Origin of the sequence: Streptomyces sp. R302, assembly GCF_012927245.1 — a bacterium.
GTDB lineage: Bacteria > Actinomycetota > Actinomycetes > Streptomycetales > Streptomycetaceae > Streptomyces.
In genome coordinates this window covers 754,053-808,698 of the sequence record NZ_JABBGE010000001.1, presented here as the reverse complement: position 1 = coordinate 808,698, position 54,646 = coordinate 754,053, and the positions used below count along the sequence as shown (strand labels likewise).

At 74.0% G+C, this 54,646-nt stretch carries 52 protein-coding genes, 1 other RNA gene and 3 pseudogenes (2 of these 56 only partly in view); 26 read left to right on the top strand and 30 right to left on the bottom strand.

Features of this window, described 5'->3' with window-relative positions; translation table 11 throughout:
• Positions 1-1,152, top strand: the 3' portion of a protein-coding gene (locus tag HHL19_RS03755) for an NAD+ synthase (protein WP_169085442.1). 624 nt of this gene lie to the left of the window's left edge; 1,152 of the gene's 1,776 nt are visible here — the last part of the coding sequence; its start codon lies beyond the left edge, outside the window; it ends in the stop codon at positions 1,150-1,152.
• On the opposite strand, the gene HHL19_RS03750 is transcribed toward HHL19_RS03755, so the two are convergent.
• From HHL19_RS03750 to HHL19_RS03735, 4 genes are all read right to left on the bottom strand, one after another.
• Positions 1,118-2,371: an MFS transporter gene (locus HHL19_RS03750; protein ID WP_169085440.1), complete on the bottom strand. Its 1,254-nt coding sequence runs from the start codon at positions 2,369-2,371 to the stop codon at positions 1,118-1,120. The two genes, HHL19_RS03755 and HHL19_RS03750, sit on opposite strands and share 35 nt — an antisense overlap.
• A 97-nt stretch (positions 2,372-2,468) precedes the next feature.
• Positions 2,469-3,497 (bottom strand): endonuclease/exonuclease/phosphatase family protein, encoded by a 1,029-nt coding sequence (locus HHL19_RS03745; protein WP_169085438.1) that lies wholly within the window; start codon positions 3,495-3,497, stop codon positions 2,469-2,471.
• 213 nt (positions 3,498-3,710) lie between these two features.
• Positions 3,711-4,394 (bottom strand): TetR/AcrR family transcriptional regulator C-terminal ligand-binding domain-containing protein, encoded by a 684-nt coding sequence (locus HHL19_RS37020; RefSeq protein ID WP_240981438.1) that lies wholly within the window; start codon positions 4,392-4,394, stop codon positions 3,711-3,713.
• Positions 4,395-5,422: 1,028 nt separating this feature from the next.
• Positions 5,423-7,030, bottom strand: a complete 1,608-nt coding sequence (locus HHL19_RS03735) for an MFS transporter (RefSeq protein WP_169085434.1) — start codon at positions 7,028-7,030, stop codon at positions 5,423-5,425.
• A 182-nt stretch (positions 7,031-7,212) separates the two neighbouring features.
• Here HHL19_RS03735 and panB point away from each other — a divergent pair, with 182 nt between their 5' ends.
• The 3 genes from panB to HHL19_RS03720 all read left to right on the top strand — a co-directional run bounded on the left by panB (position 7,213) and on the right by HHL19_RS03720 (position 10,089).
• Positions 7,213-8,076, top strand: coding sequence for a 3-methyl-2-oxobutanoate hydroxymethyltransferase (panB, locus tag HHL19_RS03730; protein ID WP_169085432.1), 864 nt, complete (start codon positions 7,213-7,215; stop codon positions 8,074-8,076).
• A gap of 166 nt (positions 8,077-8,242) precedes the next feature.
• Positions 8,243-9,235, top strand: coding sequence for an ATP-binding cassette domain-containing protein (locus HHL19_RS03725; protein ID WP_169085430.1), 993 nt, complete (start codon positions 8,243-8,245; stop codon positions 9,233-9,235).
• The gene (locus HHL19_RS03720; RefSeq protein ID WP_169085428.1) at positions 9,232-10,089 is read left to right on the top strand and encodes an ABC transporter permease; all 858 of its coding nucleotides are present in this window, start codon (positions 9,232-9,234) and stop codon (positions 10,087-10,089) included. Before HHL19_RS03725 ends, HHL19_RS03720 begins: the two co-directional genes overlap by 4 nt.
• Before the next feature lie 24 nt (positions 10,090-10,113).
• On the opposite strand, the gene HHL19_RS03715 is transcribed toward HHL19_RS03720, so the two are convergent.
• Entirely contained in the window at positions 10,114-13,449 is a 3,336-nt protein-coding gene (locus HHL19_RS03715; RefSeq protein ID WP_169085426.1) for a BTAD domain-containing putative transcriptional regulator, read from the bottom strand.
• A gap of 122 nt (positions 13,450-13,571) precedes the next feature.
• Between HHL19_RS03715 and HHL19_RS03710 the strand changes: the two genes are divergently transcribed.
• Positions 13,572-14,366: a site-2 protease family protein gene (locus tag HHL19_RS03710; RefSeq protein WP_169086283.1), complete on the top strand. Its 795-nt coding sequence runs from the start codon at positions 13,572-13,574 to the stop codon at positions 14,364-14,366.
• 18 nt (positions 14,367-14,384) lie between these two features.
• Here the strand turns inward: HHL19_RS03710 and HHL19_RS03705 are convergent, their stop codons facing one another.
• Positions 14,385-14,591, bottom strand: coding sequence for a hypothetical protein (locus HHL19_RS03705; RefSeq protein WP_169085424.1), 207 nt, complete (start codon positions 14,589-14,591; stop codon positions 14,385-14,387).
• A gap of 101 nt (positions 14,592-14,692) precedes the next feature.
• A complete protein-coding gene (gene npdG / locus HHL19_RS03700; protein ID WP_169085422.1) occupies positions 14,693-15,400 on the bottom strand; it encodes an NADPH-dependent F420 reductase in 708 nt (235 codons plus the stop codon).
• 92 nt (positions 15,401-15,492) lie between these two features.
• Between npdG and HHL19_RS03695 the strand changes: the two genes are divergently transcribed.
• On the top strand, positions 15,493-16,092 hold the full coding sequence (locus HHL19_RS03695; RefSeq protein ID WP_169085420.1) for a hypothetical protein: 600 nt from the start codon (positions 15,493-15,495) through the stop codon (positions 16,090-16,092).
• A gap of 338 nt (positions 16,093-16,430) precedes the next feature.
• Here HHL19_RS03695 and HHL19_RS03690 read toward each other — a convergent pair.
• The 3 genes and pseudogenes from HHL19_RS03690 to HHL19_RS03680 form a co-directional block, all read right to left on the bottom strand.
• Positions 16,431-17,404: pseudogene (locus tag HHL19_RS03690) on the bottom strand (IS5 family transposase).
• 73 nt (positions 17,405-17,477) lie between these two features.
• Entirely contained in the window at positions 17,478-17,903 is a 426-nt protein-coding gene (locus HHL19_RS03685) for a DUF4267 domain-containing protein (protein ID WP_169085416.1), read from the bottom strand.
• Positions 17,904-17,929: 26 nt separating this feature from the next.
• Positions 17,930-18,376, bottom strand: coding sequence for a DUF1772 domain-containing protein (locus HHL19_RS03680; protein WP_169085414.1), 447 nt, complete (start codon positions 18,374-18,376; stop codon positions 17,930-17,932).
• Positions 18,377-18,466: 90 nt separating this feature from the next.
• Between HHL19_RS03680 and HHL19_RS03675 the strand changes: the two genes are divergently transcribed.
• Positions 18,467-19,045, top strand: coding sequence for a TetR/AcrR family transcriptional regulator (locus tag HHL19_RS03675; protein WP_169085412.1), 579 nt, complete (start codon positions 18,467-18,469; stop codon positions 19,043-19,045).
• A 444-nt stretch (positions 19,046-19,489) separates the two neighbouring features.
• Positions 19,490-20,773 (top strand): MFS transporter, encoded by a 1,284-nt coding sequence (locus tag HHL19_RS03670; protein ID WP_169085410.1) that lies wholly within the window; start codon positions 19,490-19,492, stop codon positions 20,771-20,773.
• A gap of 43 nt (positions 20,774-20,816) precedes the next feature.
• On the opposite strand, the gene HHL19_RS03665 is transcribed toward HHL19_RS03670, so the two are convergent.
• Positions 20,817-21,047: a hypothetical protein gene (locus HHL19_RS03665; RefSeq protein ID WP_169085408.1), complete on the bottom strand. Its 231-nt coding sequence runs from the start codon at positions 21,045-21,047 to the stop codon at positions 20,817-20,819.
• A gap of 61 nt (positions 21,048-21,108) precedes the next feature.
• Between HHL19_RS03665 and map the strand changes: the two genes are divergently transcribed.
• The gene (map, locus tag HHL19_RS03660; protein WP_169085406.1) at positions 21,109-21,966 is read left to right on the top strand and encodes a type I methionyl aminopeptidase; all 858 of its coding nucleotides are present in this window, start codon (positions 21,109-21,111) and stop codon (positions 21,964-21,966) included.
• Between the two features lie 119 nt (positions 21,967-22,085).
• Positions 22,086-22,736 carry a biliverdin-producing heme oxygenase gene (locus HHL19_RS03655; RefSeq protein ID WP_169085404.1) on the top strand — a complete coding sequence of 217 codons (651 nt, stop codon included), beginning with the start codon at positions 22,086-22,088 and terminating at the stop codon, positions 22,734-22,736.
• Between the two features lie 6 nt (positions 22,737-22,742).
• Here the strand turns inward: HHL19_RS03655 and HHL19_RS03650 are convergent, their stop codons facing one another.
• Positions 22,743-23,426, bottom strand: a complete 684-nt coding sequence (locus HHL19_RS03650; protein WP_169085402.1) for a PhzF family phenazine biosynthesis protein — start codon at positions 23,424-23,426, stop codon at positions 22,743-22,745.
• Positions 23,427-23,572: 146 nt separating this feature from the next.
• Positions 23,573-23,797 carry a hypothetical protein gene (locus HHL19_RS03645; protein WP_169085400.1) on the bottom strand — a complete coding sequence of 75 codons (225 nt, stop codon included), beginning with the start codon at positions 23,795-23,797 and terminating at the stop codon, positions 23,573-23,575.
• A 59-nt stretch (positions 23,798-23,856) separates the two neighbouring features.
• On the opposite strand from HHL19_RS03645, the pseudogene HHL19_RS03640 reads away from it, so the two are divergent.
• The 5 genes and pseudogenes from HHL19_RS03640 to HHL19_RS03620 form a co-directional block, all read left to right on the top strand.
• Positions 23,857-24,399 (top strand): annotated as a pseudogene (locus HHL19_RS03640) (ATP-binding cassette domain-containing protein); the annotation flags it as partial.
• 206 nt (positions 24,400-24,605) lie between these two features.
• Positions 24,606-25,763 carry an iron uptake system protein EfeO gene (efeO, locus tag HHL19_RS03635; RefSeq protein ID WP_169085398.1) on the top strand — a complete coding sequence of 386 codons (1,158 nt, stop codon included), beginning with the start codon at positions 24,606-24,608 and terminating at the stop codon, positions 25,761-25,763.
• Positions 25,760-27,016: an iron uptake transporter deferrochelatase/peroxidase subunit gene (gene efeB / locus HHL19_RS03630; RefSeq protein ID WP_169085396.1), complete on the top strand. Its 1,257-nt coding sequence runs from the start codon at positions 25,760-25,762 to the stop codon at positions 27,014-27,016. The genes efeO and efeB overlap by 4 nt, the downstream gene beginning before the upstream one ends.
• An 18-nt stretch (positions 27,017-27,034) precedes the next feature.
• Positions 27,035-27,913: an iron uptake transporter permease EfeU gene (gene efeU / locus HHL19_RS03625; protein ID WP_169085394.1), complete on the top strand. Its 879-nt coding sequence runs from the start codon at positions 27,035-27,037 to the stop codon at positions 27,911-27,913.
• A 40-nt stretch (positions 27,914-27,953) separates the two neighbouring features.
• Positions 27,954-28,931 carry a hypothetical protein gene (locus tag HHL19_RS03620; protein ID WP_169086281.1) on the top strand — a complete coding sequence of 326 codons (978 nt, stop codon included), beginning with the start codon at positions 27,954-27,956 and terminating at the stop codon, positions 28,929-28,931.
• 109 nt (positions 28,932-29,040) lie between these two features.
• Here the strand turns inward: HHL19_RS03620 and HHL19_RS03615 are convergent, their stop codons facing one another.
• Together HHL19_RS03615 and HHL19_RS03610 are read right to left on the bottom strand one after the other, a co-directional pair.
• The gene (locus HHL19_RS03615; RefSeq protein ID WP_169085392.1) at positions 29,041-29,817 is read right to left on the bottom strand and encodes a bifunctional DNA primase/polymerase; all 777 of its coding nucleotides are present in this window, start codon (positions 29,815-29,817) and stop codon (positions 29,041-29,043) included.
• A 114-nt stretch (positions 29,818-29,931) separates the two neighbouring features.
• Positions 29,932-30,555 carry a TetR/AcrR family transcriptional regulator gene (locus HHL19_RS03610; protein WP_169085390.1) on the bottom strand — a complete coding sequence of 208 codons (624 nt, stop codon included), beginning with the start codon at positions 30,553-30,555 and terminating at the stop codon, positions 29,932-29,934.
• Between the two features lie 911 nt (positions 30,556-31,466).
• Between HHL19_RS03610 and ddaH the strand changes: the two genes are divergently transcribed.
• Complete coding sequence (gene ddaH / locus HHL19_RS03605) at positions 31,467-32,300, top strand: dimethylargininase (RefSeq protein WP_346768243.1); 834 nt, start codon at positions 31,467-31,469, stop codon at positions 32,298-32,300.
• Here ddaH and HHL19_RS03600 read toward each other — a convergent pair.
• Together HHL19_RS03600 and HHL19_RS03595 are read right to left on the bottom strand one after the other, a co-directional pair.
• On the bottom strand, positions 32,297-33,283 hold the full coding sequence (locus tag HHL19_RS03600) for a small ribosomal subunit Rsm22 family protein (RefSeq protein ID WP_169085389.1): 987 nt from the start codon (positions 33,281-33,283) through the stop codon (positions 32,297-32,299). The two genes, ddaH and HHL19_RS03600, sit on opposite strands and share 4 nt — an antisense overlap.
• A gap of 836 nt (positions 33,284-34,119) precedes the next feature.
• A complete protein-coding gene (locus HHL19_RS03595) occupies positions 34,120-35,418 on the bottom strand; it encodes a Bcr/CflA family multidrug efflux MFS transporter (RefSeq protein WP_169085387.1) in 1,299 nt (432 codons plus the stop codon).
• An 87-nt stretch (positions 35,419-35,505) separates the two neighbouring features.
• Here HHL19_RS03595 and HHL19_RS03590 point away from each other — a divergent pair, with 87 nt between their 5' ends.
• A complete protein-coding gene (locus HHL19_RS03590; RefSeq protein ID WP_169086277.1) occupies positions 35,506-36,513 on the top strand; it encodes a Gfo/Idh/MocA family oxidoreductase in 1,008 nt (335 codons plus the stop codon).
• Here the strand turns inward: HHL19_RS03590 and HHL19_RS38025 are convergent.
• On the bottom strand, positions 36,500-36,631 hold the full coding sequence (locus tag HHL19_RS38025) for a hypothetical protein (RefSeq protein WP_277349146.1): 132 nt from the start codon (positions 36,629-36,631) through the stop codon (positions 36,500-36,502). The two genes, HHL19_RS03590 and HHL19_RS38025, sit on opposite strands and share 14 nt — an antisense overlap.
• A gap of 10 nt (positions 36,632-36,641) precedes the next feature.
• Positions 36,642-36,924, bottom strand: a pseudogene (locus tag HHL19_RS38020) (alkaline phosphatase D family protein); the annotation flags it as partial.
• A 180-nt stretch (positions 36,925-37,104) separates the two neighbouring features.
• Here HHL19_RS38020 and HHL19_RS03580 point away from each other — a divergent pair.
• Positions 37,105-37,848 carry an SDR family oxidoreductase gene (locus tag HHL19_RS03580; protein ID WP_169085385.1) on the top strand — a complete coding sequence of 248 codons (744 nt, stop codon included), beginning with the start codon at positions 37,105-37,107 and terminating at the stop codon, positions 37,846-37,848.
• Positions 37,849-37,879: 31 nt separating this feature from the next.
• On the opposite strand, the gene HHL19_RS03575 is transcribed toward HHL19_RS03580, so the two are convergent.
• Positions 37,880-38,212, bottom strand: coding sequence for a nuclear transport factor 2 family protein (locus tag HHL19_RS03575; protein ID WP_169085383.1), 333 nt, complete (start codon positions 38,210-38,212; stop codon positions 37,880-37,882).
• Between the two features lie 163 nt (positions 38,213-38,375).
• On the opposite strand from HHL19_RS03575, the gene HHL19_RS03570 reads away from it, so the two are divergent.
• Positions 38,376-38,810: a hypothetical protein gene (locus HHL19_RS03570; RefSeq protein ID WP_169085381.1), complete on the top strand. Its 435-nt coding sequence runs from the start codon at positions 38,376-38,378 to the stop codon at positions 38,808-38,810.
• Between the two features lie 53 nt (positions 38,811-38,863).
• On the opposite strand, the gene rnpB is transcribed toward HHL19_RS03570, so the two are convergent.
• Positions 38,864-39,262: RNase P RNA component class A (gene rnpB, locus HHL19_RS03565), an RNA gene on the bottom strand.
• Positions 39,263-39,340: 78 nt separating this feature from the next.
• On the opposite strand from rnpB, the gene HHL19_RS03560 reads away from it, so the two are divergent.
• Positions 39,341-40,144 (top strand): MerR family transcriptional regulator, encoded by an 804-nt coding sequence (locus tag HHL19_RS03560; protein WP_169085379.1) that lies wholly within the window; start codon positions 39,341-39,343, stop codon positions 40,142-40,144.
• Complete coding sequence (locus HHL19_RS03555) at positions 40,128-40,994, top strand: hypothetical protein (protein WP_169085377.1); 867 nt, start codon at positions 40,128-40,130, stop codon at positions 40,992-40,994. Before HHL19_RS03560 ends, HHL19_RS03555 begins: the two co-directional genes overlap by 17 nt.
• Here the strand turns inward: HHL19_RS03555 and HHL19_RS03550 are convergent.
• On the bottom strand, positions 40,939-42,387 hold the full coding sequence (locus tag HHL19_RS03550; RefSeq protein WP_169085375.1) for an RNB domain-containing ribonuclease: 1,449 nt from the start codon (positions 42,385-42,387) through the stop codon (positions 40,939-40,941). The genes HHL19_RS03555 and HHL19_RS03550 overlap by 56 nt on opposite strands.
• A gap of 97 nt (positions 42,388-42,484) precedes the next feature.
• Here HHL19_RS03550 and yaaA point away from each other — a divergent pair, with 97 nt between their 5' ends.
• Both yaaA and eda read left to right on the top strand, forming a co-directional pair.
• Positions 42,485-43,252, top strand: a complete 768-nt coding sequence (yaaA, locus tag HHL19_RS03545; protein WP_169085373.1) for a peroxide stress protein YaaA — start codon at positions 42,485-42,487, stop codon at positions 43,250-43,252.
• Positions 43,253-43,313: 61 nt separating this feature from the next.
• The gene (eda, locus tag HHL19_RS03540; protein ID WP_169085371.1) at positions 43,314-43,949 is read left to right on the top strand and encodes a bifunctional 4-hydroxy-2-oxoglutarate aldolase/2-dehydro-3-deoxy-phosphogluconate aldolase; all 636 of its coding nucleotides are present in this window, start codon (positions 43,314-43,316) and stop codon (positions 43,947-43,949) included.
• Here eda and HHL19_RS03535 read toward each other — a convergent pair.
• The 5 genes from HHL19_RS03535 to HHL19_RS03515 all read right to left on the bottom strand — a co-directional run bounded on the left by HHL19_RS03535 (position 43,946) and on the right by HHL19_RS03515 (position 48,927).
• The gene (locus tag HHL19_RS03535; RefSeq protein WP_169085369.1) at positions 43,946-44,749 is read right to left on the bottom strand and encodes a GNAT family N-acetyltransferase; all 804 of its coding nucleotides are present in this window, start codon (positions 44,747-44,749) and stop codon (positions 43,946-43,948) included. The two genes, eda and HHL19_RS03535, sit on opposite strands and share 4 nt — an antisense overlap.
• A gap of 118 nt (positions 44,750-44,867) precedes the next feature.
• Entirely contained in the window at positions 44,868-46,247 is a 1,380-nt protein-coding gene (locus HHL19_RS03530) for a bifunctional RNase H/acid phosphatase (protein ID WP_169085367.1), read from the bottom strand.
• The gene (locus tag HHL19_RS03525) at positions 46,247-46,990 is read right to left on the bottom strand and encodes a C4-type zinc ribbon domain-containing protein (protein WP_206324634.1); all 744 of its coding nucleotides are present in this window, start codon (positions 46,988-46,990) and stop codon (positions 46,247-46,249) included. The genes HHL19_RS03530 and HHL19_RS03525 overlap by 1 nt, the downstream gene beginning before the upstream one ends.
• Entirely contained in the window at positions 46,987-47,817 is an 831-nt protein-coding gene (locus tag HHL19_RS03520) for a Nif3-like dinuclear metal center hexameric protein (protein ID WP_169085365.1), read from the bottom strand. Before HHL19_RS03520 ends, HHL19_RS03525 begins: the two co-directional genes overlap by 4 nt.
• 75 nt (positions 47,818-47,892) lie before the next feature.
• Positions 47,893-48,927, bottom strand: coding sequence for an iron-siderophore ABC transporter substrate-binding protein (locus tag HHL19_RS03515; RefSeq protein WP_169085363.1), 1,035 nt, complete (start codon positions 48,925-48,927; stop codon positions 47,893-47,895).
• Between the two features lie 264 nt (positions 48,928-49,191).
• On the opposite strand from HHL19_RS03515, the gene HHL19_RS03510 reads away from it, so the two are divergent.
• Complete coding sequence (locus HHL19_RS03510; RefSeq protein WP_169085362.1) at positions 49,192-50,379, top strand: hypothetical protein; 1,188 nt, start codon at positions 49,192-49,194, stop codon at positions 50,377-50,379.
• A 52-nt stretch (positions 50,380-50,431) separates the two neighbouring features.
• Positions 50,432-50,572 (top strand): hypothetical protein, encoded by a 141-nt coding sequence (locus HHL19_RS03505; protein ID WP_169085360.1) that lies wholly within the window; start codon positions 50,432-50,434, stop codon positions 50,570-50,572.
• An 88-nt stretch (positions 50,573-50,660) separates the two neighbouring features.
• Here HHL19_RS03505 and HHL19_RS03500 read toward each other — a convergent pair whose 3' ends face one another.
• Genes HHL19_RS03500 through HHL19_RS03490 form a run of 3 tightly spaced genes read right to left on the bottom strand, consistent with a single transcriptional unit; the run spans position 50,661 to position 53,578 of the window.
• Positions 50,661-51,605 (bottom strand): 3-oxoacyl-ACP reductase, encoded by a 945-nt coding sequence (locus tag HHL19_RS03500; RefSeq protein WP_169085358.1) that lies wholly within the window; start codon positions 51,603-51,605, stop codon positions 50,661-50,663.
• A 15-nt stretch (positions 51,606-51,620) separates the two neighbouring features.
• Positions 51,621-52,697 (bottom strand): Zn-dependent alcohol dehydrogenase, encoded by a 1,077-nt coding sequence (locus HHL19_RS03495; protein ID WP_169085356.1) that lies wholly within the window; start codon positions 52,695-52,697, stop codon positions 51,621-51,623.
• Between the two features lie 26 nt (positions 52,698-52,723).
• Positions 52,724-53,578, bottom strand: a complete 855-nt coding sequence (locus HHL19_RS03490) for a MaoC/PaaZ C-terminal domain-containing protein (RefSeq protein WP_169085354.1) — start codon at positions 53,576-53,578, stop codon at positions 52,724-52,726.
• A 296-nt stretch (positions 53,579-53,874) separates the two neighbouring features.
• Between HHL19_RS03490 and HHL19_RS03485 the strand changes: the two genes are divergently transcribed.
• A protein-coding gene (locus HHL19_RS03485) for an ABC transporter ATP-binding protein (RefSeq protein WP_169085352.1) crosses the window boundary here: on the top strand, positions 53,875-54,646 show its 5' portion. The gene runs 158 nt beyond the window's last position; only the first 772 of its 930 coding nucleotides appear in the window; its start codon is at positions 53,875-53,877; its stop codon lies beyond the right edge, outside the window.

Sequence of the window (54,646 nt, the reverse complement as noted above, 5' to 3'; positions counted from 1 at the left end):
GAGGCCGGCTGCACCACCGCCTACCTGGCCTCGACCGGCGGGCAGGACGAGCTCGTCTTCGACGGGGACTCGATCGTGGTGGACGCGGCGGGCGAGGTCATCGCGCGGGCCCCGCAGTTCACCGAGGGCAGCGTGATCCTCGACCTGGACCTGCCGGCCGCCGACCCGGACGCCCCGGTGCCGGGGACGGTGGTGGACGACGGGCTGCGGATCGACCGGGCGGTCCTGGAGGGCCCGGCCGGCGAGCCGCTCCCGCTGACCGGGGCGGAGCTGACGGGCGGTTACGCGCAGCGGCTCGACGACGACGAGGAGGTCTACTCGGCGCTCGTCATCGGACTGCGCGCGTACGTCGCGAAGAACGGTTTCGGCTCGGTGGTGATCGGCCTGTCCGGCGGCATCGACTCGGCCCTGGTCGCCGCGATCGCCTGCGACGCGCTCGGCGCCGACCGGGTGCACGGGGTGTCGATGCCGTCGAAGTACTCCTCCGAGCACTCCAAGGGCGACGCGGCCGAACTCGCCCGCCGCACCGGGCTGCACTTCCGCACGGTGCCGATCGGGCCGATGTTCGACGCGTACATGGCCGCGCTCGAACTCACCGGGCTCGCGGAGGAGAACCTCCAGTCCCGGCTGCGCGGCACGACCCTGATGGCGATCTCCAACCAGGAGGGCCACCTCGTCCTCGCCCCGGGCAACAAGTCCGAGCTGGCGGTGGGCTACTCGACCCTCTACGGCGACTCCGTCGGCGCCTACGGGCCCATCAAGGACGTCTACAAGTCGGACGTCTTCCGGCTGGCCCGCTGGCGCAACCGCGCCGCCGAGGAGCGCGGCCAGACCCCGCCGATCCCGGAGAACTCCATCGTGAAGCCGCCCAGCGCCGAACTGCGCCCGGGCCAGGTGGACACCGACTCGCTGCCGGACTACGAGGTGCTCGACCGGATCCTCGCCCTGTACGTGGACGGGGACGAGGGCAGGGAGGCGATCGTGGCGGCCGGCTTCGACGCGGAGCTGGTGGCGAGGACGCTGCGGATGGTGGACGCGGCGGAGTACAAGCGGCGCCAGTACCCGCCGGGCACCAAGATCTCGGCGAAGGGCTTCGGCAAGGACCGGCGGCTGCCGATCACGAACCGCTGGCGGGAGACACCGGCGTCCTGACCGGTCCTCGGGCGGTCGGCTCTCCGGCGGCGAGGGGGCTTCGCGCGACGACGTGCGAGGCCCCCTCCGCCGTCCTCCCCGTACGGTCGAGGAGGCCGGCGAGCACGGCGACGGCGAGGCCGACGGCGGCGAGGGCCGCGCCGACCAGGGCCGGGGAGGTCCAGCCCCAGCCCGCGGCGACGGCGGCGCCGCCCGCCCAGGCGCCGCCCGCGTTGGCGAGGTTGAAGGCGGAGTGGTTGGAGGCGGAGGCCAGGGTCGGGGCGTCCTTCGCCTTCTCCATGACCAGCATCTGGAGCGGGGTGGTGGTCATGAAGCCGACGGCGCCGAGCACCACCACGGTGACCAGGGCGAGCCAGGGCACGTGGACGGTGAAGCGGAAGGCGACCAGGGTCACGGCGAGGGCGGCCAGGGAACCGTACAGAGTGGGGCGCGGGGCGCGGTCGGTGAGCGGTCCGGCGGCGAGCGCGCCGGCCGTCATGCCGATCCCGAAGAGGGCGAGGACGATCGTGACGGTGGACTCGCCGAAGCCCATCACCTCCGTGGTCATGGAGGCCAGGTAGGAGTAGACGGCGAAGACGCCGGCGAAGCCGAGGACGGCGGTCAGCAGGCCGAGCAGCACCTGCGGGCGGCCGAGGGCGCGCAGCTCGCGGCCGAGGCCCTGGCGGTCGTCGACGGGGAGGTCGGGAACCAGCCGGGCGAGGGCGGCGAGCGCGGCCAGGCCGATGGCGGTGACGACGACGAAGGTGGCGCGCCAGCCGAGGTGCTGGCCGAGCAGGGTGGCGGCGGGGACGCCGAGGATGTTGGCGACGGTGAGGCCGAGGAACATGGTGGCGACCGCGCGGGCCTGCCGGTCGGGGCGGACGAGCCGGGCGGCGACGACGGCGCCGACGCCGAAGAAGGCGCCGTGCGGGAGGCCGGCGAGGACCCGGCCCGCGAGCAGCCAGCCGTAGCCGGGGGCGAGGGCGGAGGCGAGGTTGCCGACGGTGAAGAGGGCCATCAGCAGGAGCAGCATCCGCTTGCGCGGGAGGCGGGAGCCGAGGGCGGTGAGCAGCGGGGCGCCGACGACGACGCCGAGGGCGTAGGCGGAGACGAGGTGGCCCGCGGTGGGGACGGTGGTGCCGAGGTCGCCGGCGACGTTGGGCAGCAGGCCCATCATCACGAACTCGGTGGTGCCGATGCCGAAAGCGGAGATGGCCAGGGCTATCAGGGCCACGGGCATGGGTGGGAGACCCTTTCCGGATCCAGGGGTTTGTTTTCTAACGAAACAAATTGTCGCAGATCCCGGAGGGGTCCCCGTACACCCGGATTCCGGCGGCTCAGAACGCGATGCGGGCCGCGAGGGGGAGGTGGTCGCTGTCGGTCTGCGGCAGGGCCCAGGAGGAGACCGGCTCGACGCCCCGGACCAGGATCTGGTCGATGCGGGCCATCGGGAAGGAGGCCGGCCAGGAGAAGCCGAAGCCGTCGCCGGCCGCGCCCTGGGTGGAGCGCAGCTGGGAGGTGACGGCGTTGAGGGCGCGGTCGTTCATGGTGCCGTTGAGGTCGCCGAGGAGGACGATGCGCTGGGCGCGGTCGTTGGCGATGGCCTCGCCGAGGGCGTTGGCGCTGGAGTCGCGCTGGTTGGCGGTGAAGCCGGCGTTCAGCTTGACCCGCACGGACGGCAGGTGGGCGACGTACACCCGCAGCTCGCCCTGGGGGGCGACGACGGTGGCCTGCATGGCGCGGGTCCAGCCCATGTGGATGTCGACCGGGCGGGGGTCGCGCAGCGGCAGCCGGCTCCACAGACCGACGGTGCCCTGGACGGAGTGGTACGGGTACTTCTCCGCCAACTCCCGCTCGTAGACCGGCACCGCGTCGGCCTTCAGCTCCTCCAGGGCCAGCACGTCGGCGTCGGAGCCGGCGAGCAGGCGGGCGGTGCCGGCGGGGTCGGGGTTGTCGGCGTTGACGTTGTGGGTGGCGACGGTGAGGTCGCCGCCGGAGGTCGACTTGTCGGCGACGAGGCCGCCGAAGAGGTTGAGCCAGACGACCGCGGGGAGCAGCAGCGCGAGGAGCGCGGTGGCGGAGCGGCGGAGCAGGGCGAGGAGGAGCAGGACCGGCACGAAGAGGCCGAGCCAGGGCAGGAAGGTCTCGGTGAGGCTGCCGAGGTTGCCGACGCGGTTGGGGATCTGGGCGTGGAAGGCCATCAGGAGCGTGAGGACGAGGGCGCAGAGCGCCAGCACGATGCCTCGGCGCCAGATGCCCGGGTCGCGGCGGAGACGGCCGAGGGCGGAGCGGAACCGGTCGCGGGACCCGGAAGGGGTACCTCCCGTTCCGCCGTGCTCCGTCCCCGTCGTGTCCACCCGCGCCATCGCTGCCCTCGCTCGTCTTGCCGTGCCGTGCCGTGTCGTACCGTCGTGCGTCGTGCCGTCCGTGCTGCGGGACCCGGGCTCGACCCTAGGCGATACGGGGTCCCGCGCACTCCCCCAAGGACGGCCGCGGCGCGTACCGGGGTTCCGGCCGGAGGCCGGTTCGGGCGGGCTGTGACAGAACGCGCACATTCGTACGAGTCGGAGTGGTGGTGCCTACTCCTTCGGCCGGACCCCGTCGAGGATGGCGTCCGCGACGCGCGCGGGGAAGTCGGGCGAGAGGTCGGCGTCCGGCTGGAGGACGGTACGGAGCAGGAGCGGCCCGATGAACAGGTCGTTGACCAGGTCCAGGTCGAGGTCGGCCCGCACCTCGCCGGTGGCGACGCCGCGTTCGAGCACCTCGATGCCGCGGCGGCGGCGAGGCTCGATCGCGGTGCGGTGGTACTGGTCCCAGAGCCGCGGATACGCCTGCATCTGCGTGAACATGTTCCGCAGCAGCGCGGAGCTCCGCTTGGCGAGCCCGCGCCGCCGCATGAACTCCAGCATCATCACGAGGTCGTCCCGCACCGAGACGCCCGGGAGCTCGGGGTCGGGCGGCTCGACGGACCGGATCAGCTCGACCAGCAGGTCCTCCTTGCCGGCCCAGCGGCGGTAGATCGTCGCCTTCCCGACCCCCGCGGTCCGCGCGATCCGCTCGATGGAGATGTCCCCCAGCGGCACCCCGCCCTCCAGCAGAGCGATGACCGCATCGAAGATCGCCCGCTCCGCCGCCTCACTACGGGGCCGCCCCCGCCTGGGGCCACCCTCGACGCACGGCTCGGGGTCCGGGTCAGGATGCGGGGCTGGGGCTGGGTGCGGGTGCGGGTCCGGGCGCGGGTCCGGGTGCGGGTGCGGGTCCAGGGCCGGGCCCGGGTGCGGGGCCGGGAGCGGGTCCGGGCGCGGGTCCAGGGCCGGGCCCGGGGCCTCACCCGAGTCCGGGGCCTCACCCGAGTCCGGGGCCTCACCCGAGTCCGGGCCCTCACCCGAGTCCGGGCCCTCACCTGAGTCCGGGGCCTCACCCAGGTCCAGGGCCTCACCCGGGTCCGGGGCCTCACCCGGGTCCAGGGCCGCACCCGGGTCCGGGGCCTCGCTCAAGCGCGGCTCGCGCTCCGGCGCGTCGGCGTCCGCGCGGGGCTCGGACGCCGGGGCGCCGTACGGCCCGGGGGCGCCGGTCCCGTCCGCCGCCGGGCGCCGCCGCCCGGGGGCCGGGCCGGGCTCGCGGCCCGGAGCTCCGGGGTTCTCGCCGTCCGCCAGGGACACGCGCACCGCCTCTCGTCGTCGTGGGCAACCTGCCACCCCCATTCTCGCCCGGCAGGACGAGGGCCCCGCCCCGAGGAGCGACCCCGGCGCCCCGGCGGGGTGGAGGCCGGCCAGAACCGGAACCCGGAACCGAAGGCCCGGACAGGCCGGGACCGGAGGGCCCGGGTCGGTGGAGGGCGCTCTCGCCCAGCAGGGCGAGGGACCCGCCCCGATGGGCCGCCGCCGCAGCGGCCCGACCGGGCGAAGGCCGGGCCGGAGGCCCGAACCCCGACGCGGCGGCCCGACCGGGCGGAAGCCGGGCCAGGGCCCGAACCGGGGCCGAAGACCCGGCCCGGGCGAGGCCGGAGCACCCGCATGAGGAGTGGGCGTCCTCGCCCGACAGGGCGAGGGAGCCACCCCGAGGGGCCGCCACAAAAGCCGGGGGCCGGGGCCCGAACCGGAACCGAAGGCCCAACCCAGGCCGGACCGGAGCACCCGCATGAGGAGTGGGCGCTCTCGCCCGACAGGGCGAGGGACCCACCCCGAGGGGCCGCCGCAGCAGCCCGACCGGGCGAAAGCCGGGGCCGGAGGCTCGGGTCGGGTCGGGGCCCGGAGCCGGAGGTTCGGGGTCGGGTGCCCGGGGGGGCGGGTCAGTGGTGGGCCGGTGCTGCGGGTTCCGGGGGCGAGGGGGTGGGGGTGGGTGGGGGCGGGGTGCGGCCCGGGAGGAAGGCGGCCACTACCAGCGTGCCGATCACGGCTATCGCCGCCGAGGCGAAAGCGGTGACGTGCATCGCGTCGAGGAAGGCCTGGTGGGCGGGGGCCGTCAGGGCGTCGGTGTGGAGTCTGTCCGCGACGGCGAGGGTGGCTTCCAGGGACTCGCCGGCCGTGGTGCGGAGCGAAGGCGGCAGCCCGTCGAGGTGGGGTTCGATCTCGCTCCGGTAGACCGCGGAGAGGACCGAGCCCAGGACCGCGACGCCGAGCGCGCCGCCGACCTGGCGGAAGGTGTTGTTGATCGCGGAGCCCGAGCCCGCCTTCTCGCGCGGCAGCGACTGCATGATCGCGACGGTGACGGGCGGCATGATGTGCGCCATGCCCGCGCCCTGCACCAGGAAGACCAGGGCCATCACCCACACCGGGGTGTCCGCGTCGAAGAAGGCGAAGGCGCCGAGGCCGAGGGCGACGGCGGCCATGCCGGCGGCGCAGACCGTCCGCGCGCCGAAACGCGCGACGGCGAGCCGGGCGCGGGGCGCGAAGACCATCTGGGCGAGGGCGAGCGGCAGCAGCAGGAGGCCGGAGTCGAGCGCGCTGTAGCCGCGGACGCTCTGGAGGTAGAAGGCGGAGAAGAAGGTCACGCCCATGAGGGCGAAGAAGACCAGGGCGATCGCGGCGACGGCGGCCGAGAAGACCGGCTTGCGGAAGGAGGAGACGTCGAGCGCCGGGTGGTCGCTGCGCTTCTCGTACAGGACGAAGGCGGTGAGGACAGCCAGGCCCGCGAGGACCGGGGCGAGGACCCCCGGCTCGGTGAACGACGCCCGCTCGCCGCCGCGGATGATCCCGTACACGAGGAGGACGAGGCCGAGGACGGAGAGGAGGACGCCGACGAGGTCGATCCGGCCGGGTGCCGGGTCCCTGGACTCGGGGACCAGCCAGGCCATGAGGGCCAGGGCCACGAGCACCACCGGCACGTTGACGAGGAAGATCGAGCCCCACCAGAAGTGCTCCAGGAGGACGCCGCCGGTGATCGGGCCGATCGCGATGGCGAGGCCGACGCCGCCGGCCCAGATGCCGATGGCCTTGGGCTGCTCGTCGCGCTCGAAGACGTTCATGAGGACGGCGAGGGTGGCCGGCATGACGAAGGCCGCGCCGAGGCCCATCACGGCCCGGTGGGCGATCAGCTCGCCCGGCGAGCCGGAGAAGGCGGCGAGGGCGGAGCCGAGGCCGAAGACGGCGAGGCCGAAGAGGAGGGACTTCTTGCGGCCGAGCCGGTCGCCGAGGAGTCCGGAGGCGAAGAGGAGGCCGGCGAAGACGAGCGTGTAGGAGTTGATCGCCCACTCCAGCTCGCTCTGGGTGGCGCCGAGTCCGACCGGGTCGGGGGAGGCGATCGTCTTGACCGCCACGTTCAGGATCGAGTTGTCGAGGACGACAATCAGCAGGCTGAGCATCAGCACGCCGAGGACGGCCCAGCGGCGGCGGTGCACGGCCTCGGGCACGGAGGCGGGGGACGGGGCGGGGGGCGGGGAGAGGGACGGCTCTGGCATGGCACCACTTTAGGGCTATTTCGATACGGGACCGTCTCGTATCGGAAAGTTTCCGGGGAAGCCGTCGAGTGTGAACAGCGCCACTTCGGCCCACTTCCCCGCCCACCCGGCGAAGTGCCACCATGGATGTGGTCCGGGGACGCCGTCAGGGCGCCTCGAGATGACACAAGGAGCCGTTCACCATGACGCTTCAGGCTGCCCAGAAACCGCCCGCCGACAGCACGAAGACGCTGTACGGAGGCAAGGGCTCGCGCCGTCTCACCGTCCACGACATCGCCGCCGCCAAGACCCGCGGCGAGAAGTGGCCCATGCTCACCGCCTACGACGCCATGACCGCCTCCGTCTTCGACGAGGCCGGGATCCCGGTGATCCTCGTCGGCGACTCCATGGGCAACTGCCACCTCGGCTACGACACCACCGTGCCCGTCACGATGGACGAGATGACCCTCCTCTCCGCCGCCGTCGTCCGGGGCACCAAGCGCGCCCTCGTCGTCGGCGACCTGCCCTTCGGCTCGTACCAGGAAGGGCCCGTCCAGGCCCTGCGCAGCGCCACCCGGCTGATCAAGGACGCGGGCGTCCAGGCCGTGAAGCTGGAGGGCGGCGAGCGCTCGCTGCCGCAGACCGAGCTGCTGGTCCAGGCCGGCATCCCCGTCATGTCGCACCTGGGCCTCACCCCGCAGTCCGTGAACACCATGGGCTACCGGGTGCAGGGCCGGTCCGACGAGGCCGCGCACCGGCTGCTGCGCGACGCCAAGGCCGCCCAGGACGCGGGCGCCTTCGCGCTCGTCCTGGAGCTGGTCCCGGCCGAGCTGGCCGCCGAGATCACCCGCTCGCTCGACATCACGGTCATCGGCATCGGCGCGGGCCCCGACACCGACGCCCAGGTCCTCGTCTGGACCGACATGGCCGGGCTCACCGGCGGCAAGGTGCCCCGCTTCAGCAAGCAGTACGCCAACCTCCGCGAGACGCTCGGCGACGCCGCCCGCGCCTTCGCCGAGGACGTGGCCGGCGGGGCCTTCCCCGCCGAGGAGCACACCTTCCACTAGGCCACCTCCGGCACCACCGACAGCCCGCCGACTTCCCCCATCGGCGGGCTGTCGCCCGTCCGCAGACCGCCTGTAGCCCACCTGCAGGCCGCCTGTAGGCCGTCTGTCGGAGGGCTGTCGGAGGGCTGTCGGAGGGCTGTCAGTGGCGGCCTGTTCCATGAGGGGCATGACGCGATCACAGACCAACGCCGTCGAGGTCCGGGGCCTCGTGAAGCACTTCGGCGAGACCAAGGCCCTGGACGGGGTCGATCTGGAGGTCCGCGAGGGCACCGTCCTCGGGGTCCTCGGGCCCAACGGCGCCGGGAAGACCACCCTCGTCCGCTGCCTCTCCACCCTCCTCGTCCCGGACGCCGGGACCGCCACCGTCGCCGGCTACGACGTGGTGCGCCAGCCCCGCCAGCTGCGCCGCACCATCGGCCTCACCGGCCAGTACGCCTCCGTCGACGAGAAGCTCTCCGGCTTCGAGAACCTGTACATGATCGGGCGGCTGCTCGACCTGTCCCGCGCGGACGCCCGCCGCCGCGCCGACGAGATGCTGGAGCGCTTCTCCCTCACCGAGGCCGCCAAGCGCCCGGCGATGAACTACTCCGGCGGCATGCGGCGCCGCCTCGACCTCGCCGCCTCCATGATCGGGCAGCCGGCCGTGCTCTACCTGGACGAGCCGACCACCGGCCTCGACCCCCGCACCCGCAACGAGGTGTGGGACGAGGTGAAGCGGATGGTCTCCGAGGGCGTCACCGTCCTCCTCACCACCCAGTACATGGAGGAGGCGGAGCAGCTCGCGAGCGAGCTGACCGTCGTCGACCGGGGCAAGGTCATCGCCCGGGGCGAGGTGGACGAGCTCAAGGCGAAGGTCGGCGGCCGCACCCTGAAGGTCCGCCCGCTCGACCCGGAGCAGCTGCCCGCGATGGCGGCCGCGCTCCGCGAGACCGGTCTCGACGGCGTCGCCGGCGCGACCGTGGTGCCCGACGAGGGCGCGCTGTACGTGCCGATCCTCACCGACCAGCAGCTGACGGCCGTGGTCGCGCTGCTCGGCGCGCGCGGCTTCGGCATCGCCGACATCGGCACCCATCTGCCCAGTCTGGACGAGGTGTTCCTGGCCATCACCGGCCAGAGGACCGCCGACTCCGACGCGATCCGCGAGGAGGTCGCCGCGTGAGCACGACCACGGTCACCCAGTCCCCCGCCGGCACCCCGGACCGGGCCCCCGCCCGTCCGGTCCGCACCGGCGACGACGGCCGCATCGGCCTGCGGGCCAACCTCCGCCACATCGGCGCGCTCGCCCGGCGCAACGCCCTCCAGATCAAGCAGGACCCGGAGTCGATGTTCGACGCCGTGTTCATGCCGATCATCTTCATCCTGCTCTTCGTGTACGTCTTCGGCGGCGCGATCGCCGGCAAGGGCAACAACGACGCCTATGTGAACTACGTGGCGCCCGGCCTGATGGCGATGATGGGCATGAACATCGCCATGGCCGTCGGCGTGGGCATCAACGACGACTTCAAGAAGGGGGTGATGGACCGGTTCCGGACGATGCCGATCGCCCGCTCCTCGGTCCTCATCGCCAAGATCGTCGTCGAGATCGGCCGGATGCTGATCGCCACCGCGATCCTGCTCGGCATGAGCTTCCTGCTGGGCCTGACGATCCACACCTCGGTGCTCCACCTGTTCGCCGCCATCGGCCTGTCGATGGTCTTCGGCGCCTCGCTGATGTGGATCTTCATCCTGATCGGTCTGACCGTGAAGACCGCGCAGGCGGTGCAGGGCGTGGCGATGATGGTCCTGATGCCGCTCCAGTTCGGCTCCTCGATCTTCGCCCCGACGGCGACGATGCCCGGCTGGCTGGAGACCTTCACGGACTACAACCCGCTGTCGAACCTCGCGGACGCCGCCCGCGCCCTCATGAACGGCGGCGCGGTCGCCCACTCCGTGTGGATGACGCTGGGCTGGTCGCTGGCCATCACCCTCGTCACGGCGCCGCTCGCGGTCGCCAAGTTCCGCAAGAAGACCTGAGCCGGCACCCCCGGTGACGGGGGCTCAGGACTCGGCGCGCCCACTGATCGCGTCGGCGGCGCTGCCGAGCAGGGCGGCGGCCTCCTCGGGGGAGAGGCCGCCGCCTTCGGCGTGCGCGGCCTCGAAGGCGTCCGCGCCGAGGACCGCGCGGGCAAGGCCGGTCGCCCGTGCCAGGTTCTCCCGCTCCAGGCCCGGCTCCCGGTGCCCCTCGGGCACGAGGGCGTCGCGCGCGCCGAGGAGCAGGGCCGCCGTCCTGGCCGCCTCGCCCCCGAGCCCGGCGAGCGCCCAGGCCCCGACGACCAGATGGACCCCGGGCATCTGCGGCACCACCATCATCGACAGCGGGCCCAGGGACCGCCGGTACGCCGCGGTGACCCGCGCGAGCCCGTCGGCGTACTTCCCCTCCAGGACGTCGATCCAGGCCAGGGTGCCGAGCATGAACCCCTGGAAGACGGCGAGGGTCTCGCTGCCGAACTCCGCCAGGAGCACCGTCAGATGGGTGCGGGCCTCGGCGGTCCTGCCCGTCCTGCCCAGCGCGAGCGCGAGGAACAGGCGCGCGCCGAGCTGCGGTTCGTGGCCCGTGGCGGGATCGTCCAGGATCTCCCGCAGGATCGCCTCGCCGTCCTCGATCCGGCCCGCCTCGATCAGCGTGTCGGCGTACCGGGCCCGCAGCAGGCTCCGCTGCGAGGGCGCCCCGATCTTCTCCGCGTAGCCGATGGCGGCGGCGAAGTCCCGGGACGCCGCGTCGTAGGAGAGCTGCCGCTCGTGGGCCTCGCCCCGGGCGGAGAGCGCCTCGGCGGCTCCCCAGGCGTCCCCGAGCTCCTCGAAGAGGGCCAGGCTCTCGTCGGCGTCCGCGATCGCGAGGTCGGCCCACTGGCCCCGGTTGGCCCGCATGTTGGCGCGCACCTGCAGGATGTGGGCGAGCTCCCACGCGTACCCGTATCGTCGGCACGCCTCCACGGTGACGTCGAGGAGCTCGTGCAGCCGCTCGGGCTCGCCCATGATGAGCACGGCGAAGACCGCGAAGGAGCCGGGGAGCCGGCAGGTCTGCGGCAGCCCGGGCCGGTAGACGGCGGTGATCTCGCGGAGCCGGGCCTGGCCCTCGGGACTCGTCCACCGGTCCGCCTCGTGGTCCATGTTGATCAGCTCGACGAGCCGCACCCCGCGCCGCGCCTCCCAGCGCTGCTCCTCGGAGAGCGGCGGCGGGGCGGCCGTGCACGGTTCGGCGAGCGGGACGAGCGGCGCGGCGGGCGGGGTGAAGGGGTCGGGTCCGAGGGCGGCGACGGCCCGGACCGACTGGAGGGCGTCGGAGCGCAGGTCGCGCAACTGCCAGTACCAGAGCAGGGCGTGGACGAGGACCAGGGCCTCGTCCTCGTCGCCGGCGGCGACGGCCCGGGCGAGCCCGGTGCGGAGGTTGCCGTACTCGGCGTCGAGCCGGACCATGGCGGCGAGCTGGCCCGATCCGCGCAGTCCCGGGTCGGTGGTACGGGCGAGCTCGCGGTAGTACGTGAGGTGGGCCCGCTCGACGGCCGCCCGCTCCCCGGCCTCGTCGAGCCGCTCCCCCGCGTACTCGGCCACCGTCTCCAGGAGCCGGAACCGCATCCCGGACTCCTCCGGCGCCGACACCACCAGCGACTTGTCGACCAGCGCGCCGAGCACGTCGAGGACGTCCGTCCGCTCCGCGCCCGCGCAGACCGCCTCGGCCGCCTCCAGGTCGCAGCCGCCGGTGAAGACGGCGAGCCGCCGCAGCACCGCCCGCTCCGGCCCTTCGAGCAGCTCCCACGACCAGTCCACCACCGCCCGCAGCGTCTGCTGACGGGGCAGCACCGTCCGCGCGCCCGAGGTCAGCAGCCGGAAGCGGTCGTCGAGCCGGTCCGCGATCTGCCGGGGCGACAGCAGCCGCAGCCGCGCCGCCGCCAGCTCGATCGCCAGCGGCAGCCCGTCGAGCCGCCGCACGATCTCCGCCGCCGCCTCCGGGTCCCCGGCCACGTCGAAACCGGGCCGCGCCGCCGCGCCCCGCTCGGCGAGCAGCCGCAGCGCCGTCTCCTCCGGCAGCGGACCGAGCGGCCGCAGCCGCTCCCCCGGCACGCCGAGCGGCTCCCGGCTGGTCGCGAGGACCCGTACGCCGGGACAGCCGGCCAGGACCGTCTCCGCGAGCCGGGCCGCCGCGTCCACCAGGTGCTCGCAGTTGTCCAGGAGCAGCAGCATCCGCCGCCCCGCGCAGTGCTCCACGAGGCGGTGCAGGGGGTCGCCGCCGGCGCGGAGCTCCTCGGCGCCGGCGCCGCGCAGCACGGTCTCGCGGGCGCCGAGGGCGGCGAGGACGGCTTCGGGGACGGCCTCCGGGTCGCGGACCGGGGCGAGTTCGGCGACCCAGACGCCGTCGGGCCAGGCACCGGCGGCCCGCTCGGCCGCCTCCTGGGAGAGCCGGGTCTTGCCGGCGCCGCCGGGCCCGAGGAGGGTCACGAGCCGGGCGGTGCCCAGATCGTGGCGGAGTGCGGTGATCTCCTCCTCGCGGCCGACGAAGGAGGTGAGCCGGGCCCGCAGATTGCCGGGAGCGGGGGCGGGGGCGGGGGCGGCGGCGGGAGCGGGGGCGGGGGCGGTCCTGCGTACCGGGGTGGGGGCGGGGTCCTTCGCTTCGGCCGTGAGCAGCCGCTCGTGGAGGGCGCGCAGTGCGGGGCCCGGGTCGGCGCCGAGCCGGTCGGCGAGCGTCCGGCGGACCTCCTCGTACGCGGCGAGGGCCTCGGCGGCGCGGCCGGTGTCGCGCAGGGCGCGGATCCGCAGGGCCTGGAGGGGCTCGTCGAGCGGCCGGTCGGCGCAGAGGGCGGTGAGCTCGGGGAGGGCGTCGGCGGCCCGGCCGAGGGCGAGCGCGGCGTCGAGCCGGCCGCGCCGGGCGTCCAGGCGGCGGGCCTCCCAGCGGGCGGCCTCGGCGTGCCGGTCGGGCAGGTCGGCGAGGGCGGGCCCGGCCCAGAGGCCCAGGGCCTCGTCGAGGAGGGTCGCGGCCCGGCCCGGGTCCCCGGCGGCGAGGGCGGCGGAGCCGTCGGCGGCGAGCCGTTCGAAGCGGTAGAGGTCGACGTCCTCGCGGGCCGCGCCGAGCCGGTAGCCGCCCCCGTCGGCGGACGGGACCCGGTCCCTGCCGAGCGCCTTCCTGAGCCGGCCGGCCAGCGCCTGGAGCGCGGCGACGGCGTCGGCGGGCGGCTCGTCGCCGTGCCAGACCTCGTCGACGAGCACGGCCACCGGCACGGCGCGGCCGGGCCGGAGGGCGAGGGCGGTGAGCAGGGCGCGGACGCGCGGCCCGCCGACGGGCAGCTCGCCGCCGTCGGCGCTCAGCACACGGGTCGGTCCCAGGAGGCAGTAACGCACTCCCCCATTCTCCGCGAGCGCCCCGCGTGCGCCGGGCGGCGGGGGAGGTCACGGGGAACCGGGGCCGCGAGCGGTACGTTCTCGCACCACCACAGCCTGTTCCGGATCGGGGGGAGCCCATGATGAGTTCGGCCGCCGTCCGCCGCGAGGAGCGCCGGATCAGTCCCGTCTTCCTGGCGGTGCTCGCCGTCATGGCGGTCACCGGATGGGCGGTGTGGACGGACTTCGCCGCGCTGCCCGGGGTGGCGGTCTTCCTCTTCGTGACCTCGGCGTGGGTCGTCTCGCTCTGTCTGCACGAGTACGCGCACGCCCGCACGGCCCTGCACGGCGGGGACGTCACGGTGGGCGCCAAGGGGTACCTGAGCCTGAACCCGTTCGCGTACACCCACGCCGTCCTCAGCGTGGTGCTTCCCGTGCTCTTCGTGATCATGGGCGGGATCGGTCTGCCGGGCGGCGCGGTCTTCATCGAGCAGGGCCGGATCAAGGGCCGCTGGAAGCACAGTCTGATCTCGGCGGCGGGCCCGCTGGCGAACGTGCTGTTCGCGGTGGTGTGCACGGCGCCGTTCTGGCTGGGCACGCTCGACGGGGTGCCGGCGGCCTTCCGGTACGCGCTGGCGTTCCTGGCGTTCCTCCAGGTGACGGCGGCGCTCCTGAACCTGCTGCCGGTGCCGGGGCTCGACGGCTACGGGATCGCGGAGCCCTGGCTGTCGTACGGGCTGAAGCGGCGGATCGAGCCGTACGCGCCGTACGGCTTCTTCGTGGTGATCGCGCTGCTCTTCGTGCCGGTCGTCAACGGCGCCTTCTTCGACGCGGTCGACGCGCTGATGCGGGCGCTGGGCGTCGACGGCCTCGACCGCGCCTGCGGCTCGGCGCTCTTCCGCTTCTGGGAGGGCACCCCGGCGGCCTGCCCGGTCTAGACGGCCTCTGGACGGGCTCTAGACGGCCTCTGCCTCTGCCGCCGTCTCCGCCTTCTCCTCCTTCTCCGCCTTCGCGCGGCGGAGGTAGTACCAGGCCATGTTGGAGGAGAGGCCGGCGAGGAGGACCCAGACGATGCCGATGAAGCTGCCGTTGACGAAGGAGATCACGGCCGCGGCGACGGCCAGGGCGCAGACCACGAGGGCGTAGAGGGCGAGACGGGGCATGGGGGTCGGCTCCTGTCGGGTACGGCAGACGGTGCCCCACCAGTGTCCCCCATGCCCCGAAGCGTCCGTTCTCCGGCTCCGCCCCGGGGCGCGGGAGTCGCTCAGATGTCGGTGATGCGGATGCCCGCGTGGGCCTTGTAGCGGCGGTTCACCGAGATCAGGTTGGCGACGAGGGACTCGACCTGGTGGGCGTTGCGGAGCCGGCCCGCGAAGACGCCGCGCATGCCGGGGATGCGGCCGGCCAGCGCCTGCACGATCTCGACGTCGGCGCGCTGCTCGCCGAGGACCATGACGTCGGTGTCGATCTCGGCGATCGAGGTGTCCTTGAGGAGGACGGCGGAGAGGTGGTGGAAGGCGGCGGCGACCCGGGAGTCCGGGAGCAGCGCGGCGGCCTGCTCGGCGGCGGAGCCCTCCTCGGGCTTGAGGGCGTAGGCGCCCTTCTTGTCGAAGCCGAGCGGGTTGACGCAGTCGACGACGAGCTTGCCGGCGAGCTCGGCGCGCAGCGACTCCAGGGTCTTGGCGTGGCCGTCCCACGGCACGGCGACGATGACGACGTCGCTGCGGCGGGCGCACTCGGCGTTGTCGGCGCCCTCGACGCCGTGGCCGATCTCGGCGGCGACGGCCTCGGCGCGGTCGGCGGCGCGAGAGCCGATGATCACCTGCTGGCCGGCGGCGGCGAGGCGGTAGGCGAGGCCGCGGCCCTGGTCGCCGGTGCCGCCGAGGACGCCGACGACGAGCCCGGAGACGTCGGGCAGGTCCCAGGGGTCCCTGGGGGAACGGGGGGAAGTCGAGTCGGTCGAGTCAGTCATGGCCCGACCCTACCGACCGGTTCGGGACCCGTTCGGGTGGATCGGGGGCAACCGGCCGCGCGCGGGCGTCCGCTGGGGCAGGATGCGGCGCCATGGATGCCGTACGGGTCGCGTTGCTGCGGGAAGTGCTCGCCGGGACGGAGTGGCCGGCGGCCGCGCGCCGCTTCGCCGGGGCGCTGCGGGCGTCGGTGGCGCCGCGGCGGGGGGCGCTGCTGCTCGTGGGCACGGAGGCGTACGAGCCGTGGCACCTGGCGGCGCACCTGGTGGACGAGGCGGCCTGGTCGGGCCTTCCGGAGCTGGCCCCCACCCTGGTACGCCACCGGGCCAGGCCCGGCGACCCGCCGCACCTGGCGGTGGGCCTGGGCCGCCTGGCGGCGGCGGGCCGGGGCACGGCCCTCCTCGTCGTGGCACCGGCGCGGCCGGAGGACGACCTGCTGCAGCGGGTGCACGACGCGCGGCGGGCGGGGGCGACGGTGCTGTCGCTCGACGGGGGCGACGAGGAGGTGCGGGGCCTGGCGCACGAAGCGCTCTCGGTGACGGAGGACGAGGGCCTGGACCTGGACACGGTCCAGCACCTCGTGAGCGCGGCGGCCGGCGAGAACCGCCTCCCCGCGCCCCGAGGCCTCCGCCTCCGCCACCGCCTCTCCCTCCTGACCAACCACCTGACCTCCCCACCCCCACCCCGCTGGTAACCCCGCCACACCCGTAGCGGGCCGCGGTCCCGCCAGGGCGGCGCCCACCCGCCGCCGCCGTTCCGTTGTGGGCATACGTTCCGCTAGGGCGATGGGGGTCCCCCCTGCTCGAGCGAAGCCGAGAGCTTGGGGGAGGGTGGGCACAACGGAACGGCACCCTGTGCGGGTGCCTCCGCACCTGCGCCTGAACCCGCACCGGTACGGAGCCGTACATCGGGTGCGGGTCCAGGCGCAGGAAGCCGAGGCGCGGCAGAGGGCACCGTCCCTGTGCCCACCCGTCCCGCCCTAGGGAGCGTATTCGGTTGTGATCAAGGTGCTGCTCGTGCGAGGTCCTTGATTCAGATCATGGAGGCGCGGAGGTGGAGGCCGGCGAGGTAGCTCCCCGGGGTCTTGTCGTAGCGGGTGGCGATGCCTCGCCATGCCTTCATCCTGTCGATCGCCTGCTCGACGGTGTTCCGTTCCTTGTAGAGCTCGGTGTCGTGACTGACGGGCCGGCCGCCCCCACTGCCCTTCTTCTTCCGGTTGGCGGCCTGGTCCTTCTTCTCCGGGATGACCGCCTTGATGCGACGTTTGCGCAGGTGGCCACGGTTGCCGCGAGACGAGTAAGCCTTGTCTCCGGCGACTGCGTCCGGCCTGGTGCGGGGGCGGCCGACGGGCCCGCGCACCCGCACCTTCTTCAGGACGGGGATGAACTGTGGGCTGTCCGCCGCCTGGCCCGCGGTCAGGATGAACGCCAGCGGGCGGCACTTGCGGTCGGCGGCGAGGTGGACCTTGCCGGTCTGCCTGCCCCTGGAGCGTCCGAGGAGGGCGGCCTTCAGCCGGAGTTTCCGCCGGCGCCGGACGCGTCGTCGTTCTTCCCGCGCGGGATCGCTTTCGGCCTCCTGCCCTCTTGGTTCTTCGAGCCCGCCCCCTTTGGCCTGGCCTTCTCCTCCTCGGCGGCGGCTTTCTCCAGAGCGGTGACGACATCCTCGTCGAGGTGCATCCCGGCCGCGTCGTGGTGGGCACGGGCGGTGGTGGAGTCGATGCTGACCAGGGACAGGTCCACCTCACCGCGCTTCGCGGCTTCCGCGATCAGGCCCTCCAGCAGGGCCTCGAAGACCCCGGCGTCACGCCACTGCCGGAAGCGGTTGTGGACGGTCGACCATGCACCGAACTCCGTCGGCATCTCCCGCCACTGCCCGCCCGTCTTGAACCGCCAGATCACGCCCTCGAACTGCTGCCGCAGCCGCCCCGGGTACGGGCCGTACTCGCCGATCGGCAGGTACGGCCCGATGAACTCCCACTCCGGGTCGGTCAGTTGCACTCGCGTCATACAAGACGGTCTACCGGGCCAGACCGTGCCACGAAGCCGCATCCCGCAGATTGATCACGACTCGATACGCTCCCTAGGCGGGCTGCGGGGCGCGCGTTGCCGGAGCAGCCGCGACCTTGCGGGTCTCGCGCATTATCAGCAGGCCGTTGACCACCATCAGTGTCGCGGTCAGGCCGTGGACGCCGAGCGCGGTGGCCACGGAGCCGTGGTGGGCCAACACGTTGGCCATGTCCCCGTACGCGGCGAGGGCCTCGACCAGCATCGCCCAGCCCAGCGCCCGGCGGTGACCTGCCAGCAGCAGGACACCCAGTACCAGGGCCATGACGACGTCGCGGGTTCCCTTGACGATCAGGAAGCCGCCGCCGTCGCCGGACGGCCAGCTCGGCAGGCCGAAGCCCGGCGCCACCGTCTCCGGGCGCAGGATGAACTCCGACCCGAACCAGAGGATGAAGAGGATGAAGGCGGAGGCCAGGACGGTGTTGATCTTCTTCAGCGACACTGTTCTTCTCCTTGTGGGTATCGGGCTCAGACGAGGGCGGTGACCAGGAAGGCGAAGGCGGCGACGATGACGGCGACGCGGACGTAGTGGTAGCGGTCCCAGCGGTTCATCTGCTCCTTCCAGTCCGCGGGCGGGTTCTCGGGGGTCCACGTCTTGCCCCGGTTGTTGATCGGGACGAGCAGCAGGAGCGACATGATCACGCTCACGATCAGCAGCGCGGCGGCAGTGACGACGAGTCCGGCGCCGGGGCGGTCCCATCCGGCGATGGCCCAGACCACGCTGAGGACGAGCGAGCCGATGTACCAGAACGGCATGAGGGCGCCGAGCATCCGGCCCCCGTGGGCGCGGGCGAGCTGGCCACTGTCCTCGGGGAGGGCGTTGAAGATCCGGTTCATGACGAAGGCGACGGAGAACTCCACCCCCACCATCAAGCCGACGATCACGGTGGTGAACACCTCGAGTGCGTTGAGCATGACGCCCCCCTGGGAGCTAGCGCTGCTAGATGATGAGGCAACGCTAGTGCTGCTCCCGCTCGATTGTCTAGCGATGCTAGGATTCGAGTCATGTCGGTACAAGAACGCAAGCAGCGCGAACGGGCGGAGCGCGAGCGCCTCATCGTGGCGACAGCCCGCGAACTCGCCGAGCAGCAGGGCTGGGACGCGGTCACAACCCGCCGGCTCGCCGAGCGCATCGAGTACAGCCAGCCCGTCCTCTACAGCCACTTCCGCGGCAAGCGGGAGATCATCGGCGCCGTCGCCCTGGAGGGCGCTGCCGAGTTGGCCGCGGCGGTGCGTGCCACGACCTCCGCCGCGGACGGCCCGCGCGAGCGGGTCGCCGCGCTCGCCCGCGCCTACCTCGACTTCGCCGCACGCAACCCGGCGGTCTACGACGCCTTGTTCCAGCTCGACGGCGGCCTGGCGTACGCGCAGGAGGACACCCCGGAGCCGCTGAAGGACGCCTTCGCCGCGCTGCTGGAGAGCCTGGGCGAGGTCGCCGGGGACGGTGTCCACCCGGGGCTGTTCACCGAGGTGTTCTGGGCGTCCCTGCACGGCCTTGCGACCCTGACCCGGGCGGGACGGTTGCCGCCGGAGGACGCCGAGCCGAGGGTGGAGCTGCTGGTGGACCGGCTCGCCGTGGTCTGAAACACCGTCCCGGCGGGCACGCAGCCGGGTCCCGGCCGCTGCCTGCGGCAACGCTTCCGGTCACTCGCGTCCACACGGCGCAGCCGCAGATCGCCGGGCCCCGTGCCCCAGGCCGGCACCCGCTCCGGAAGCTGCGATGCTCATTGATCGCGACCCGATACGCGCCCTGGCGGGACGTATGCCCACAGGGACGACGGGTGCGGGCGCGTGCCAGGGCCAGGCCCCGCGCGCCGGGCCTGCGGCTGGGCACCGCCCCAGCGGGACGTATGCCCACGGGGACGACGGGCGCGGGGTGGGCACCGCCCTGGCGGGGCGGCCTGGGGGCGGCGGCGCAGGGTGGGCGGCGGAACCGGTGGGGGCCTGTCCGGGGGCGGCCCGGGGGCGGGGGAAATCGGTTGCTCTGGGGTGGGGGTGGGCGGAGCATGGGCGGCCGTGGGTTCTTCCTTGCGTTCGCGGCTTGGGGCCGTGCTTCCCGATACGGCGCCGTGGCGCTCCTCCCGTGACTTCCGGCTGCTGTGGGGGCAGGGGCTGGTCACGTACTTCGCCAGCGCCATGGCGATGGTGGCGCTGCCGCTGCAGATCAAGGAGCTGACGGACTCGCCGCTCGCCGTGGGCGCGATGGGCGCCGTGGAGCTGGTGCCGCTCGTGGTGTTCGGGCTGTACGGCGGGGCGCTGGCGGACGCGGTGGACCGGCGGCAGGTGATCGTCGGGACGGAGGCGGGGCTCGGGGTGCTCGCCCTGTTGCTGCTGCTGAACTCGCTGCTCCCCCGCCCCCTGCTGTGGCCTTTGTACGTGGTCGCGGCGGGCGTGTCCGCGCTCGCCGGGCTCCAGCGGCCCGCCCTGGACTCGCTGCTGGCGCGGATCGTGCCGCACGAGCAGCAGACCGCGGCGGCCGCGCTGAATTCGCTGCGCTGGCAGATCGGGGCCGTCGCGGGCCCGTCGGTCGCGGGCGTCGTGGTGGCCTACGCGGGCCACGCCCCGGCGTACACGGTGACGCTCGCCGGCTTCGCCGTGTCGGTCCTGATGTGCCGGCGCCTCTCCCCCGCCCCGCCCGCGCACGACGCGGAGAAGCCGTCGCTCCGGTCGATCGCCGAGGGCGCCCGGTACGCCTGGTCGCGCCCGGTGCTGCTGGGCACGTACGCGATCGACCTGGCCGCCATGGTCTTCGCCTTCCCGAACGCGGTCTTCCCCTTCCTCGCGGACGAGCTGGACGCCCCCTGGTCCCTCGGCCTCATGTACGCGGCCGGCTCCGTCGGCTCCCTGGTCCTCGGGCTGACCAGCGGCTGGACCTCCAAGGTGCGGCGGCACGGGCTGCTCGTGGCCGGCGGCGCCGCCGGCTGGGGGCTCGCGATCGCGGGCGCGGGCTGGTTCGGGAACGTGTGGGCGGTTCTGCTGTGCCTGGCGTTCGCGGGCGCCGGCGACATGCTGAGCGGGCTCGGGCGCTCGACGATCTGGAACCAGACGATCCCGGAGGAACTGCGCGGCCGGCTCGCGGGCATCGAGGTGCTCTCGTACAGCGTGGGCCCGCAGCTCGGCCAGGTGCGGGCGGGCGTGATGGCCGGATGGACCGGCACCCGTACCGCCGTCTGGGCGGGCGGCGTCGCCTGCGTGGCCTCGGTCGGCCTGCTCTGCCTGACCCTGCCGAAGCTGCTCCGCTACGACTCCGACACCGACGAGGACGCGCTGCGCCGCAAGGCCCACCAGGAAGCGGCGGCAGTGGCGATGTGACCGGGGCGGGGCGGGGCCGGGGGCCGGCCGCCGCCCGGCGCCGTCAGTCCTGGTCCTCCACCGGGCCCGGCTTGTCGTGCCAGCGGGGGTCGGTCTCCCACTCCAGGTTCCGCTCGCGGGCGGTCTCCATGGCGTGCGAGGCCTCCTCACGGGTGGCGTAGGGGCCGAATCGGTTCTTCGCCGGGCATTCGGGCCCTTCCTCGACCTTCTTGTGTTCCAGGCAGTAGTACCACTCGCCCGGCTTTCCGGCCGTGCGCTTCTTGAACAGGGCCATGGTCGTCGGCTCCTTCCTTCGGGACCATGCTGCCCCAGACACGGTCGTTAGACTCGCTGGCATGTCTGGCCAGTCGCTTCTCGTACCGGGGGAGCTCTCCCCCACCCGCTCCGTCCCGGGCTCGATCCGTCGCCCCGAGTACGTCGGAAAGCCCGCCCCCACCCCGTACACGGGGCCCGAGGTGCAGGACTCCGACACGATCGAACGGATGCGGATCGCCGGCCGCATCGCCGCGCAGGCGATGGAGGAGGCCGCCAAGCTCATCGCCCCGGGCGTCACCACCGACGAGCTCGACCGGGTCGCGCACGCGTACATGTGCGACCACGGCGCCTATCCGTCGACCCTGGGCTACCGGGGCTTCCCCAAGTCGCTGTGCGCCTCGGTCAACGAGGTCATCTGCCACGGCATCCCGGACTCCACGGTGCTGCGCGACGGCGACATCGTGAACCTGGACGTGACGGCGTACATCGGCGGCGTCCACGGCGACAACAACGCCACCTACCTCTGCGGCGACGTCGACGAGGAGTCGCGGCTGCTCGTCGAGCGCACCCGGGAGTCGCTGAACCGCGCGATCAAGGCGGTGAAGCCGGGCCGCCAGATCAACATCATCGGCCGGGTCATCGAGTCGTACGCCAAGCGCTTCGGCTACGGCGTGGTGCGGGACTTCACCGGGCACGGCATCAACACGTCGTTCCACTCCGGGCTGATCGTGCCGCACTACGACTCGCCCCACCACACCACCGTCATCCAGCCCGGCATGACCTTCACGATCGAGCCGATGCTGACCCTCGGCACCCACGAGTACGACATGTGGGACGACGGCTGGACCGTGGTGACCAAGGACCGCAAGCGGACCGCGCAGTTCGAGCACACCCTTGTGGTCACCGAGACGGGAGCGGACATCCTTACGTTGCCCTGACCCCCCTCGGGGGTACAACCTTTACCGACAGGTCGTCGGGAAACCAGTTGACTTAGGTAAACCTAACCTTGCAAGATCGGGTCGACTGGTTCCCGCCCCATCGGTCTCGGAGGCACGCCTTGGACACGCCCTTCTCCACCCTCATCCGCACGGCCTCGCACGAGCAGCACACGGAGGCGGAGACCTCGTCCTTCATGGGCGACCTCCTGGGCGGACGGCTCGGCGTGGACGCCTACGCCCGCTACACGGAACAGCTGTGGTTCGTGTACCGGGCCCTGGAGGAGGGCGCGGAGGCGCTGCGCGAGGACCCGGTCGCCGGGCCCTTCATACAGCCCGAGCTCTTCCGCACGGAGGCCCTGGAGGCGGACCTCGCCCATCTGCGCGGCCCCGGCTGGCGCGCCGGGCTCTCCGCGCTGCCGGCCACCGAGGCGTACGCGGCCCGGGTCGCCGAGTGCGCCCGCACCTGGCCGGCCGGTTACGTCGCCCACCACTACACCCGCTACCTGGGCGATCTGTCGGGCGGTCAGATCATCCGCGACAAGGCCGAGCGGACCTGGGGCTTCGACCGCAAGGGCGACGGCGTGCGGTTCTACGTCTTCGACGCGATCGGCAACCCGGCCGCGTTCAAGCGGTCCTACCGCGAACTCCTCGACGGGGTGAACGCGGACGACCTGGAGAAGCAGCGGATCGTCGACGAGTGCAAGCGGGCCTTCGCCTTCAACACGGCCGTCTTCCGCGAGCTGGGCGGCGAGTTCCCGCTCAGCGCGTAAGCGCTTCTAGCGCATCAGCGTTCTTTCCAGGCGGACCCGTCCGCCCAACTCCACGATGCCGTCAGGGCCGGGGGCGGTCAGCAGCTGCGACCCCCGGCCCTGCGTGATGTTGAGGGCCCGGCCGAGGCGTTCGGTGAGCAGCAGGGCCGCCGCGCCGGTGGCCTCGTCCTCGTCGATGCCGTCGCCGCGGCCGGGGAAGGCGCGCGCCCGGACCCGGCCGGCGGCCTCCTCCTCCCACGCCCAGGCGTAGATCCACTCCCCCGGCTCGGGCACCTCCAGCGCGTCGACCTCGGCGGCGGAGGCGTACTGCCGCAGGGTGCGCGGCGGGGCCCAGGCGGCGCGGGCCTCGATCCAGGTGAACTCGCCGTCGCCGCGCACCCATATCTCTCCGGCGGGCGGGCAGATCACCTCCAGGTCGAGCAGCCAGGCGGTGCCGACGAGCGGGTGTCCGGCGAAGGGCATCCGCAGGCCCGGGGTGTAGATGTCGACGATGCCGCGCTCGGGGTCGTCGACGAACACGGTCTCGCTGAAGCCGAGTTCCTTGGCGAGCGCCTGCCGGGACGCCTCGTCGGGGTGGGTGCGACCGTCGCGGACGACCCCGAGGGCGTTGCCGTGGCGCCCGTCGCCCGCGCAGAAGACCCGCAGGACGTCGATCTCGGTGCCGGTGCCGGTCTCGCCAGTCGTGTTCATGCCGGAATTGAACCATCCAGGGACAGGTGACAGGGCATTACCTCGGTTCGTCCCGGGGTACGGCCCTGCCGGCGCGGCCCGGTCACCCCTCGGCGCCGGCACCGCCGACCGTGCCCGCGCCGGTGGTGACGGTGGTACTAGTCCCGTTACTGGTGGCGGTGGGCGGTCGGGAGCACGGCGTCCTCGTCCAGCGCGAGGGAGACGGTCACCGGGTCGAGGGCGAGGCCCGCGTCGCAGGAGGACACTCCGCCGGAGGCGGCGAAGAGCGCGGCGCGGTCGGCGGTCGGCTTCGCGGGCAGGGCGGCGAGGGTGACGACCTCGCCCTTCGGGGTCCAGTCGGCCTTCGTCGGGTCGAGTTCGGCGAAGCGCACGCCCTTCCTGGCGCCGGAGGCGGTGGTGACGTCGGCGGTGAGGGTGCTCGTGGTTCCGGCGGCGGGCGGTGCTGCCGCAGGCCGCCGAACTGTCCTTCCCCTTCCCGGTCGCCGAGGTCGTCCGGATGGGCCGGGCCCCGTGGGCGGGCACCGTACGCGAGGCGGAGGACGGGGCGGCGGTGGCGGAGGCGAGGGCCGCGACCGAGGTGGCCGACTTCGCCGCGCGGCCGTTCTCCGCGCTCTCCGGTGGGGAGCGGGCCCGGGTGGCGCCGGCCAGGGGGCGGCCCAGCGGACCGGGCTGCTGCTCGACGAGCCGGCAGCCGTGCTCGGCCTGCGCCACCGGGAACTGGTGCTGCGGGTCCGCCGGGAGCGGGCGGCGGCCGGGGACGCGGTGGTGGTCGTCCTGCACGACCCGGGGGCTTGCGGCGGCGCACGCGGACCGGGTGGGGGTCGCGCACGGCGGTGTCGTGGCCGCCGACGGGCCGCCCGCCGAGGTGTTCGGCGAGGAGCTCCTGCGCCGGGTCCACCGGCAGCCGGTGGAGGTCTTCCCGCATCCGCGGACGGGCGTCCCGCAGGTCGTGCCGCGCCGGGAAGCCTCCTGAGGAGAAATCGTCACGAACCACCCCGCTTGACCGGTGTTTGACCCGGCGATGGGGCGGTCATGGCGTGTCCGTGACCACCCCGTATCCGATCCGCCGAACGTGAGAGTCACGTCACTGGACGAGGGGGTACGACTGAGGTAAGCCTCGGTTAAGTTAGGTCCGCCTCAGCGTCAGTCCCCCGTCCGATCGCCCGTCCTGGAGCCCTCATGCGAGCCGTCCGCACCACCGCCGTCACCACCCTGGCGGGCGCCGCCGTCCTGGCCGCCGTCACCGGATGCACCGCGAAGAGCGACGCCAAGGCGGACGGTGACGGAGTCACCGTCACCGCCAAGGACGACTCCTGCGAGGTGTCGAAGAAGGAGTTCCCGGCCGGCCACGTCACGCTGAACGTGGAGAACCGAGGCTCCAAGGTCACCGAGGTGTACGTCCTCTACCCGGACGACCGGATCGTCACCGAGCGCGAGAACATCGGCCCCGGCACCAAGGCCACGCTCACCGCCGAGATCAAGGCCGGCTCGTACGCCATCGTCTGCAAGCCCGGCATGACCGGCGCCGGCATCCGCCAGGCCGTCACCCTCACCGGCGACGACGCCTCCGCCCCGAAGCGCTCGCCCGAGATGGACGCCGCCGTCGCCGCGTACCGCCAGTACGTCCAGGCCCAGGCCGAGGAGACGCTGCCGAAGGTGAAGGTCTTCACCGACGCCGTCCGCGCCGGTGACCTGGAGGCCGCGAAGAAGGCGTACGCCCCCTCCCGCATCGGCTGGGAGCGCACCGAGCCGGTCGCCGAGTCCTTCGGCGACATCGACCCGAAGGTCGACGTCCGCGAGGACGGCCTGGAGGAGGGCCAGGACCCGGCGAAGGACTGGACCGGCTGGCACCGCCTGGAGAAGGCGCTCTGGCAGGACAAGAAGATCACCCCGCGCGAGAAGCAGCTCGCCGACCTCCTCGACAAGGACCTGGCGGACTGGGTGAAGCGGGTCGGCACCGCCGAGATCACCCCCACCTCGATGGCGAACGGCGCCAAGGAACTCCTCGACGAGGTCGCCACCGGCAAGGTCACCGGCGAGGAGGAGCGCTACTCCCACACCGACCTGGTCGACTTCAAGGCCAACGTCGAGGGCGCCCAGAAGTCCTTCGACCTGCTCAAGCCGGTCGCCGCGAAGAACGACGCCGCCCTCGTCGCCGAACTGGACAAGCAGTTCGCCGCGCTGAACACGCTGCTCGACGCCTACCGCGCCGACAAGACCGGCTACGACTTCACCTCGTACGACAAGGTCGGCGACGCCGAGCGCAAGAAGCTGTCGGACGGCGTCAACGCGCTGGCCGAGCCGCTCTCCAAGCTCGCCGCGGCGGTCGTCAAGTGACCCCCGAGACGGCCGGGACCCCGGCCGCCCCGGCCCGCCGCACCGTCCTCGCCGCCGGCGGCGGACTCGCCCTCGGTGCCGCCGTCGCCGGCGGCGCCGTGGCGCTGACCCGCGACGGGGACGCCACGACGCCCGTCGCCTCCAGCGGCGCCGCCGTCCCCTTCCACGGCGCCCACCAGGCCGGCATCGCCACCCCCGTCCAGGACCGGCTGCACTTCGCCGCCTTCGACGTCACCACCGACGACCGCGAGAAGCTGGTGAAGCTCCTGAAGGAGTGGACCCGGGCCGCCGAGCGGATGACCGCCGGCCGGGAGGTCGGCGAGGGCGCGTACGGCGGGATCCCGGAGGCGCCGCCGGACGACACGGGTGAGGCCCTCGGCCTGAAGCCGTCCCGGCTCACCCTCACGATCGGCTTCGGCCCCTCGCTCTTCGACGGGCGGTTCGGGCTGAAGGACAAGCGCCCCGGGGCCCTGGTGGAACTGCCCAGGTTCCCGGGCGACAACCTCGATCCGGCGCGCAGCGGCGGCGACCTGTGCGTGCAGGCCTGCGCCGACGACCCGCAGGTCGCCGTGCACGCCATCCGCAACCTCGCCCGGATCGGCTTCGGCACGGTCGCGGTCCGCTGGTCCCAGCTGGGCTTCGGCAAGACGTCCTCGACCACCCCGGACGCGCAGACCCCGCGCAACCTCTTCGGCTTCAAGGACGGCACCCGGAACATCGCCGGCACCGACGCCGCCGCCCTCGACAAGCACGTCTGGGTCGGCCCGAAGGACGCCACCGGCGGCGCCGCCTGGATGGCCGGCGGCTCGTACCTGGTCGCCCGGCGGATCCGGATGAACGTCGAGACGTGGGACCGCACCCCGCTCGCCGAGCAGGAGGACATCTTCGGCCGCGACAAGAAGGAGGGCGCGCCGGTCGGCAAGCCGAAGGAGCACGACGAGCCGTTCCTGAAGGCGATGAAGCCGGACTCGCACGTCCGGCTCGCCCACCCGGACACCAACGGCGGGGCCACCCTGCTGCGCCGCGGCTACTCCTTCACCGACGGCACGGACGGCCTCGGCCGGCTGGACGCGGGCCTGTTCTTCCTCGCGTACCAGAAGGACGTCCGGGCCGGCTTCGTCCGGGTGCAGACCGCGCTCGCGAAGTCGGACGCCCTCAACGAGTACATCCAGCACGTCGGTTCGGCGGTCTTCGCCGTCCCGCCGGGCGTCCGCGACACGGACGACTGGTGGGGCCGCGCCCTTTTCTCGTAACCCTGGGAGGTAACCGTCGTGTTCGGCAACTACCTGATCGGCCTCCGCGAGGGTCTGGAGGCCAGCCTCGTCGTCTGCATCCTCATCGCCTACCTGGTGAAGACCGGCCGCAGGGACGCCCTGAAGCCGATCTGGACCGGCATCGGCGTGGCCGTCGCCCTCGCGCTCGCCTTCGGCGCCGGCCTGGAGTTCGGCTCCCAGGAGCTGACCTTCGAGGCGCAGGAGCTGCTCGGCGGCTCGCTGTCGATCCTCGCCGTGATCCTGGTGACGTGGATGGTGTTCTGGATGCGGAAGACCGCCCGGCACCTGAGGGCGGAGCTGCACGGCAGGCTGGACGCGGCCCTGGCGATGGGCACCGGCGCGCTGGTCGCCACCGCCTTCCTGGCCGTGGGCCGGGAGGGCCTGGAGACCGCGCTGTTCGTGTGGGCGTCGGTGCGGGCCTCCTCCGACGGCAGCCACGCCCCGCTGCTCGGCGTGGTCCTCGGCCTGCTGACGGCGGTGCTGCTCGGCTGGCTGTTCTACCGGGGCGCGCTGAGGATCGATCTGGCGAAGTTCTTCACCTGGACCGGCGGGATGCTGGTCGTGGTGGCGGCGGGCGTCCTCGCGTACGGCGTGCACGACCTCCAGGAGGCCCGCTTCCTCGGCGGTCTCGCCGACAAGGCCTTCGACATCTCGGCGACGGTCCCGCCGGACAGCTGGTACGGCACGCTCCTCAAGGGCGTCTTCAACTTCCAGCCCGACCCGACGGTCCTTCAGGTCACGGTGTGGGCGCTGTATCTGGTCCCGACGCTCGCGCTCTTCCTCGCCCCGATAAGGTCGGGTCCGTCCGAGCGCGTGGAGAAGCAGAAGGCGACCGATGAGAAGGCTGAGGCTGGAGCGGCAGACCCGGCGGTCTGAGGTACGGCGGGGACGGCGGGGACGGCGGCCCTCCCGGGCCCTGGCGTCCGTCGCCGCGGCGACCGTCGTGGCGCTGACCGCGAGCGGCTGTGTGACCGTCCACGGCGAGACCGCGGTCGTGCCGGGGGCGACGCCCGAGGAGGCCTCGGCGGCGCTCGCCGCCTTCGTCACCGCGTTCAACCGGGCCGACAAGGCCAACGACCCGACGCTCGACGCCGGGCAGGTCACCGGCGCGCTGGGCGCGATCAACCAGGCCGGCCTGAAGTCGAAGTCGGTGACCCGGCCGGAGGGCAATCCGGACCACAAGCCGCTGGAGCTGCGCGACCCCCGCTTCCTGGTCCCCAGGAAGGCGGGCTGGCCGCGCTGGTTCGTCGCCGACACCGACTCCAACCGCGACGACGACACGAAGCAGGCGGACAACCGCTGGCTGGTGGCCTTCGTCAAGAACGGCCCCGAACAGCCGTGGAAGGCCGCCCACCTGGTGATCCTCGGCCGGGACGAGATGCCCGAGTTCGCCGAGGAGGAGGGCGACGAGGTGGCGGTGGCCGCCGGCTCGGACGCCGTGGCGGTCGCCCCCGGCGTGCTGAGCGAGCGGTACGCCGCGTACCTCAAGGACGGCGGTACGAGTCCCTTCGCTGCGGGCGCGCACACCACCGAGTGGCGTGAGCGGCGGGCCCGTACGGCCTCGCGGCCCGGCGTGGCGACCCAGTGGATCGACCGCGCCGCCGACTCGGGCGACTTCGCGCCGCTGGCGCTCGCGACGGAGGACGGCGGGGCACTGGTCTTCTTCGCCAGCCGCCACTTCGAGCGCCAGACGACCGCGAAGGGCTACCGCCCGAAGGTGGGCCCGGAGCTGAAGGCCCTGATGAAGGGCGAGGTCGTGAACACGGTGACCAAGGAGTGGGTGTCGAGCCAGGTCGTCCTGGTGAAGCCGGCGGGCACGGGCGGGGCCGCGGCGAAGGACGCGGTCGTCTTCGCGGGCCGGCTCCAGGGCGTGGTCGCGGTCGAGGGCTCGTGACCCCGGCCCCGCGCCTGCGCCCCGCGGGCGCGGGGGGCGGCGGGGGCGGGCGCGGGCCTGGACCGCAGGTCAGCGGGTCAGTGGGTCAGCGGGTGAGGGGGTCAGCGGGTCAGCGGGTGAGGGGCCAGGCAACGTCGTGGGAGCGGTGCTCCTCGCCCTCGGCCTCCCGCTCGGCGGCGTGCCGGGCGCAGGCGTCGGTGAGGGCCTCCAGGAGGTTCAGCGGGTCGGGCAGCGCGTGCTCGGGGCCGCGGACCCAGCCGACGACCGGGTGGTCGGCCTCGTCACCGGGGAGCCGGGCGGGCGGGACGAGGACGTAGCTGCCGCGGCAGTGCCAGCGCAGGCCCGGATGCTCGTCCATGGTCTCGGGATGGCAGTCCAGCTCGCACGGCCACCACTCGTCCTCGTCCTCGGGGGTGCCTCGGGTGGCGGTGAAGAAGAGCATCCGGCCGCCGTCGCCCGCGCTGTCGGGGGACTCGGCGACCGGTCCGACCTCGACGCCCGCGGCGAGGAGCCGGTCGAGGGCGGCGCGGCCCGCGGCCAGCGGCACGTCGAGGACGTCGTGGACCATGCCGGTGGCGGTGACGAAGTTCGCCGCGGGCTCGTTCCGCGCCCAGCGCTCGATCTGCGCGCGGTCGGTGGTCGACTGGGTCTGCCAGGCGAAGGAGACCGGGTGGCGGGCGGGGGTGGGGCAGCCGATCCGCTCACAGGAACAGCTGTAGCCGACGGGGTAGGCGGCGGGGGCCAGGGGCAGGCCGGCGGCGGCGATGGCCAGGAGCAGCGTCTCGCGGGTGTTCCCGTCGTCGGGCGCGGTCCGTTTGGGGCGCCTGCGCAGCCACTGTGCGAGTTTGCTCTCCGTGCCGCGGTAGCGGCCGATGCCGTCGCCCATCTATCCCCTCACAGCTCATGCTCGCCCGGTCAAGGCTCTGCCCATGGTCCCACCATCCTGCTCCCCGGGTGACCGGAGTGGGGAACCAGGGGCCGGTGACGACGCTCACGCTCGTCACGGCCGGGGCGCGAGGCCGCGCAGCGCGTGGTCGACGAGGGCGTCGGCGTAGGCGTGGGTGAGGGGGCCCGTGCGGTGCAGCCAGCGGTGGTGGAGCGGCCCGACGAGGAGCTCGGTGGCGAGCCGCGCGTCGACGGCCGGATCGACCTGCCCGGCGGCCCGGGCGGCCTCGATACGGCGGGCGAACACCCGCAGCTGGGGTTCGAGGAGAGCCTCGGTGAAGCGGGCGCCGAGCGCGGGATCGGTGGACCCCTCGGCGGCGAGCGCGCGGGTGGGGGCGTCGTACCGGGGGTTGTTGAGCTCGTCGACGGTGGCCCGCAGCACGACCCGGAGGTCGGCGGCGAGGTCCCCGGTGTCGGGCAGCTCGGTCTGCCCCGGATCGGCACCGGCCTCCTCGGCGGCGCGGGCGGCGAGGTCGAGGAAGGCGTCGAGAAGCACGGCCGCCTTGGAGGGCCACCAGCGGTAGATGGTCTGCTTGCCGACACCGGCACGGGCGGCGATGCCCTCGACGGTCGTCTTCGCGTACCCGCTCTCGGAGACGAGAGCGAGCGCGGCATCGAAGATGGCACGCCGGGAACGCTCGCTACGACGGGAGGCGTCGGGCGCCTTGGTCTCGGACATGACGCCGAACCTACCACTGGACGAGACGACGCGTCTCGTGGGGTGGGGGTGGGGGGAGTTGCGGGGGGGCGGGAGTGCGGGGGGGGTGCGGGAGTGCGGGGGGTGCGGGGGGCTCGTACGGGCGTCGCGGGGCGGCTTGCGCGGGAGTCGGGCGGCTTGCGCGGGTGCTCGACGGGCTCGGACGGGAGTCTCGCGGCCTGGCGCGGGAGTCGCGCGGCTTGCTCGGGCATCGCGCGGGCGTCGCCCGGTTCGGACGGGAGTCGCGCGGTCTGGCGCGGACATCGGACGGACTGCGCGGGAGCCGACCGGCTCGAACGGGAGTCACGCGGCCTGGCGCGGGCAACGGGCGGACTGCACGGGAGCCAACCGGCCCGTACGGAAGCCACGCGGCCTGACGCGGACATCGGACGGACTGCACGGGAGCCAACCGGCCCGTACGGAAGCCACGCGGCCTGACGCGGACATCGGACGGACTGCACGGGAGCCAACCGGCCCGTACGGAAGCCACGCGGCCTGACGCGGGCAACGGACGGACTGCACGGGAGCCAACCGGCCCGTACGGAAGCCACGCGGCCTGACGCGGACATCGGACGGACTGCACGGGAGCCAACCGGCCCGTACGGAAGCCACGCGGCCTGACGCGGGCAACGGGCGGACTGCGCGGGAGCCAACCGGCTCGAACGGGAGTCGCGCGGCCTGCGCGGGCGTCGGGCGGCTCGCACGGGAGTCGGGCGGCTCGGACGGGTGTCGAGGGGCTTGCACGGGTGTCGATCGCCGTGTGGATGTCGATCTGGTGTACGGCGGGCGAACCACCCGAACGGTCCACTGCGCGCGGGGCCGCGAGAGCGGACCATGGCTCCACCGATCCACGGCCCGCCACCGGCGGGTCACCTGCCCGTGAGGAGGCCCGATTGCGCTCCACTCCGCGCGAGTCCTCGCCCCGCCGCTACCTGATGTGCCCACCCGCGCACTTCAGGGTGACGTACTCCATCAACCCGTGGATGGACCCGACGAAACCCGTCGACCTGCCGCTCGCCCTCGCCCAGTGGGAGGACCTCCGGGACCGCTACCTCGCCCTCGGGCACACCGTCGAACTCCTCGACCCCGACCCGGCGCTGCCGGACATGGTCTTCGCGGCGAACGGCGCGACCGTCGTCGGCGGACGGGTGCTCGGCGCCCGCTTCGCCCACCCCGAGCGGACCGCCGAGGCCGACGCGCACCTCGCCTGGTTCCGCCGCAACGGCTGGACCGGGATCGACCTGCGCGAGCCGGAGCACGTCAACGAGGGCGAGGGCGACTTCGCCGTCACCGCCTCCTGGATCCTGGCCGGCACCGGCTTCCGCTCCAGCCCGCTGTCCCACGGCGAGGCCCAGGAGTTCTTCGGCCGGCCGGTGATCGGCCTGGAGCTGGTGGACCCGCGCTACTACCACCTGGACACCGCGCTCTGTGTCCTCGACGAGGCCGCCGACGAGGTCATGTACTTCCCCGAGGCCTTCTCCGCCGGCAGCCAAGCCGTCCTCGCGCGCCTCTTCCCCGACGCACTGAAGGCCGGCGCGGAGGACGCGGCGGCGCTCGGGCTCAACGCGGTCAGCGACGGCCGGAACGTGCTGCTGCCGCAGACGGCGACGGGCCTCTTCGACCCGCTCCGGGCGCGCGGCTTCGAGCCGATCGGCATGGACCTCGGCGAACTCCTCAAGGGCGGCGGCAGCGTGAAGTGCTGCACCCAGGAGCTGCGCCCGGCCTAGCCCTCGTCGGCCGGGGGCCAGGAGTCGCCCCACTCGGCGTCACGGGCCTGCTTGTACAGGGGCCCGTGGCGCTTGGTGACGGTCGCCCGCTCCAGGCCCTCGGGGGCGCAGAGGTCCAGGAGGACGAGGCCCTTGCGGGTCTGCGGCCTGCGGGTGACGCGGGCGGGCGCGGGGGTCACCGGGAACCGGGTGGCGGCGACGTACGCGTACTTCTCGTCCTCGTACGGCAGCGAACCGCCCTTCACCTGCCGGTGCAGCGAGGAGCGGCTGACCCGCGCCGAGAAGTGGCACCAGTCGGTGCCCGGCTCGATCGGGCAGGCGCCGCTGTGCGGGCAGGGCGCGGCGACGGTGTAGCCAGCGTCGGTCAGGACGGAGCGGGCGGCGATGATCCGCTCGTAGCCGTCCGGGGTGCCGGGCTCGACGACGACGACCGCGCCGCGGGAGGCGCGGGCCGCCTCGGCGACGAGCGCGGCCCGGTCCCCCTCGGTGAGCTCCTTGAGCACGTACGAGACGGTGACGAGGTCGGTCTCGGGGAGGCGCAGCGCCGTCCCGATCCGCTCGCGGCGCCACTCGGCGTCCAGGACGCCGGCCGCGAGCTCGCGGCCGAGGGCGAGGGCGGGCTCGGCCCAGTCGAGGACGGTGGTACGCGGCGGCTGCCCGTCCCACACGTCGGCGACGGCCCAGCTCGCGGCGCCCGTCCCGCCGCCGATGTCGGTGTGCGTCCCCGGCACCCACTCCGGCGCGGCGTCCCGCAGCGCGTCGAGCGCGGCCCGGGCGGCCTCGAACGTCGCGGGCATGCGGTAGGCGGCGTACGCGACGACGTCCGCGCGGTCCCGCAGGACGGGCGCGTCGGTCGGCGTGACCCCGCGGTAGTGCGCGATCAGCCGCTCGACGGACTTCGCGGCCTGCGAGGGCGGGAGCCCGCCCAGCACCCCGGCGAGGGCGCCCCGCAGTGACTCGGCAGAAGGGGAAGACACATTCACCGACCCAGTCTAGGCGCCCCCTCCGCCCCGGCCGCGGACCCGGCCCGCCGCCCCGTTGTGGGCATACGTGCCGCGCCGCCACCCCGTTGTGGGCATACGTTCCGCCAGGGCGGTGCCCACCCTCCACCGCCGCTCCGTTGTGGGCAGGCGTTCCGCAAGGGGCGGAACGGGTGGGCACAACGGAACGGCACCTTCTGCGGGTGCCTCCGCACCTGTCGCCTGAACCCGCACCGGTACGGAGCCGTACATCGTGGTGCGGGTCCAGGCCCGGAAAGCCGAGGCGCGGCAGAGGGCGCCGTCCCTGTGCCCACCCGTCCCGCCCTAGCGGGACGTATGCCCACAGGGACGCCGGGCGCGCCACCCGCACCAGCACCAGGCCCCAAGCCGGGCCTGAGGGTGGGCACCGCCCCAGGGGGACGCATGCCCACAGGGACACCGGGCGCGCAGCCCGCACCGGGGCCAGGCCCCGCGCGCCGGGACTGCGGGTGGGCACCGCCCTAGCGAGACGCGTGCCCACAGGGACGCCGGGCACGGCCCCGCACCAGGGCCAGGCCCCTGCGGGTGGGCGCCGCCCCAGCGGAACGCGGGCCCACAGGAACGACGGGCGCGGGCCCATCGCCAGGGCCAGGCCCCTGCGGGTGGGCACCGCCCCAGCGAGACGCGGGCCCGCAGGGACGGCGGGTGCGGGCTCGTGCCGGGGCCGGGGCCCGCGTGGGGCCTGCGGGTGGGTGCCGGTCTCTTGGGACGCCTGGTCGCGGGGGCGGTGGTGGTGGCGCGGAGTGGGCACCGCCCTGCGGGCGCCCCGGCGCAGGGGGGCGGGTGCAGCCGACGGGTCGTCAGGTGGTTGCCGGGTTGCGCCAGGGGCGGCACAGGAGGAGGAAGCAGGTGAGGGCGGCCAGGGCGCAGGTGAGTTGGACGACGGCCATGGGGACGGCCGTGTGTTCGCCGGCGATGCCGACGAGGGGGGAGGCGATCGCGCCGATCAGGAACGAGGACGTGCCGAGGAGCGCGGAGGCGGAGCCCGCCGCGTGCGGCGTCCGCATCAGCGCCTGCGCGTTCGTGTTCGGCATCGCCAGTCCCATCGCGGACATGAGGACGAAGAGGCCCGCGGCGACCGGGACGAGCCCGACCTCGCCGAAGGCGCCGGTCGTCATCAGGAGCAGCGCCGTCGCGGCGAGCACGATGACGGACAGCCCGAAGCCGAGCACCTTGTCGAGGCTGACCCGCCCGACGAGCAGCTTGCCGTTGATCTGGCCGACGGCGACGAGGCCGATGGAGTTGAGCCCGAAGAGGAGGCTGAAGGTCTGCGGCGAGGCCCCGTAGATCTCCTGGACGACGAACGGCGAGGCCGAGATGTAGGCGAAGAGGGCCGCGAAGGCGAGGCCGCCGGCCAGCATGTAGCCGGTGAAGACGCGGTCGGCGAGCAGCCCGCGCATGGTGCGCAGGGCCTGCCCGACGCCGCCCTCCTGTCGCCGTTCCGGCGGCAGCGTCTCGTGGAGGAAGCGCCAGACGACGACGGTGAGGAGGACGCCGATGACGGCGAGGACGTGGAAGACGCCCCGCCAGTCGGTGATCCGCAGGATCTGTCCGCCGATGAGCGGCGCGATGATCGGCGCGACGCCGGAGATCAGCATGAGGGTGGAGAAGAAGCGGGCCATCTCGACGCCGTCGTAGAGGTCGCGGACGACGGCCCGGGCGATGACGATGCCGGCGGACCCGGCGAGGCCCTGGAGGAGCCGGAAGCCGATGAGGAGTTCGGCGCTGGGCGCGAAGGCGCAGACAGCGGTGGCGAGGACGTAGACGACCATGCCGGCGAGCAGCGGCCGGCGGCGGCCCCACTTGTCGCTCATGGGGCCGACGACGAGCTGGCCGAGGGCCATGCCGGCGAGGCAGGCGGTGAGGGTGAGCTGGACGGTGGCGGCGGGGGCGGTCAGCGAGCGGGTGACCTCCGGCAGGGCCGGCAGGTACATGTCCATGGAGAGCGGCGGGAGCGCGGTGAGTCCGCCGAGGACGAGGGTGACGAGCAGTCCGGCCCTCCGGGCGGCGGCGGGGACGGCCACCGGGGTTCCGGTCCCGGTCCCGGCCCCGGTCCCGGGTATGTGCTCTTCTGTTGCTTTCTGGCCGCTCTCCGGCATCGACTGCTCCCTTTCGTTGAATCCTTGCCTATGCTCTCAGCTCGGCGGGGCGGATCGAGACCCTTGGGGTGGACGGACATGGACGACATGGACGACGTGGTGCGGTGGGGCGTGCTCGCGACCGGCGGCATAGCCGAGCGGTTCGTGACGGACCTGGCGGAGCTGGACGGCGCCGAGGTGGTGGCGGTGGCGTCCCGTACGGAGGCGTCGGCGCGGGCCTTCGCCGACCGGTTCGGGATCGGGCGGGCGTACGGCGGCTGGGACGGCCTCTTCGCCGACCCCGAGGTGGACGTGGTGTACGTGGCGACCCCGCACCACGCCCACCGGGAGGCCGCGGGCCGCGCCCTGGAGGCCGGCAAGGCGGTCCTGTGCGAGAAGGCGTTCACGCTGAACGCCCGGGAGGCGGCGGAGCTGGTCTCCCTCGCCCGGGACCGGGGCCTCTTCCTCATGGAGGCCATGTGGATGTACTGCAATCCGCTCGTCCGCCGGCTCGCGGAGCTGGTGCGGGACGGCGCGATCGGGGACGTACGCACCGTGCAGGCCGACTTCGGCCTCGCGGGCCCCTTCGGCCCCGATCACCGGCTGCGGGACCCGGCCGTCGGCGGCGGCGCCCTGCTCGACCTCGGCGTCTACCCGGTCTCCTTCGCGCAGCTGCTGCTCGGCGAGCCGGACTCGGTGCAGGCGCACGCGCGGATCTCCCCGGAGGGCGTCGACCTGAACACGGGCATGCTGCTCGGCTGGTCGGACTCGGGGGCGTCGGCGCTGCTGTCCTGCTCCCTGGAGGCGGACACCCCGCTGACCGCCGCCGTGACCGGCACGAAGGGCCGGATCGAGGTGCCGCGCGGCTTCTTCTTCCCGGAGCGGTTCACGCTGTACCGGGAGGGCGCCGAGCCGGAGGAGTTCACCAACGCCGACGACCCGCACTCGATGCGGCACGAGGCCGCCGAGGTGATGCGCTGCCTGCGGGCCGGGGAGACGGAGTCGCCGCTCGTCCCGCTGGACGGCACGCTCGCCGTGATGCGGACGCTCGACGCGGTACGGGACCGCGTCGGCGTCCGCTATCCGCAGGAGGCGGCGGAGCTCACGCGGGTGTGAGGCCCGGCCGCCCGGCCTCCGTGACGAAGGAGGCGGCGGTGGTGACCGGGGCGCCCGGCGTCGTCACGTACGGGACCGTACGGAAGTCGGCGCGGGCGCTCTCCTCGCCGAGCGTCACGGTGGTGCGGCCACTCGTACAGGTAGTCGCCGAGGTGGAGGACGACGTCGAGGTCCTCGTCGGCGAGGTGCCCGTAGGCCGTGACGTACCCGTCGTGGTACGCCTGGCAGGAGACGGCGCCGAGCCGCAGCGCCGCACGGTCCGGGTGAAGCTCTCGTCGTGGGCGAGCTCCCAGGGGACTGACACGCGCCGCCGCCCGGCTCGAAGGGGTGGATGGCCGGCCGGGTCCACAGCAGGGCGGAGCCGGGCAGGGGGCCGTCGGCGGCGGCGGCGCCCAGGGTGAGCGGGGCCTCGGTGGGCGTCATGTGCCCCTCCCCTGACGGTTGGTGTCCGTCGGTGTTCGAGGGGGCCGGGACGACATCGCCTTGTCGGGGACAGGTCATCCACGTGTCGGACGGATGAGTTCATGGGGCACGCGTCTGGCGTACGCTGCGCGGCCGGGGCGACACGAAGCTGGAAGGTTGTGGTTCGGCATGGGCGTCGCAGTGGTGACGGGAGCGGGTTCGGGCATCGGCCGGAGCGTGGCGCGGGCCCTCGCGGAGGCGGGCTGGGAGGTGGCGCTCGCGGGCCGCCGGCTCGCCCCCCTGGAGGAGACGGCGCAGGGCCTGCCCGCCGAGCGGACGCTCCGCGTGCCGACGGACGTGACGTCACCGGAGGCGGTGACCGCCCTCTTCGACGCGGTACGGGACCGCTTCGGCCGCGTCGACCTGCTCTTCAACAACGCGGGGACGTTCGCGGGCGGCGGCACGCCGGTGGAGGAGCTGCCCTACGACACCTGGCGGTCGGTGGTCGACGTCAACCTGACGGGCGCGTTCCTGTGCGCGCAGGCCGCCTTCCGGGCCATGAAGGAGCAGTCCCCGCAGGGCGGCCGCATCATCAACAACGGCTCCATCTCGGCGCACGTGCCGCGCCCGCACTCGATCGCGTACACGGCGACGAAGCACGCGATGACGGGCCTGACGAAGTCGCTGTCGCTGGACGGCCGCCCGTACCGGATCGCCTGCGGCCAGATCGACATCGGCAACGCGGCCACGGACATGACCGCCCGCATGCGGACCGGCATCCTCCAGGCCGGCGGCGGACTGGCGGTGGAGCCGGTCATGGACGCGGCGGACGTGGCCGCGACGGTCGTCCACATGGCGGCCCTGCCCCTGGAGGCGAACGTCCAGTTCGCCACGGTCATGGCCACGACGATGCCCTACATCGGCCGAGGCTGACGCCTCACCCCGACCCCGACCCCCGCTCCGGTCACTCCACGGGCGCCTGGCCGGTCTCGAACCGCGTCACCTTCCCGTCCTCGACGGTGAACCGCCAGACGGTGCGCATGGCGCCCCAGGTGTCGTTGCTGTAGGTGGCGGTGAGGGCGAGGCCGTCCTCGTCCTCGCTCTCCACCTCCATGCGCCCGTTCGAGGAGAACACCTCCCGCTCGGTCCACTCCCGCAGGTCCCGCTCGGACCCGTCGTCGGACATGGTCGCGCCGGGCGCGAGGGCGGCCTCGAAGGCGGCACGGTCGTTGGCGTTCAGCGCGGTGACGAAGGCGCGCACGGCGGGCTCGGTGAGCCGGTCCACAGGAATGGTCATGAACCACCCGTACCCGCCGGACGGCCGCCCGCCCCGCTCCGGCGCCGGGGATGGGCCAGTCGGGCGAGCCCCGCGGCGGCCCCGCGGCAGCCTCCGGCGGCCCGGGGCGCGCCCCGGGCAGTATCGGGGGGACCCCAAGCCCGCCTTCCCCTCTGGAGGAGAGATGTCGGAGCAGGACCGGATCGTCAAGCTGTACGCGAAGGGGGCCCCGGTCGGGGTCCTGGACGGGAGGCTGGTCGGCTTCCTGGTCGACGAGCACCGCACCGCCGAGTGGGCGGTCGGCGAGGCCGACGGCGGCTTCCGCCTCACCGTGAAGGGCACCGAGGACCGCGTCACCGCCCCCGGCACCGACCGGGCCCCCGCCCTGGTCCGCCCCGACGACTCCCCCGCCTCGGTCTGGCGCCTCCAGCGCGTCACCCCCGAGGGCACCGCCACGGTCACCGACCTCGCCACTCTCGCCACCGGCACCTACGTCATCACCCAGAACGGCCTCGCCCTCGGCCGCGACCTCTTCGAGCCCCCGTCCCGGGCCCCGAAGCCCATCGTCATCCGCACCGACGACCGCGCGCCCCACTGGACGCTGGAGATCCTGGTCTGAGGCCCGGCCCCCACCGCATGCGAAAGGGCCCCCGTGGGGGCCCTGAGAAGGGGCAGACGAGTCGGGCTGTACGCCGGGTTCTGTACCCCGGGACCTCGCGGTCGTCGGGGTGACGGCCATCCATCTAGGGCCGGCGTTGCCACCGGCCTCGTGCGGTCTACCCGCGAACTCGGGCGAGCAGCCCTCGATCATTCGCGCAGGGACACCGGGGTGTCCCCTCTTGACCTTGCTCCGGGTGGGGTTTACCTAGCCGCCTGAGTCACCTCAGGCGCTGGTGGTCTCTTACACCACCGTTTCACCCTTACCGAGGGCCGAAGCTCCCGGCGGTCTGTTCTCTGTGGCACTGTCCCGCGGGTCACCCCGGGTGGCCGTTAGCCACCACCCTGCTCTGTGGAGCCCGGACGTTCCTCGGGGAGATCCGGGGATCTCCACGCGGCCGCCCGCCCGGCTCGTCTGCCGTGCCGACCATGCTACCCGCCGGAACGGACAGCGCTTGACCTTGTCGTAGCGTCAGGGTTTCTACTGAGGGCATGCGCATCGGCGAGATCGCCGCGCTCGTCGGGGTCACGCCCCGGGCGGTGCGGCACTACCACCATCTGGGGCTGCTGCCCGAGCCCGAACGGCTGCCGAACGGCTACCGGGAGTACGGCATCAGGGACGCCGTGCTGCTCGCGCGGGTGCGGCGGCTGACCGAGCTGGGGCTCGGGCTCGACGAGGTGCGGGACGTGCTCGCCGACGACGCGGGCCGTGAGGTCGTGGAGGTCCTGGAGGAGCTCGACGCCGACCTCGCCCGGCAGGAGGCCGTCATCCGGGAGCGGCGGGCGCGGCTCGCCGGGCTCCTCGCGGAGGCGCGGGCCGGGAGGCTCACCGCCGAGGGGCCCGTGTCGCCGGAGCTGGCCGCGCTGCTCGCCGGGGTCGGCGAGCTGCCGGACTCGCCGATGGCGGTGAAGGACCGGGAGATCCTCGCCCTGCTCGACACGGTCGTGCCGGCGGAGGAGCGCACGCGGCTGATGGGGCTGATGCACGAGGTGTCCGGGAGCGCCGGGGAGGTGTACGGGCTCCTCGACGCGCTCGTCGACGCTCCCGCGGACGATCCCCGGGTGGAGGAGGCGGCGGAGGCGCTCGCGCGGGTGCTGCCGGTCGGGATCGGGCGGTTCGAGCTGCCCGCGGAGGGCGCCGGCGGGCTCGCCGACGTCTTCTTCGCCGATCTGGCGCCCGCGCAGGCCGCCGCCGTGCGCCGGAGCCTCGCCCTGGTGGCGGAGCGCTTCGAGGGCGGGGGAGAGGAAGAAGAGGGAGAGGGAGAGGGAGGTGAGGGGCATGGCGACGGGGAGTGAGCGGGGGCCCGTGCTGCGGGTGCTGCGCGCCGTGGCGTACGCCGCGCTCCCCGCCGAGCTGGTGGTCTTCGTGCTGCTGCTCGGCGGGGTGCGGATGCCGGGGGCCGTGCTCGGCGGCGCGGAGCTGGTGATGGCCGTGCTGCTCGCCGCCGAGGCGGTCGTGTGGCTGCGGCTGCGGCGGCGGGGGCTGACGCGGCGGGAGGCGCTGGCGGAGCTCGTACCGGAGCGGGTGCTGCGGCTGATCGGGCACGAGCTGGCGCTGATGGCGAGCCTGGGGCGGTGGGTGGCGCGGCGGCCGCACGGGACGGCGGGCGCGGAGGGCGTGTTCCGGCACGCGCGGGACCAGGCCGCGCTCATGTACGGCTTCGCCTTCGTCTGCCTCGTGGAGACCGTCGGGATGTCGTGGCTGCTGGCCGGGCTGCCGGTGGTGCACGCGATCGTGTTCGTCCTCGACGTCTACACGGTCCTGTTCGTGCTCGGGCTGCACGCCGCCTCCGTGACCCGGCCGCACGTGCTGGGCGGTGGGCGGCTGCGGGCCCGGCAGGCGGCCCATGTGGACGTGGACGTGCCGCTGGAGCGGATCGCGGCCGTCCGCCGGGAGAACCGTTTCACCCATGAGAAGAAGGACGGCGAGCTCAATCTGGACGTGGGCTCGCAGACCTCCGTGACGCTGGAGCTGAGCGAGCCGGTGGAGGTGGTCGGGCTGCTCGGCCGGGTGCGGCCGGTGACGACCGTACGGCTGCACGCCGACGATCCCCGGGCGCTGTACGAGGCGGTACGCGACGCGGTCGCCGTCACGCGGGCGCGAACAGCGCCTTCGCCCGGCCGGGATCCGCTTCCGACAGCCTGACCCGCAGCCACTCCCCCAGCGGCAGCGGGGCCGTACCGCCCTCGACCCGGGCCACCACGGCCGGGTCGTCGAGGTGGACGGTGCCGACGGACGGCTCGCGCTCCTTGACGTCGATCACGTACGCGTCGAAGAGCTCGCCGACCCGGCCGCTGAGCAGCGCCGCCTCGACGATGTCGACGCTCTCCCGCTCCACCGCGTTGGCGCGCCGCGCGCCGCCGGCCATGGTGTCGGGCAGGCCGGGCAGCGCGGCCCGCACCCACTCCGGCGGCTCGTTCCCGGCGACCGCCGCCACGCACAGCTCGGAGGCGTACCGGTCGACGAGCCGGCGCAGCGGGGCGGTGCAGTGGGTGTACTCGTCGGCGACGGCCGCGTGCACGGCCGGGTCGGGCAGCCGGCCATCGGTGAAGACGGTGTAGCCGGCGCCGCGCAGCAGGGTGGTGCACTCCTGGAGGAAGGCGGCCTGGCGCGGGTCGGTGGGGTCGGCGTTCCTGACCACCTCCGCGTACGGCACGTGGTGCGGCCAGGCGACGCCGAGCGCCTCGGCGGAGCGGCGCAGCCGGGCGACGGCCCCGTCGGGGGCGACCGGCAGGGTGCGCAGGATGCCGGTGCCGGCGGCGGTCATCAGGTCGGCGGCGGCCATGCCGGTGAGCAGGGAGATCTGCGCGTTCCAGCTCTCGGCGGGCAGCGGCGCCCGGTAGGCGAGCGTGTAGCCGTGGTCGCCGGGGACCTCGACGATCTCCTGCTCGGGGACGTCGAGGGAGATCCCGCCGCGCTCGATCTCGCGCTCCGCGCGGAGCCGGCCGATGTCGCGGAGCAGGGCGAGCGGTTCCTCGGCGGTGCCGGAGTCGATCCGCCGCTGGACGGTGGCGTAGTCGAGTTTGGCGCGGCTGCGGACGAGGGCCCGGCGGAGGTCGGTGGCGACGCGGCGGCCCTCGGCGTCGAGGTCGATCCGCCACAGGAGCGCGGGGCGCGGCTCGTCCGGCAGCAGGCTGGCGGCGCCCTCGGAGAGGACCGGCGGATGGAGGGGGGCCTTGCCGTCGGGGAAGTAGAGGGTGAGGACCCGCCGGTGGGCCTCGGCGTCGATCGCCCCGCCGGGGGCGACGAAGGCGGCGACGTCCGCGATCGCGTAGTGGACGCGGTAGCCGCCGTCGGCCCGCCGCGCCAGGTGCATGGCCTGGTCGAGGTCGGTGGAGGTGGGCGGGTCGATGGTGAGGAACGGCAGGTCGGTGGCGTCGTACGCGGGGAGGCGGGGGCTCTTCGCGGCGGCCTCGGCCTCGGCGAGCACGGCGGCCGGAAACCCCTCGGGCACCCCGAGCTCGGTACGCAGTGCGCGCAGCGCGGCCCGCAGCGGAGCCTCCGCCGCGCCGGTCACGTGGATGTGGCGTCGGGGCATGCAATCGAGCGTAGGGGGCGGGAGGGGGCCCGGCACCTCGTACGCTGGCTTGTCGGGGCCGCATCCCCGTTCGCGTACGTACGTAAGGAGAACCACCGTGCTCGTGCTGCTGCCGCCCTCCGAAGGCAAGGCACCCTCCGGGTCCGGGGCGCCGCTCAAGCCGGAGTCGCTGTCGCTGCCGGGGCTCGCGGAGGCGCGGGCGGCGGTCCTGGACGAACTGGTCGAGCTGTGCGCCGCCGACGAGGAGAAGGCGCGCGAGGTCCTCGGGCTGAGCGAGGGGCTGCGGGGCGAGGTCGCGAAGAACGTCGGGCTGCGCACGGCGGGCGCCCGGCCGGCCGGGGAGATCTACACCGGTGTCCTGTACGACGCGCTGGGCCTGGCGACGCTGGACGCGGCGGCCCGGAAGCGGGCGGCGGACTCCCTGCTCGTCTTCTCCGGGCTGTGGGGCGCGGTGCGGGTGACGGACCGGATCCCGTCGTACCGCTGCTCGATGGGGGTGAAGCTGCCCGGGCTCGGCGCGCTGGGGGCGCACTGGCGGGGCGCGATGGCCTCGGTGCTGCCGGAGGCGGCCGGGGACGGCCTCGTGCTCGACCTGCGCTCGTCGGCGTACGCGTCGGCGTGGAAGCCGAAGGGCGAGGTGGCGGCGCGGACCGCGACGGTACGGGTGCTGCACGCGCCGACCCGGAAGGTGGTCAGCCACTTCAACAAGGCGACCAAGGGCCGGATCGTCCGGAGCCTGCTGGAGTCGGGCGCGGCGCCCGGCACGCCGGACGAGCTGGTGGAGGCGGTGCGGGAGCTGGGGTACGTGGTGGAGACGGGCGCGAAGGCGGGGGTTCTCGACGTGCTGGTGGACGAGATCCACTGAGCGCGTTGCGCGCTCCGCAACGGTCGTTGCGCGGGGTGTCGGGTCCGGTCAGGATGAGGCCATGCCCCGCACCCCCGGTCTCTTCGCGCTCGCCCCGCACGCCCCCGTCGTCCCGGTCGTCGTGGTCGAGGACGCCGCCGACGCGGTGCCGCTGGCGCGGGCGCTGGTGGCCGGGGGGCTGCCGCTGATCGAGATCACCCTGCGCACCCCCGCCGCGCTGGACGCGGTGCGGGCGGTCGCGGCCGAGGTTCCGGGCGCGGTGGTCGGCGCGGGCACGGTCGTCTCGGCGGCCGGCGCGGCGGACGCGGTACGGGCCGGGGCGCGGTTCCTGGTGAGCCCGGGGTGCTCGGGGCGGCTCCTTGGGGCGCTGCGGGAGTCGGGCGTGCCGTTCCTGCCGGGTGTCTCGACCGCCTCCGAGGTGCTGGCCCTCCTTGAGGAGGGCGTCACGGAGCTGAAGTTCTTCCCGGCCGAGGCGGCGGGCGGCGTCCCGTACCTGACGTCGCTCGCGGGCCCGCTGCCGCAGGCCCGCTTCTGTCCGACCGGCGGCATCTCGGCCGCCTCGGCCCCCGCCTACCTCGCCCTCCCCAACGTCGCCTGCGTCGGCGGCACCTGGATGCTGCCGCCGGACGCCCTCGCCGCCCGCGACTGGGGCCGGGTGGAGGCCCTGGCGCGGGAGGCGGCGGGGCTCTCCGGCTAGCCGTCGGTGAAGCGGACGGCCTGGTGGTCGGCGACCGGGCGGTATCCGAGGCGCGGATACAGGGCGTTGCTGGTGGTGTTGGCGAGGTCCGTGAAGAGGACGACGTCCGCGGCGCCGGAGTCGGCGGCCGCGCGGCTGATCGTGGCGGTGACGCCGGCGGCGTAGCCGCGGCCGCGCTCGCCGGGCGCGGTGTAGACGAGGTGGACGCGGGACTGGCCCTGGACCGTGCGCGAGCGGGCGGCCATCGCCACGGGGCGGCCGTCGGGGGACTTCCAGACGTGGAGGCGGTCCTCGGTGATCCGCTCGGTGAGGAAGTCGGTGTAGTCGTCCCGTGGTTCGAAGTGGTGGACGACGTCGAAGTCGGCGGCCCACGCGCCGAGCAGCGGGAGGTCCGCCGTGCGCGCGGGGCGGCTGCGGCCGGCCGGTGGCGGGTCCTGCGGGGTGAGCTCGTCGAGCCGGAAGAGCCGGATGTCCACGACCGGCTCCCAGGGGCGGCCGGCGGCGGCGACGTACGCCTCCACCGCCGCCGTCTCGCCGCGCAGCGTGGCCGGTTCCGCGCCGGGCGGGAGGACCAGCGCGGCGGCGGCCTCCACGGGCACCACGCCGAAGGTGAGGTCGGCGAGCGGGGCGGCGGCGAGGGCGCCGGTCGCGGTGGTCCCGTCCGGGCCGGTCCACCAGCCGAGGAGCTCCGCTCCCTCCATCGTGGTCAGCAGGGCGGTGTTGCGGGCCGGTTCGGCGGCGAGGTGCGGGCCCGCGGCGGCCAGGAACTCCTGGAGGTCTGTGGTGAAGTGCCAGCTCATACCCGGATGGTGACGGGTCGACGGCGGGTGGCGCGAGCGAATTGCGCGGGCGCCTCCGACCGGCGCCAGGGCCTGTGCGGCGATTCGCGTCGGACCCGACGGGACCGGTCGGACAGGCCTAGCGGCGGAGGTGGGAGGTGTCGTTGAGGAGGCGTACGGAGGCGTTGCCGTCGGCGTAGTAGGCGACGGCGGAGAGGGAGGCGGCCGACAGCTCGAACTTGAACAGGGACGGGGGCGGGGCGCCGAGGGCCAGCCGGACCAGGGTCTTGATGGGCGTGACGTGACTCACGACGAGGACCGTGCGGCCCGCGTGGGCGGCGGCCAGGCGGTCGCGGGCGGCGGCGACGCGGCGGGTCACGGAGGCGAAGCTCTCGCCGCCGCCGGTGGGGGCGGCGGTCGGGGAGGCGAGCCAGGCGTCCATGTCCTCCGGGTACCGCGCGCGGACCTCCGCGAAGGTGAGGCCCTCCCAGACGCCGAAGTCGGTCTCGCGGAGACCCTGTTCGATGACGACGTCCAGGCCGAGGCGGGTGGCGACGGCTTCGGCGGTCTGGCGGCAGCGGGTGAGGGGGGAGCTGACGATGTGCTGGATCGTGCCGCGGGCGGCGAGCGCGTCGGCGACGGCGGCGGCCTGGCGCCGCCCCGCCTCGGAGAGCTCCGGATCGGCGCCCCCGCTCCCCGAGAACCGCTTCTCGGGAGTGAGCGCGGTCTCTCCGTGCCGCAGCAGCACGAAGGTGGCGGGGGCGGCCATGTCGGGTACGGGGCCTACGGGTGCGGGAACCGCAGGCGCGGGTTCAGCGGCAGACGGGTCCTGCGAGCCGGCACCCGGCACCGGGGGCTGTGCCCACCCTCCCCCGGAGGGGGTGCCCCCACGCCCCGCGGAACGGGTGCCCACAGCGGTGACAGCGTCGGCACCGGCGGCGCGCGCGGGCGCCGTGGCGTCAGTTGCGGCGGCGCCGGGCGCCTTCACCGCTGCCGACAAGGCCGCTCGTGCGCGGGCCGCGCCCGCCGTCGCGTCGCCGGGCGGGCCGGCGGGGGGCAGGGTCGCCGCCACCTGGGCGGCGGAGGTGTCCCGGGGGGTCCACTGTTCGCCGCGCTTGCCCGCGTCCATCGCTTCGTTGGCCAGGCGGTCGGCGTGTTTGTTGCGTTCGCGGGGGATCCACTCGTAGGTGACGCGGTCGCGCGGGAAGGCGCGGGACGCTTCGGCCGCGAGGGGCTTCATGTCCGGGTGCTTGATCTTCCAGCGGCCGGACATCTGCTCGACGACGAGCTTGGAGTCCATCCTGACCCGGACGGTGGCGTCGGGCGCCACGTCCAGGGCGGCGCGGAGGCCCGCGATGAGGCCCTTGTACTCGGCGACGTTGTTGGTCGCGACGCCGATGTACTCGGCGGCCTCCGCGAGGATCTCGCCCGTGGCCGGGTCGAGGACGACGGCCCCGTAGCCGGCGGGCCCGGGGTTGCCCCGGGAGCCGCCGTCCGCCTCGACCACGAGCTCGCGCATTACAGGCCGGACTCCGCCGTGCGGACCAGGATCCGGCGGCAGTTCTCGCAGCGCACGACCGTGTCCTTCGCGGCGGCCCGGACCTCGTTCAGCTCGGTGATGTTGAGCTCGATGTGGCAGCCCTCGCACTTGCGCTGGTAGAGGCGGGCCGCGCCGACGCCGCCCTGCTGCTCGCGGAGCTTGTCGTACAGCTTGAGGAGGTCGGCGGGGACGGTGCCCGCGACGACCTCGCGCTCCTTGGCGACGCCGGCGGCCTCCTCGTCGAGTCCGGCCTGGGCGGTGTCCCGGCGGCCGGTGGCGTCGTCGACCTTGGCCTGGACGGCCTCGACCCGCCGGGTCAGCTCGGCGACGCGCTCCTGCGCGGACTCGCGGCGCTCCATGACCTCCAGGACGATCTCCTCCAGGTCGCCCTGGCGCTTGGCGAGCGAGGTGATCTCGCGCTGGAGGTTCTCCAGGTCCTTCGGGGAGGAGACGGCGCCGGAGTCGAGCCGCTGCTGGTCGCGGGCGGCGCGCTGGCGGACCTGGTCGACGTCCTGCTCGGCCTTGGTCTGCTCGCGGGCGCAGTCGCTCTCCTCGGTCTGCGCGGCGACGAGCAGGTCGCGCAGCTGGGTGAGGTCCTTGGTCAGCGCCTCGATCTCCGCGTGCTCGGGCAGCGCCTTGCGCTTGTGGGCGAGCTGCTGGAGGCGGACGTCCAGGGCCTGGACGTCGAGGAGGCGGATCTGGTCGGCGGGCGCGGCGTTCAGTTGGGGGCTCCAGAGGAAGTGTGGTGGGAGGACCAGGGGTCGGTGACCGTCTTCGAGACGTGGACGCGGAGGTCCCAGCCATGACGGTCGGAGATCTCGTCGAGCTGTGCGGCGGCCAGCTCGCACCAGGGCCATTCGGTGGCCCAGTGGGCGGCGTCGACGAGGCCCAGCGGGCCCGAGGAGGACGCGGCCTGGGTGGCCTCGGAGACGGGGTGGTGGCGGAGGTCCGCGGTGAGGAAGGCGTCCACTCCGGCGGCGCGCACCGCGTCGAAGAGGCTGTCGCCGGAGCCGCCGCTGACGGCGACGCGGCGGACGGTCATGTCCGGGTCGCCGGCGACCCGGATGCCCTGCGCGGTGGCGGGCAGCCGCTTCGCGGCGCGGGCCGCGAACGCGGCGAGGGTCTCCGGCTGGTCGAGCTCGCAGATCCGGCCGAGGTTGTTCTCGGGGACGAGCGGCCCGGTGACCCGCAGGTCGAGGGCGCCGGCGAGGGCGTCGGAGACGCCGGGGTCGGCGGTGTCGGCGTTGGTGTGGGCGACGTGCAGCGCGATGTCGTGCTTGATCAGCGTGTGCACGACGCGGCCCTTGAAGTGGCCGGCCGCGACCGTCGTCGTCCCGCGCAGGTAGAGCGGGTGGTGGGTGACGATCAGGTCGGCGCCGAGGGCGACGGCCTCGTCCGCGATCTCCTGGACGGGGTCGACGGCGAAGAGGACGCGGGTCACCTCGGCGTCGGGGTCGCCGCAGACGGTGCCGACGGCGTCCCACTGCTCCGCCCGCTGGGGCGGCCAGAGGGCGTCGAGCTCGGCGATGACTTCAGACAGACGGGGCACGGAGGAAAGGCTACCTGTCCTCCGCGCCCCGCCGTCCTGGCCTGTGGACAACTCCCCGGCCGAACGCCCGAACGCCTACTTCACCAGGTCGGCGCGCAGGTCGTCGAGGACGCTGTCCGCCGCCGTCACGCCGAGGCCCAGGTACCAGGTCTCGTCGGGGACGTCCTTGGCCCGGCCGGCCTTGACGGCGCCGAGGTTCTTCCAGAGCGGGTTGCCCTGGGCGGCGTCCTTCTTGGTCGCCTTGGCGTCGCCGTAGACGCCGGTGAAGATCCAGTCGGCGTCGGCCTGGTCGATCTTCTCCGGGCTGACCTCGACGGCGAGGTCGTCGACCTGCTGGTTCTTCGGGCGGGGCAGGCCGGTGTCCTCCAGGATGGTGCCGATGAACGACGCCTTCGCGTAGAGGCGGATCTTGCCGGGGAGGTAGCGGACCATCGAGATGGTCGGCTTGTTCGGGCCGATGTCCGCGCCGAGCCGCTTCGCCTTCGTCTCGTACGCGGCGAGCTTCTCCTTCGCCTCGGCGGTCTTGTCGAGCGCGGCGGCGTTGAGGAGGTAGTTCTCCTTCCAGGTGAAGCCCGGGCGGATGGAGAAGACGGTCGGCGCGATCTTCGACAGCTCGTCGTACTGGTCGGCGGCGCGCAGCTGGCTGCCGAGGATGAGGTCGGGCTGGAGGTTGGCGATGGCCTCCAGGTTGAGGTTGTTGATGGTGCCGACGGGCTTGGGGCTGCCGGCTTCCTTGGCGAGGTAGCCGGGGATGCCGTCGTCGCCCTCGGAGGGGGCGTAGCCGACGGGCTGGATGCCGAGGGAGACGACGTTGTCGAGCTCGCCGACGTCGAGGACGACGACCCGCTTCGGGGCGGCCTTGAGCTCGCTGGTGCCCATGGCGTGGGTGAGCGTGCGCGGGAACTGGCCGGGCTTGGCGTCGGTGCCCAGGGCGGCGGTCTTCGCGGCCGCGTCGCCGAAGTCCTTGCCGCCGACGGCGACGTCCTTCTTCTTCACCCCGTCCTCCTTCTCGGCGGCGTCGGAGGAGTCGTCGCCGCCTCCGCAGGCCGCGAGGGAGAGCGCGGCGGCGAGGGCGACGGCGGCGGCGGTGCCGCGGCGGCGGAGGGACATCGAGGGGCTCCTCTTCGATGGCGGAGTCGAGGGCGGACGCCGAGGTGGGGCCGCCGTACGGGGGTGCGGCGGCGCGCTCCCGAGCGGAGCCACAGGGTCCGCTTAGGTTGCCCTTACCTTACGTACCCCTGGCCCCGTCAGCACAACCGGCCCCCTCCGCTCAATCGAACCGGCCCACCGCCATCCTTATGTGTGAAGTGCGTGGGCTCGTGTTGTTCGGCTGGAAGTGCGAAAACTAGCTTCGTGGCCGGAGGTGACGAGTCGATGACAGCCTTGGCCATCGAGACCACGGCCGGGGACGGCGACCACGAGGGGACGGCCGTCCACCCCCCGGCGGGCTTCACGATCACCGCGAACGGCGCGTACGCGGCCCGGCTCGCGGGTTCCGGGGACGCCCTGTACGCGGAGCGCTGGACCCTCGACGGCCCGGAGCCGTACGCCGTGCCGCTCCCCCTGGACCAGCCCGAGGAGCGCGACGCGCGGCTGCTGCCGCTCGCCGACGGGCGGGTCCTGGTGTGCCGCCGGGTGGACGGGCGGCGGCACACCTTCTCGCTGCTGTACCCGACCGGCCCCGGCACCGGCGAGCTGCGGCTCGGCTCGGTGGAGGCGCCCGGCCCCGGCCCGGTGGAGCTGCTGCCGCCGTCCCCGGACGGCATCTGCGCCTACGCGCGTCACATCGGCCCGGAGACCACCACGCTGTGGCTGGTGGCGGGCGGCGCCTTCGGCCCGGAGCGGGTCGCCGAGATCCCGGGCCACTGCGCGGGCGGGGTCTGGCTCGACCGTACGGGGCGGATACTGGCCCTGGACCGGCGGCTCGGCGACGGGCCGGTGAAGACGGTGGCGGTGGACCTGGAGCGGGGCGGCGAGGTGTCGCCGCTGCTCCAGATCACCGAGACGAGCGACGACCGGCTGCTGCTCGCTGACCCGGACAGCGGGCTGCTGCTGATCCGTTCGGACGCGCCCTCGCCGGGGCACGAGCGGCTCGGCTGGGGGGTGTTGGGGAGCCTGCTGCCGGTGCGCTTCCCCGACTGCCTGCGCCTCGACGACGCGGCGGTGACGCCGTTCGCGGTCCAGCCGGGGCAGGCGCTGATGCCGGAGAGCTGCGGGGTGGCCCTGCGGATCGACGCGGCGAGCGGCACCTGGGTGGGCCTGTGGCGGCCCTCGGAGCGGCGGATGCACCAGATGGCGGCGCCGCCCGGGTGGGTGGCGGGGGCCGGGGCCTGGTCGCCGGAGGGCGTGCTGCGACTGCCGTGCTCCACGGCGGAGCTGCCGTGCGCGCTGGCCGGGCTGACGGTGCCGGACGACCCGGAGCCGGAACCGGAGCCGGGGCCGGGACGGGTAGCGGAACCGGAAGCGGAAGCGACGCTCCCGACGGAGGAGGAGCAGCCGCGCGCGCTGCGGCCGGTGCCGCTCCAGCAGGCGCCTCTGACGGACCGTAAACCCGCTGGTTAGACTCACCGCCGCAGTACCGCACGCACAGGCACGTCAACGGGGTGAGTACGACATGGCGGACGACAGCACGCAGTCCACGGAGGAGCGACAGGGGACGGGCGGTGCCGGACGGCACCGGGGCCCGGCCGCGCCGGCGGAGGAGACCACCTCCGCCCCGCACGGCCGGCACCGCCGCGAGGCGCACGAGGGCTAGGCCGCGCGCGACGGCGAAGGGCCCCGGGGGATCCGCTCCCCCGGGGCCCTTCGCCGTCCCCTCCTCCGGCCCCCCCCTGGGCCGGGGTTCAGCCCTTCTTCAGGCCCAGCACCTCCGCCGCCGCGAAGGTCTCGTTCGGCGGGCGCTCCGCGAAGTACGGGGTGAGAAGGCCGTCCAGCTCCTCGAAGCCGAAGGCCTCCTTCGCGGTGTCGAACTTGGCTGCCACCCGGGGCCGTTCGACGACGGCGACCATCCCGCCGTGGACGACGAGCAGCCGGCCGTTGACCCGGGCCGCCGCCGGGGAGGCGAGGTAGCCGACGAGCGGGGCCACGTGCTCGGGCGACAGCGGGTCGAGCTCGTCCTCGCCCGAGGGCTCGGCGAAGCCGGCGAAGACGTCCTCCGTCATGCGGGTGCGGGCCCGGGGGCAGATGGCGTTGGCGGTGACCCCGTACCGGGCGAGGGCGAGCGCCGTGGAGGTGGTGAGGCCGACGATGCCGCCCTTGGCCGCCGCGTAGTTGGGCTGTCCGGCCGAACCGGCGAGGAAGGCCTCGGAGGAGGTGTTGACGATCCGGCCGTAGACGCCGCTCTCCCCCGCCTTGGCGCGTCCCCGCCAGTGGACGGCGGCGAAGCGGGTGGTGTTGAAGTGGCCCTTGAGGTGGACGCGGATGACCGAGTCCCATTCGTCCTCGCTCATCGAGAAGACCATCCGGTCGCGCAGGATGCCCGCGTTGTTGACGAGGACGTCCAGTTTGCCGAACTCGGCGACGGCGAGGTCGACCAGGCCGCGCGCGGTCTCGAAGTCGGAGACGTCGCCGAGGTGGGCGACGGCCCGGCCGCCGGCGGCGGTGATCTCGGCGGCCACCTCCTCGGCGGGGGCGGCCGACGCCTCCCCGGAGCCGTCCCGGCCGGGCTGCCCGTAGTCGTTGACGACGACGGCCGCGCCGAGCCGGGCCAGTTCGAGCGCCTCGGCGCGGCCGAGCCCGCGCCCGGCGCCGGTGACGATCGCGCTCAGCCCCTCAAGAGGCAGTGACATGGCTGGGGTGTCCTCTCAGATCTCGATGCAGGTGCGCAGGGCCGCGCCGGTCCGCATCTGCTCCAGGGCCTCGTTGACGTGGGCCAGCGGGACCCGGTGGGTGATGAGCGACTCCAGGTCGATGCGGCCGGCCCGCCAGAGCGCGATGGCCCGCTCGTACGAGCGCAGGACGTCCCCGCCGCCGTACATGGAGGGCAGGATCCGCTTCTCGTCGAAGAACAGCTCGAACATGTTGAGCTGGAGGTTGTCGTCCATGGCGCCGGCGCCGACGACGCAGAGGGTGCCGCCGCGCCGGGTCGTCTCGTACGCGGTCCGCGCGGTGGCGGACTTGCCGACGACCTCGAAGACGTAGTCGAAGCCCTCGCCGGCGGTGATCCGCTGCTTGGCGTCGGCCAGCGCCTCGGGGGCGACGGCCTCGGTGGCGCCGAAGCGGAGGGCGGCCTCGCGGCGGGACTCGACGGGGTCGACGGCGACGATCTGGGCGGCGCCCTGGAGCCGGGCGCCCTGGATGGCGGAGATGCCGACGCCGCCGCAGCCGATGACGGCGACCGAGGAACCGGCCTCCACCTTGGCGGTGTTGATGGCCGCGCCGAGCCCGGTGGTGACGCCGCAGCCGATGAGGGCGGCGATGTCGAAGGGCACGTCGTCCGGGATGGGGACGGCGCAGCCGGCGTCGACGACGACCTCCTCGGTGAAGGTGCCGGTGCCGGCGAAGCCGAAGACGTCCCCGCCGGGGCGCTTGAAGTTGGGGGTGCCGGCGTTCATGAAGCCGGCGAGGCAGAGCTGGGTCTGGCCGCGCCTGCAGGCGGCGCAGCTGCCGCAGGCGGGCAGCCAGCAGAGCAGGACCCGCTGGCCGGGGGCGAGTCCGGTGACGCCGTCGCCGACGTCGAGGATCTCGCCGGCGCCCTCGTGGCCGGGGATGAAGGGCGCGGGCTGCGGCAGGACGCCGCTCATGGCGGAGACGTCCGAGTGGCACAGGCCGGTGGCCCGCACCCGGATCCGCACCCTGCCCGGGCCGAAGCCCACCGCCTCGACGTCGTCGAGGACCTCCAGCTTGTCCTGTCCGATCTCGTGCAGTACGGCTGCGCGCATGGTGCGGCTCCCATCAGCAGGGCGGATCAGGCGTGTTCGACGACGGTGTCGGCGAGGACCGGGGCGTCGTCGCGCTCCACGGCCGTCACCGTCACCTGGACGCGGCCGTCCTCGGCCCACATCCGGATGCGCAGGGTCTCGCCGGGGAAGACGACCCCGGCGAAGCGGGTGCGGTAGGCGCGGACCCGGGTGACGTCGCCGTCGAGCACGGTGTCCACGACCGCCTTGAGGGTCATGCCGTACGAGCAGAGGCCGTGCAGGATCGGGCGGTCGAAGCCGGCGAGGGCGGCGAACTCGGGGTCGGCGTGGAGCGGGTTCCAGTCGCCGGAGAGCCGGTAGAGCAGGGCCTGTTCCTCGCGGATCGGGCGCTCGACGGTCTTGTCCGGTTCGCGCGCGGGGACCTCCAGGCGTTCGGAGGGGCCGCGGTCGCCGCCCCAGCCGCCTTCGCCGCGGACGAAGATCTGGGCGTCGGAGGTCCACAGCGGGCCCTCGTCGTCGGCGGCCTCGGAGCGCAGCACGAGGATGGCGGCCTTGCCCTTGTCGTACACGGCGGCGACGCGGGAGGTGGAGACGGCCCGGCCGCCGGTGGGCAGCGGGCGGTGGAGGGTGATCGACTGGCCGCCGTGGAGGACGGCGGCGAGGTCGATGTCGATGCCGGGGGCGGAGAGTCCGCCGACGACGCCCATGCCGGCGCCGGCGACGGTGGCGAAGCTGGGCAGCACGTGGAGCCGCGATTCGAGGGTGTAGCGCAGCTCGGCCGGGTCGGTGGCGGGGCTGCCGGCGCCGAGGCCGAGGTGGTAGAGCTGGACGTCCTTGTGGTCCCAGGCGATCTCGGCGCTGCGGGGCTCGGCGGCGAGGGCCTTGGCGGCGTCAATGGGCATCGGCTTGCTGCTCCTTGGAGGTCCTTGGAGTGGAAGACCTCGGCGCGACCGTCCGCACCGTCGGTCACGCCGAGGCCGTGCGGGAACCGTCCCGTACGCGCCGTTGTAGAACGCGTTCCAGTTCGGTGTCCCCCATGTATAGCGGAGGGGCGGTGCGTTGGGAACCCTCGCACGCCCACACTCCTGACGGTACGTCAGACATCGCCGCGGGCGCCCTGACACAGGACATTTGTCACCGCCAGGTCCGTACGCGGACGCCTGCCGCGCCCGACCCCCGGCTCCGTACCGTCGGGTCCATGACGAAGGAACCCTCGGCCGTCTTCGAGGCGGTCACCAAGGCGTACGCCTCCGTCCGCGCGGCGGACGGCCTGGACCTCACGGTGCGGCGCGGCGAGACCGTGGCCCTCCTGGGACGCAACGGCGCCGGGAAGTCGACCGCGATCGGCCTGCTCCTCGGCCTCGACACCCCCGACAGCGGCCGGGTCGCGCTCTTCGGCGACCGCCCGGACCGGGCGGTCGCCGCGGGCCGGGTCGGGGCGATGCTCCAGGAGGGCCGGCCGGTCCCCCGCGTCACGGTCCGCGAACTGGTCGGCTTCGTCGCCCGGACGTACCCGGCGCCGCTGCCCGTCGCCGACGCGCTCGCCGCGGCCGGGCTGACCTCCCTCGCGGACCGCCGGGTCGACCGGCTCTCCGGCGGCCAGGCCCAGCGCGTCCGGTTCGCCGTCGCGCTGGCCGGGAACCCGGAGCTGATCGTCCTGGACGAGCCGACGACGGCGCTCGACGTGGAGGCCCGCCGGGAGTTCTGGGAGGCGATGCATGGATACGCCCGCCGGGGCAACACCGTCCTGTTCTCCACCCACTACCTAGAGGAGGCCGACGCCCACGCGGACCGGATCGTCGTCCTCGACTCCGGCCGGATCACGGCCGCCGGCACGAGCGCGGAACTCAAGCGGGCCGCGGGCGGCAGCCTCGTCTCCTTCGACCTGGCCGGCGCCCCGACCCGGTGGCTCGGCCTGCTGCCCGGCGTCGGCTCGTACGAGGTGAGGGGCGACCGCGCCCTGCTGCGCA

What these genes read in the sequence shown, in the direction of transcription:
- HHL19_RS03710 (WP_169086283.1), top strand. Translation starts at nt 13,572, where the DNA reads ATGAGTTCGGCCGCCGTCCGCCGCGAGGAGCGCCGGATCAGTCCCGTC.
- HHL19_RS03550 (WP_169085375.1), bottom strand. Translation starts at nt 42,387, where the DNA reads ATGCCCCGACGCCACATCCACGTGACCGGCGCGGCGGAGGCTCCGCTG.
- efeO (WP_169085398.1), top strand. Translation starts at nt 24,606, where the DNA reads ATGCGAGCCGTCCGCACCACCGCCGTCACCACCCTGGCGGGCGCCGCC.
- HHL19_RS03745 (WP_169085438.1), bottom strand. Translation starts at nt 3,497, where the DNA reads ATGGCGCGGGTGGACACGACGGGGACGGAGCACGGCGGAACGGGAGGT.
- HHL19_RS03500 (WP_169085358.1), bottom strand. Translation starts at nt 51,605, where the DNA reads ATGTCACTGCCTCTTGAGGGGCTGAGCGCGATCGTCACCGGCGCCGGG.
- HHL19_RS03595 (WP_169085387.1), bottom strand. Translation starts at nt 35,418, where the DNA reads ATGCCGGAGAGCGGCCAGAAAGCAACAGAAGAGCACATACCCGGGACC.
- HHL19_RS03505 (WP_169085360.1), top strand. Translation starts at nt 50,432, where the DNA reads ATGGCGGACGACAGCACGCAGTCCACGGAGGAGCGACAGGGGACGGGC.
- HHL19_RS03575 (WP_169085383.1), bottom strand. Translation starts at nt 38,212, where the DNA reads ATGACCATTCCTGTGGACCGGCTCACCGAGCCCGCCGTGCGCGCCTTC.
- HHL19_RS03510 (WP_169085362.1), top strand. Translation starts at nt 49,192, where the DNA reads ATGACAGCCTTGGCCATCGAGACCACGGCCGGGGACGGCGACCACGAG.
- panB (WP_169085432.1), top strand. Translation starts at nt 7,213, where the DNA reads ATGACGCTTCAGGCTGCCCAGAAACCGCCCGCCGACAGCACGAAGACG.
- HHL19_RS03580 (WP_169085385.1), top strand. Translation starts at nt 37,105, where the DNA reads ATGGGCGTCGCAGTGGTGACGGGAGCGGGTTCGGGCATCGGCCGGAGC.
- HHL19_RS03490 (WP_169085354.1), bottom strand. Translation starts at nt 53,578, where the DNA reads ATGCCCATTGACGCCGCCAAGGCCCTCGCCGCCGAGCCCCGCAGCGCC.
- HHL19_RS03735 (WP_169085434.1), bottom strand. Translation starts at nt 7,030, where the DNA reads ATGCCAGAGCCGTCCCTCTCCCCGCCCCCCGCCCCGTCCCCCGCCTCC.
- map (WP_169085406.1), top strand. Translation starts at nt 21,109, where the DNA reads ATGTCTGGCCAGTCGCTTCTCGTACCGGGGGAGCTCTCCCCCACCCGC.
- HHL19_RS03560 (WP_169085379.1), top strand. Translation starts at nt 39,341, where the DNA reads ATGCGCATCGGCGAGATCGCCGCGCTCGTCGGGGTCACGCCCCGGGCG.
- HHL19_RS03675 (WP_169085412.1), top strand. Translation starts at nt 18,467, where the DNA reads ATGTCGGTACAAGAACGCAAGCAGCGCGAACGGGCGGAGCGCGAGCGC.
- HHL19_RS03535 (WP_169085369.1), bottom strand. Translation starts at nt 44,749, where the DNA reads ATGAGCTGGCACTTCACCACAGACCTCCAGGAGTTCCTGGCCGCCGCG.
- HHL19_RS03590 (WP_169086277.1), top strand. Translation starts at nt 35,506, where the DNA reads ATGGACGACGTGGTGCGGTGGGGCGTGCTCGCGACCGGCGGCATAGCC.
- HHL19_RS03750 (WP_169085440.1), bottom strand. Translation starts at nt 2,371, where the DNA reads ATGCCCGTGGCCCTGATAGCCCTGGCCATCTCCGCTTTCGGCATCGGC.
- eda (WP_169085371.1), top strand. Translation starts at nt 43,314, where the DNA reads ATGCCCCGCACCCCCGGTCTCTTCGCGCTCGCCCCGCACGCCCCCGTC.
- HHL19_RS03530 (WP_169085367.1), bottom strand. Translation starts at nt 46,247, where the DNA reads ATGCGCGAGCTCGTGGTCGAGGCGGACGGCGGCTCCCGGGGCAACCCC.
- HHL19_RS03695 (WP_169085420.1), top strand. Translation starts at nt 15,493, where the DNA reads ATGGATGCCGTACGGGTCGCGTTGCTGCGGGAAGTGCTCGCCGGGACG.
- HHL19_RS03495 (WP_169085356.1), bottom strand. Translation starts at nt 52,697, where the DNA reads ATGCGCGCAGCCGTACTGCACGAGATCGGACAGGACAAGCTGGAGGTC.
- HHL19_RS03725 (WP_169085430.1), top strand. Translation starts at nt 8,243, where the DNA reads ATGACGCGATCACAGACCAACGCCGTCGAGGTCCGGGGCCTCGTGAAG.
- HHL19_RS03680 (WP_169085414.1), bottom strand. Translation starts at nt 18,376, where the DNA reads ATGCTCAACGCACTCGAGGTGTTCACCACCGTGATCGTCGGCTTGATG.
- npdG (WP_169085422.1), bottom strand. Translation starts at nt 15,400, where the DNA reads ATGACTGACTCGACCGACTCGACTTCCCCCCGTTCCCCCAGGGACCCC.
- HHL19_RS03515 (WP_169085363.1), bottom strand. Translation starts at nt 48,927, where the DNA reads ATGTCCCTCCGCCGCCGCGGCACCGCCGCCGCCGTCGCCCTCGCCGCC.
- HHL19_RS03570 (WP_169085381.1), top strand. Translation starts at nt 38,376, where the DNA reads ATGTCGGAGCAGGACCGGATCGTCAAGCTGTACGCGAAGGGGGCCCCG.
- HHL19_RS03555 (WP_169085377.1), top strand. Translation starts at nt 40,128, where the DNA reads ATGGCGACGGGGAGTGAGCGGGGGCCCGTGCTGCGGGTGCTGCGCGCC.
- HHL19_RS03610 (WP_169085390.1), bottom strand. Translation starts at nt 30,555, where the DNA reads ATGTCCGAGACCAAGGCGCCCGACGCCTCCCGTCGTAGCGAGCGTTCC.
- HHL19_RS03665 (WP_169085408.1), bottom strand. Translation starts at nt 21,047, where the DNA reads ATGGCCCTGTTCAAGAAGCGCACGGCCGGAAAGCCGGGCGAGTGGTAC.
- HHL19_RS03705 (WP_169085424.1), bottom strand. Translation starts at nt 14,591, where the DNA reads ATGCCCCGTCTCGCCCTCTACGCCCTCGTGGTCTGCGCCCTGGCCGTC.
- HHL19_RS03615 (WP_169085392.1), bottom strand. Translation starts at nt 29,817, where the DNA reads ATGGGCGACGGCATCGGCCGCTACCGCGGCACGGAGAGCAAACTCGCA.
- HHL19_RS03650 (WP_169085402.1), bottom strand. Translation starts at nt 23,426, where the DNA reads ATGAACACGACTGGCGAGACCGGCACCGGCACCGAGATCGACGTCCTG.